48 protein-coding genes (1 of these 48 running past the window's edge) are annotated in these 56,972 nt (G+C 76.0%); 24 read left to right on the forward strand and 24 right to left on the reverse strand.

Annotation, left to right across the window (positions count from 1 at the left end):
• Positions 1-6: 6 nt before the first annotated feature.
• Positions 7-873: an NmrA family NAD(P)-binding protein gene (locus tag NT8_RS02905; RefSeq protein WP_067963947.1), complete on the reverse strand. Its 867-nt coding sequence runs from the start codon at positions 871-873 to the stop codon at positions 7-9.
• Positions 874-1,078: 205 nt separating this feature from the next.
• A complete protein-coding gene (locus tag NT8_RS02910) occupies positions 1,079-1,996 on the reverse strand; it encodes an aminoglycoside phosphotransferase family protein (RefSeq protein WP_067963949.1) in 918 nt (305 codons plus the stop codon).
• Between the two features lie 499 nt (positions 1,997-2,495).
• Here NT8_RS02910 and NT8_RS02915 point away from each other — a divergent pair, with 499 nt between their 5' ends.
• Positions 2,496-4,442, forward strand: coding sequence for a copper-translocating P-type ATPase (locus NT8_RS02915; protein WP_067964036.1), 1,947 nt, complete (start codon positions 2,496-2,498; stop codon positions 4,440-4,442).
• A 231-nt stretch (positions 4,443-4,673) separates the two neighbouring features.
• Here NT8_RS02915 and NT8_RS02920 read toward each other — a convergent pair whose 3' ends face one another.
• Positions 4,674-5,354 (reverse strand): sirohydrochlorin chelatase, encoded by a 681-nt coding sequence (locus NT8_RS02920; protein ID WP_067963951.1) that lies wholly within the window; start codon positions 5,352-5,354, stop codon positions 4,674-4,676.
• 828 nt (positions 5,355-6,182) lie between these two features.
• Between NT8_RS02920 and NT8_RS02925 the strand changes: the two genes are divergently transcribed.
• The 3 genes from NT8_RS02925 to NT8_RS02935 all read left to right on the forward strand — a co-directional run bounded on the left by NT8_RS02925 (position 6,183) and on the right by NT8_RS02935 (position 8,758).
• Positions 6,183-6,992, forward strand: a complete 810-nt coding sequence (locus tag NT8_RS02925) for a nucleotidyltransferase domain-containing protein (RefSeq protein ID WP_067963953.1) — start codon at positions 6,183-6,185, stop codon at positions 6,990-6,992.
• A gap of 72 nt (positions 6,993-7,064) precedes the next feature.
• A complete protein-coding gene (gene def, locus NT8_RS02930; protein WP_067963954.1) occupies positions 7,065-7,619 on the forward strand; it encodes a peptide deformylase in 555 nt (184 codons plus the stop codon).
• Between the two features lie 176 nt (positions 7,620-7,795).
• Positions 7,796-8,758, forward strand: coding sequence for a coiled-coil domain-containing protein (locus tag NT8_RS02935; RefSeq protein WP_067963956.1), 963 nt, complete (start codon positions 7,796-7,798; stop codon positions 8,756-8,758).
• Positions 8,759-8,797: 39 nt separating this feature from the next.
• On the opposite strand, the gene NT8_RS02940 is transcribed toward NT8_RS02935, so the two are convergent.
• From NT8_RS02940 to NT8_RS02950, 3 genes are read right to left on the reverse strand one after another with little or no spacing between them, the layout of a single operon-like run.
• A complete protein-coding gene (locus NT8_RS02940) occupies positions 8,798-10,054 on the reverse strand; it encodes an MFS transporter (RefSeq protein ID WP_157515471.1) in 1,257 nt (418 codons plus the stop codon).
• Positions 10,055-10,105: 51 nt separating this feature from the next.
• On the reverse strand, positions 10,106-10,903 hold the full coding sequence (locus NT8_RS02945; protein ID WP_067963958.1) for an alpha/beta hydrolase: 798 nt from the start codon (positions 10,901-10,903) through the stop codon (positions 10,106-10,108).
• 50 nt (positions 10,904-10,953) lie between these two features.
• A complete protein-coding gene (locus NT8_RS02950; protein ID WP_067963961.1) occupies positions 10,954-11,556 on the reverse strand; it encodes a TetR/AcrR family transcriptional regulator in 603 nt (200 codons plus the stop codon).
• Positions 11,557-11,631: 75 nt separating this feature from the next.
• Here NT8_RS02950 and NT8_RS02955 point away from each other — a divergent pair, with 75 nt between their 5' ends.
• Positions 11,632-12,438, forward strand: coding sequence for an SDR family oxidoreductase (locus NT8_RS02955; protein WP_084468597.1), 807 nt, complete (start codon positions 11,632-11,634; stop codon positions 12,436-12,438).
• Between the two features lie 10 nt (positions 12,439-12,448).
• Here the strand turns inward: NT8_RS02955 and NT8_RS02960 are convergent, their stop codons facing one another.
• Positions 12,449-13,210 (reverse strand): CPBP family intramembrane glutamic endopeptidase, encoded by a 762-nt coding sequence (locus NT8_RS02960; RefSeq protein WP_067963963.1) that lies wholly within the window; start codon positions 13,208-13,210, stop codon positions 12,449-12,451.
• Between the two features lie 291 nt (positions 13,211-13,501).
• Here NT8_RS02960 and NT8_RS02965 point away from each other — a divergent pair, with 291 nt between their 5' ends.
• A complete protein-coding gene (locus NT8_RS02965; protein ID WP_067963965.1) occupies positions 13,502-15,649 on the forward strand; it encodes an elongation factor G-like protein EF-G2 in 2,148 nt (715 codons plus the stop codon).
• A 70-nt stretch (positions 15,650-15,719) separates the two neighbouring features.
• Here NT8_RS02965 and NT8_RS02970 read toward each other — a convergent pair whose 3' ends face one another.
• From NT8_RS02970 to NT8_RS02985, 4 genes are all read right to left on the reverse strand, one after another.
• Positions 15,720-16,658 carry a threonine ammonia-lyase gene (locus tag NT8_RS02970; protein WP_067963967.1) on the reverse strand — a complete coding sequence of 313 codons (939 nt, stop codon included), beginning with the start codon at positions 16,656-16,658 and terminating at the stop codon, positions 15,720-15,722.
• Between the two features lie 46 nt (positions 16,659-16,704).
• A complete protein-coding gene (locus tag NT8_RS02975) occupies positions 16,705-17,319 on the reverse strand; it encodes a TetR/AcrR family transcriptional regulator (protein WP_067963969.1) in 615 nt (204 codons plus the stop codon).
• Positions 17,320-17,391: 72 nt separating this feature from the next.
• Positions 17,392-18,189 (reverse strand): M48 family metallopeptidase, encoded by a 798-nt coding sequence (locus tag NT8_RS02980; protein ID WP_067963971.1) that lies wholly within the window; start codon positions 18,187-18,189, stop codon positions 17,392-17,394.
• Positions 18,190-18,280: 91 nt separating this feature from the next.
• A complete protein-coding gene (locus tag NT8_RS02985; protein ID WP_067963973.1) occupies positions 18,281-20,089 on the reverse strand; it encodes an amidohydrolase in 1,809 nt (602 codons plus the stop codon).
• Between the two features lie 519 nt (positions 20,090-20,608).
• Between NT8_RS02985 and NT8_RS02990 the strand changes: the two genes are divergently transcribed.
• On the forward strand, positions 20,609-21,721 hold the full coding sequence (locus NT8_RS02990; protein WP_067963975.1) for an acyltransferase family protein: 1,113 nt from the start codon (positions 20,609-20,611) through the stop codon (positions 21,719-21,721).
• A 143-nt stretch (positions 21,722-21,864) separates the two neighbouring features.
• Here the strand turns inward: NT8_RS02990 and NT8_RS02995 are convergent, their stop codons facing one another.
• Positions 21,865-22,860, reverse strand: a complete 996-nt coding sequence (locus tag NT8_RS02995) for a CDP-alcohol phosphatidyltransferase family protein (RefSeq protein ID WP_067963977.1) — start codon at positions 22,858-22,860, stop codon at positions 21,865-21,867.
• Positions 22,861-23,089: 229 nt separating this feature from the next.
• Between NT8_RS02995 and NT8_RS03000 the strand changes: the two genes are divergently transcribed.
• Positions 23,090-24,529 carry a GuaB1 family IMP dehydrogenase-related protein gene (locus tag NT8_RS03000; RefSeq protein WP_067963979.1) on the forward strand — a complete coding sequence of 480 codons (1,440 nt, stop codon included), beginning with the start codon at positions 23,090-23,092 and terminating at the stop codon, positions 24,527-24,529.
• Positions 24,530-24,649: 120 nt separating this feature from the next.
• On the opposite strand, the gene NT8_RS03005 is transcribed toward NT8_RS03000, so the two are convergent.
• The 3 genes from NT8_RS03005 to NT8_RS03015 all read right to left on the reverse strand — a co-directional run bounded on the left by NT8_RS03005 (position 24,650) and on the right by NT8_RS03015 (position 26,217).
• Complete coding sequence (locus NT8_RS03005; protein ID WP_067963981.1) at positions 24,650-24,988, reverse strand: hypothetical protein; 339 nt, start codon at positions 24,986-24,988, stop codon at positions 24,650-24,652.
• Positions 24,985-25,215, reverse strand: a complete 231-nt coding sequence (locus NT8_RS03010) for a hypothetical protein (protein ID WP_067963982.1) — start codon at positions 25,213-25,215, stop codon at positions 24,985-24,987. Before NT8_RS03010 ends, NT8_RS03005 begins: the two co-directional genes overlap by 4 nt.
• Before the next feature lie 348 nt (positions 25,216-25,563).
• Complete coding sequence (locus NT8_RS03015) at positions 25,564-26,217, reverse strand: nitroreductase/quinone reductase family protein (RefSeq protein WP_176579676.1); 654 nt, start codon at positions 26,215-26,217, stop codon at positions 25,564-25,566.
• A gap of 366 nt (positions 26,218-26,583) precedes the next feature.
• On the opposite strand from NT8_RS03015, the gene NT8_RS03020 reads away from it, so the two are divergent.
• The 8 genes from NT8_RS03020 (at position 26,584) to NT8_RS03055 (ending at position 36,879) form a co-directional block, all read left to right on the forward strand.
• On the forward strand, positions 26,584-27,408 hold the full coding sequence (locus NT8_RS03020) for an ATP-binding cassette domain-containing protein (RefSeq protein WP_067963985.1): 825 nt from the start codon (positions 26,584-26,586) through the stop codon (positions 27,406-27,408).
• A complete protein-coding gene (locus tag NT8_RS03025; RefSeq protein ID WP_245646008.1) occupies positions 27,405-29,540 on the forward strand; it encodes a YhgE/Pip domain-containing protein in 2,136 nt (711 codons plus the stop codon). The genes NT8_RS03020 and NT8_RS03025 overlap by 4 nt, the downstream gene beginning before the upstream one ends.
• 147 nt (positions 29,541-29,687) lie before the next feature.
• The gene (locus NT8_RS03030; protein ID WP_067963987.1) at positions 29,688-30,269 is read left to right on the forward strand and encodes a TetR/AcrR family transcriptional regulator; all 582 of its coding nucleotides are present in this window, start codon (positions 29,688-29,690) and stop codon (positions 30,267-30,269) included.
• 195 nt (positions 30,270-30,464) lie between these two features.
• Positions 30,465-31,142 (forward strand): ABC transporter ATP-binding protein, encoded by a 678-nt coding sequence (locus NT8_RS03035; RefSeq protein WP_084468600.1) that lies wholly within the window; start codon positions 30,465-30,467, stop codon positions 31,140-31,142.
• Positions 31,139-33,574: a YhgE/Pip domain-containing protein gene (locus NT8_RS03040; protein WP_067963990.1), complete on the forward strand. Its 2,436-nt coding sequence runs from the start codon at positions 31,139-31,141 to the stop codon at positions 33,572-33,574. Before NT8_RS03035 ends, NT8_RS03040 begins: the two co-directional genes overlap by 4 nt.
• A gap of 358 nt (positions 33,575-33,932) precedes the next feature.
• Positions 33,933-35,759 carry a substrate-binding and VWA domain-containing protein gene (locus NT8_RS03045; RefSeq protein WP_067963992.1) on the forward strand — a complete coding sequence of 609 codons (1,827 nt, stop codon included), beginning with the start codon at positions 33,933-33,935 and terminating at the stop codon, positions 35,757-35,759.
• A gap of 80 nt (positions 35,760-35,839) precedes the next feature.
• Positions 35,840-36,409 (forward strand): hypothetical protein, encoded by a 570-nt coding sequence (locus NT8_RS03050; RefSeq protein WP_157515473.1) that lies wholly within the window; start codon positions 35,840-35,842, stop codon positions 36,407-36,409.
• 77 nt (positions 36,410-36,486) lie between these two features.
• Positions 36,487-36,879 carry a DUF3592 domain-containing protein gene (locus tag NT8_RS03055; RefSeq protein ID WP_067963997.1) on the forward strand — a complete coding sequence of 131 codons (393 nt, stop codon included), beginning with the start codon at positions 36,487-36,489 and terminating at the stop codon, positions 36,877-36,879.
• Positions 36,880-36,888: 9 nt separating this feature from the next.
• Here the strand turns inward: NT8_RS03055 and NT8_RS03060 are convergent, their stop codons facing one another.
• Entirely contained in the window at positions 36,889-37,980 is a 1,092-nt protein-coding gene (locus NT8_RS03060) for a hypothetical protein (RefSeq protein ID WP_067963999.1), read from the reverse strand.
• A gap of 135 nt (positions 37,981-38,115) precedes the next feature.
• Positions 38,116-39,687: a GMC family oxidoreductase gene (locus NT8_RS03065; protein WP_245646009.1), complete on the reverse strand. Its 1,572-nt coding sequence runs from the start codon at positions 39,685-39,687 to the stop codon at positions 38,116-38,118.
• Between the two features lie 475 nt (positions 39,688-40,162).
• On the opposite strand from NT8_RS03065, the gene NT8_RS03070 reads away from it, so the two are divergent.
• From NT8_RS03070 to NT8_RS03090, 5 genes are all read left to right on the forward strand, one after another.
• Entirely contained in the window at positions 40,163-42,895 is a 2,733-nt protein-coding gene (locus NT8_RS03070; RefSeq protein WP_245646010.1) for a nitrate- and nitrite sensing domain-containing protein, read from the forward strand.
• Complete coding sequence (locus tag NT8_RS03075; RefSeq protein ID WP_394326561.1) at positions 42,892-43,335, forward strand: roadblock/LC7 domain-containing protein; 444 nt, start codon at positions 42,892-42,894, stop codon at positions 43,333-43,335. The genes NT8_RS03070 and NT8_RS03075 overlap by 4 nt, the downstream gene beginning before the upstream one ends.
• A gap of 8 nt (positions 43,336-43,343) precedes the next feature.
• Positions 43,344-43,718 (forward strand): DUF742 domain-containing protein, encoded by a 375-nt coding sequence (locus NT8_RS03080; protein WP_067964006.1) that lies wholly within the window; start codon positions 43,344-43,346, stop codon positions 43,716-43,718.
• On the forward strand, positions 43,699-44,286 hold the full coding sequence (locus NT8_RS03085) for a GTP-binding protein (RefSeq protein ID WP_067964008.1): 588 nt from the start codon (positions 43,699-43,701) through the stop codon (positions 44,284-44,286). Before NT8_RS03080 ends, NT8_RS03085 begins: the two co-directional genes overlap by 20 nt.
• A 92-nt stretch (positions 44,287-44,378) precedes the next feature.
• Complete coding sequence (locus NT8_RS03090; protein ID WP_067964010.1) at positions 44,379-45,281, forward strand: oxygenase MpaB family protein; 903 nt, start codon at positions 44,379-44,381, stop codon at positions 45,279-45,281.
• A 22-nt stretch (positions 45,282-45,303) separates the two neighbouring features.
• Here NT8_RS03090 and NT8_RS03095 read toward each other — a convergent pair whose 3' ends face one another.
• The 3 genes from NT8_RS03095 to NT8_RS03105 form a co-directional block, all read right to left on the reverse strand.
• Positions 45,304-46,137, reverse strand: a complete 834-nt coding sequence (locus NT8_RS03095; RefSeq protein ID WP_067964013.1) for an SDR family NAD(P)-dependent oxidoreductase — start codon at positions 46,135-46,137, stop codon at positions 45,304-45,306.
• A gap of 153 nt (positions 46,138-46,290) precedes the next feature.
• Entirely contained in the window at positions 46,291-47,013 is a 723-nt protein-coding gene (locus NT8_RS03100; RefSeq protein ID WP_067964014.1) for a response regulator, read from the reverse strand.
• The gene (locus NT8_RS03105) at positions 47,010-48,593 is read right to left on the reverse strand and encodes a sensor histidine kinase (RefSeq protein ID WP_067964016.1); all 1,584 of its coding nucleotides are present in this window, start codon (positions 48,591-48,593) and stop codon (positions 47,010-47,012) included. Before NT8_RS03105 ends, NT8_RS03100 begins: the two co-directional genes overlap by 4 nt.
• 129 nt (positions 48,594-48,722) lie before the next feature.
• Here NT8_RS03105 and NT8_RS03110 point away from each other — a divergent pair, with 129 nt between their 5' ends.
• On the forward strand, positions 48,723-49,694 hold the full coding sequence (locus NT8_RS03110; RefSeq protein ID WP_067964018.1) for a Bug family tripartite tricarboxylate transporter substrate binding protein: 972 nt from the start codon (positions 48,723-48,725) through the stop codon (positions 49,692-49,694).
• Positions 49,695-49,756: 62 nt separating this feature from the next.
• On the opposite strand, the gene NT8_RS03115 is transcribed toward NT8_RS03110, so the two are convergent.
• The 3 genes from NT8_RS03115 to NT8_RS03125 all read right to left on the reverse strand — a co-directional run bounded on the left by NT8_RS03115 (position 49,757) and on the right by NT8_RS03125 (position 53,091).
• Positions 49,757-51,136, reverse strand: coding sequence for an FAD-binding oxidoreductase (locus NT8_RS03115; RefSeq protein WP_067964020.1), 1,380 nt, complete (start codon positions 51,134-51,136; stop codon positions 49,757-49,759).
• 80 nt (positions 51,137-51,216) lie between these two features.
• Positions 51,217-52,149 (reverse strand): decaprenyl-phosphate phosphoribosyltransferase, encoded by a 933-nt coding sequence (locus NT8_RS03120; RefSeq protein WP_067964022.1) that lies wholly within the window; start codon positions 52,147-52,149, stop codon positions 51,217-51,219.
• A gap of 15 nt (positions 52,150-52,164) precedes the next feature.
• The gene (locus NT8_RS03125; protein WP_067964024.1) at positions 52,165-53,091 is read right to left on the reverse strand and encodes a DUF3068 domain-containing protein; all 927 of its coding nucleotides are present in this window, start codon (positions 53,089-53,091) and stop codon (positions 52,165-52,167) included.
• Positions 53,092-53,279: 188 nt separating this feature from the next.
• On the opposite strand from NT8_RS03125, the gene NT8_RS03130 reads away from it, so the two are divergent.
• Positions 53,280-54,569 (forward strand): acyltransferase family protein, encoded by a 1,290-nt coding sequence (locus NT8_RS03130; RefSeq protein ID WP_067964026.1) that lies wholly within the window; start codon positions 53,280-53,282, stop codon positions 54,567-54,569.
• A gap of 19 nt (positions 54,570-54,588) precedes the next feature.
• On the opposite strand, the gene NT8_RS03135 is transcribed toward NT8_RS03130, so the two are convergent.
• Entirely contained in the window at positions 54,589-56,697 is a 2,109-nt protein-coding gene (locus NT8_RS03135; protein WP_067964028.1) for a hypothetical protein, read from the reverse strand.
• A 175-nt stretch (positions 56,698-56,872) separates the two neighbouring features.
• On the opposite strand from NT8_RS03135, the gene NT8_RS03140 reads away from it, so the two are divergent.
• On the forward strand, positions 56,873-56,972 hold the start of the coding sequence (locus NT8_RS03140) for a class I SAM-dependent methyltransferase (RefSeq protein WP_067964030.1). It continues 644 nt past the right edge of the window; the window shows 100 of its 744 coding nt (coding positions 1-100); it begins with the start codon at positions 56,873-56,875; its stop codon lies beyond the right edge, outside the window.

Consider the following 56,972-nt stretch of genomic DNA (forward strand, 5'->3'; position numbering starts at 1 on the left):
CGCGGGTCAGCGGAAGTCGCCGGCGTGGTCGCGCGCCCACTGCGCGAAGGTCCGGGCCGGGCGACCGGTGACGGCCTCGACGTCGTGGGACACGGTCTCGGGGGTGCGCTCCATCTCCGCGTGGGCGTCGAGGATGCCGTCGGCGAAGTCGGCGGGCAGGCTCCGGACCAGCTCGGCGCGGGCCTGCTCGCGGGTCTGCTCGACGTAGCGCAGCGGGCGGCCGATGGCCTCCCCGATGATGCGGACCTGCTCGACGGTGGTGAGGACGTCGGGCCCGGTGACGCGGTAGGCGCGGCCGGCGTGGCCGTCGGTGGTGAGGGCGAGCGCGGCGACGTCGGCGATGTCGTCCTCGTGGACCAGGCTGCGGGCGGCCTTGGGGTAGGGGGCGGTGACGGTGCCGGTGGCGCGGATCTCCGGCGCCCAGGCCAGCACGTTGCCCGCGAAGCCGCCGCCGCGGACGAAGGTCCACTCGGCCCCGGAGGCGCGGAGCAGCCGCTCGATGCCCGCGTGGAAGTCGGAGATCGGATCGGGGGCGTCGGCGTCGGCCTCCCGCGCGTCCTGCCCGCTGTCGGCCGAGAGGTAGACGACGCGGGGGGCGTGCCGGGTGATCGCGTCGACCACGGGGCCGGCCGCGTCCAGCGGCAGGGCCGGCCAGAGCAGGAACACCGCGTCGGCGCCCTCGGCGGCGGCCGCGACCGTGGCGGGGTCGGTGAGGTCGCCGCGGACCGCGGTGACGCCGGCGGGCAGGTCGGCGGTGGCGGGGTCGCGGACCAGGGCCCGGACGGCGGCGCCGCCGGCCCGCAGGCGGCGGACGAGGCTGCGGCCGACCGTGCCGGTGGCGCCGGTGACCAGGAGGGTGGGCTGGGCGTGCATGGGGACTCCTCGCGGACGCCCCGGCGCGGTCGCCGGGGGTATGCGCAGCACGCTAGAAGGTGAACCCGGCTTCACCTCAAGGGCCGGGCAGGGCGGCCCGGGGCTCCGGACACGCCGTGCCGGCACGGGACCGCGCCGCGGGGGGCGGCGCTGCGGTCGCGGCGGGTGGTCCGCGCCGCTCTCGTGCCGACACGGCGGGCGCCGGTCAGGAGGCGAACTCCAGGAGGAACCGGAACTGGTCGGAGTCGGCGCGGCCGCGGTCGGCGACCGCGACGGCGAAGATGGGCGCGCACGCGACGGCCCAGGCGATGACGCGTTCGACCGGCACCCCGATGACGTCGGCGAGGACCGCGGCGCGGCGCTCGACCTCCTCGTGGGAGGAGGCCCGCCACAGCGTCCAGTCGATGGTGTCGGCGGCGGCGTCGCCGACGCAGGCGCGGGGGTCGACCGCGACCAGGCCGCGCTCGGGGCCGCCGTCGATGACGTTGCCGGGGTGGAGGTCGCCGTGCAGGGGGACGAGGTCGTCCTGGCCGTGCGCCAGCGCGCGGGCCCGGGAGTGGCCCTGGTGGACCAGCGCGGCGGGGACGTAGTCGGCCGCGCGGCCCTCGCGGCGGCGGCGCTCCCACAGGTCGAAGACGAAGTTCATCCGGCCGACCAGGGGGTGGAGTTCGCCGAACTCGTCGCAGGGGACGTCGGCGGCGTGCAGGTCGGCGATGAGCCGGCCGATGGTCTCCATGGGCGGGACCTCGCCGTTGAGGGCCACGGTCCGGCCGGAGCCGATGGCCTCCAGCAGCACCGCGCCGCGCTCGGTGTCGACCTCCCACACGGCCGGGACGCGGCCGCTGGCCTCCCAGAGCCGGAGGATGCGGGCCTCGCTGCGGCCCAGGCCGGGGTCGGGCGAGATCTTCAGGATGCCGGCGGAGCCGTCGGCCCGCCGGCAGTGCAGGACCACGGAGGTGCGGCCGTGCGGGGCGGGGCCGTCGATGGTGAGGTCCCACTCGGCGGCGAGTGCGGTGACGAGGCCGGGAAGGCCGTCGAGCCAGTCCGCGGCGCCCCGGCCGAACCGGGCGAATAGGCGTTCTCGCTGCTTGTCGTCGATCAACTGCGGTAGGACGTCGCTCATTCCTCCACCTTAGGAACATGCGCGGCCCGTGGACGGGGGTTCCGGTTTCCGGGCTGTTACCACCGGGATAACTCGTCACAGCGGGCGATGCGCGCGGGGGACTCATGGTGGACCTACCCACCGTTACGGGGTTCTCTATACCCCCGGGGGGTTCAAAGATGCCGACGACTCCGTCACACCGCGTGTCCGCTGCCCCCAGGGGCGGGGGCGCGGGAACAGGACCGCCGCTCCGCGTGTTCCTTGACGCGTATATACCCCCCTGGGGTATACAGGGAACACGGGAACGATCCGAGGAGCAACCGTGGCATCCGAACCGCACCCCGACCCCGGCGCGCCCTCCGGGCGGCCGCCGCACCACCCCTCCCCCGCGCCCGGGGCCGGTCCGGGGCACGGCGGCGCGGCCGCGCCGACCGGACCGGACACCGGGCACGCCGACCACGCCGGGCACAGCGGGCATGCCGGGCACGCGGGCCACGGCGGGCACGCCGACCACGCCGCCGTGTTCCGGGTCCGCTTCTGGTGGAGCCTGCTGCTGGCCGCCCCCGCGGTGGCCGCCAGCCACATGGTCGCCGGGTGGCTCGGCTACACCGTCCCCGCCGGTCTGACCTGGGTGCCGCCGGTGTTCGGCACGGTCGTCTACGCCTACGGCGGGTGGCCGTTCCTGTCCGGCGCCGTCGGCGAGCTGCGCGCCCGCACCCCCGGCATGATGACCCTGGTCGCCATGGCCATCACCGTGGCGTTCGGGGCCAGCCTGCTCAGCTCCCTCGGCCGGGCCGGCATGGCGCTGGACTTCTGGTGGGAGCTGGTGCTGCTGGTGGTCATCATGCTGCTGGGCCACTGGCTGGAGATGCGCGCCCTGGGCCAGGCGTCCGGCGCGTTGGAGGCCCTGGCGGCGCTGCTGCCCGACACCGCCGAGCGCGTCGGCCCGGACGGCACCGCCGCCCCGGTGGCACTGGCCGACCTGCGGCCCGGCGACACCGTCCTGGTCCGCTCCGGCGGCCGGGTGCCCGCCGACGGCACGGTGGCCGAGGGCGCCGCCGCCATGGACGAGGCCATGATCACCGGCGAGTCGCGGACCGTCCGCCGCTCGGCGGGCGACCGCGTCGTCGCCGGGACCGTCGCCACCGACTCCGCGCTGCGCGTGCGGGTCGACGCCGTCGGCGAGGACACCGCCCTGGCCGGCATCCGCCGGCTCGTCGCCCAGGCGCAGGCGTCGCGCTCGCGGGCGCAGGCGCTGGCCGACCGCGCCGCGGCGCTGCTGTTCTGGTTCGCCTTGGGCGTCGGCGTCCTCACCTTCGCCGCGTGGTCGCTGCTGGGCGACGCCACCGAGGCGGTCACCCGGACCGTCACCGTGCTCGTCATCGCCTGCCCGCACGCCCTCGGCCTGGCCATCCCGCTGGTGATCGCCATCTCCACGGCGATGTCGGCCCGCGCCGGCATCCTGGTCAAGGACCGGCTGGCGCTGGAGCGCATGCGCGCCGTCGACACGGTGCTGTTCGACAAGACCGGCACGCTGACCCGCGGCCGCCCGGCCGTCACCGGGCTGGCGGCGGCCGACGGCGCCGACCCCGACCGGGTGCTGGCGCTGGCCGGCGCCGCCGAGTCCGACTCCGAGCACCCGCTGGCCGCGGCCGTCGTGCGCGCGGCCCGGGAGCGGGGCGCCGTGCCGCGCGCCGCCGGGTTCGCGTCGCTGACGGGCCGGGGCGTGCGGGCCGAGGTCGACGGCGCCGAGGTGCACGTCGGCGGCCCGGCCCTGCTGGCCGACCTGGGGGCCGCCGAGCCGCCGGAGCTGGCCGCCCGCACCGGAATCTGGCGCGGCGAGGGCGCCACCGTGCTGCACGTGCTCGACGGCGGCGCGGTGGTGGGCGCGCTGGCCCTGGCCGACGAGGTCCGCCCGGAGTCCGCCGCGGCGGTGCGCGACCTGCACGCGGCGGGCGTGCGGGTGGCGATGGTCACCGGCGACGCGCGCGGGGTGGCCGACGCGGTGGCCGCGCGGCTCGGCCTGGACGAGGTGTTCGCCGAGGTCCGGCCGGAGGAGAAGGACGCGGTCGTGCGCCGCCTCCAGGAGCGGGGGCACCGCGTGGCCATGGTCGGCGACGGGGTGAACGACGCCCCGGCGCTGGCGCGCGCGGACGTGGGCATCGCGATCGGGGCGGGCACCGACGTGGCGATCGAGTCGGCGGGCGTGGTGCTGGCCTCCGACGACCCCCGGGGCGTCCTGGCGGTGCGGCGGCTGTCGCGGGCCGGGTACCGCAAGATGCGGCAGAACCTGGTGTGGGCCGCGGGCTACAACGTGCTGGCCGTGCCGCTGGCGGCCGGGGTGCTCGCCCCGGTGGGGTTCGTGCTCGCCCCGGCGGTCGGCGCGGTGCTGATGAGCCTGTCGACGGTCGTCGTGGCGCTGAACGCGCAACTGCTGCGCCGGGTGGACCTGTCGGTCGGCGGGTGAGCCGCGCGCGGTGTCACCGGCGCCGGGCCACCACCCGGACGAAGACGATGACGGCGGCCGTGACGCCCACGGCGGTCGCGGCCAGGAAGGCGAGGATCAGCAGCAGCGAGATCGAGAGCACCGCGCCACTGTAGCGGCCCGGTCCGGCCCGGCGCCCCCCGGCCGGTGGCGGCACGGCGGTGCCGCCGGGGGCGTCGCGGTCGGGCGGTGGCGTGCGGCGCCGCCGCCCGGTCAGGCGGCCAGGCGGGCCTTCGCGGCGCGGTGCTGGGAGAGCAGGGTGTCGACGACGATGTCGGACGGCCACAGCGGAGCGGTGTGGGAGGTGGCGCCCAGGTCGCCCAGCCGGCCGTCGTCGGCGCCCCCGACCAGCCGCCACGCCGCCACCGAGACCCGCGACCGCCCGTTGCGGCGCAGCCGCTCGATCGCGTCGGTGACCGTGGGCGCCCAGGCGTTGAGGTAGCCGACCTGCACCGGCGAGGAGAGCCGCCGGCTGAGCATCCGGGCGACGTCGGTCACCACCTGGCGCTCGACCTGGTCGGTGCTGCCGTCGGCGGCGAGGACGACGCCGTCGCCGGGCGCCCAGCCGGAGTCGACCAGCCGGGCGGCGAGGTCGCCCACGATGGAGGGCACCGCGCCGAGCGGGGCCGTGGAGCAGGTGTCGGCCAGGCCCGAGAGGTCGAGCCGGGAGAACATCTCGGCGCTGGCGAGGTCGCCGCCAGCCACGAACGCGGGGACGAGCACGCGCGGGCCCTCGACGGTGCGCAGCGCCGCCTCGACCTCGACCCGCGATCCGAAGGCCGGGACGACGGGCACCTCGCCCCGGTCGGCGACCGCGCCGGCGAGGTCCCACAGGGCGCGCCTGCGGGGGGTGTCGCGGGAATCATCGGCTACGAGCACCATCGTCGGGACCATAATCCGCCTCCTTGAAAATCACACAGATCGCCGGTCGCAACGATCAGCGTAGGGACCGGCGGTTTCACTCGAATGACCTAGTGTTAAGCACGTGAAAACAGAGCCCAATCGACACGCATGGTCATCCCAATGGGACGGCAAAGATCAATTCCTCGGGGCTCCGCCGCGGAGCCGGTCGAGAGGATGAGGGGCATCCTCCCGCCGGACCTGGCCGCTCGCTCACTTCACTTCGAGGCTATACGTACGGGAATGCTTTTTCCATGACCGGACGCTGTTGCGGCCATCACTCACCCCGGCGGCCCGGGGGCCGATCCGGGGGCGATGGTCGAATACGTGAAGGAAACCCGGCCGCACACATTTGCCAACCCCGCACCGACCTCTCTGCAGAACGAACGCCGCACGCAAGGGATTAGAGGGGCCCTTGAAGTGGGGACAATTCGCGGAAACACACCACGGAATTGGTGAATACCCGAGGAAACGCAGAGATAACCTCGGAGCGTGAATCCGCAGGTCCCGGCGCCGTTCCCATGGCGGTACCACCGATCCGACGCGCGGAGCGGCGGCACTTAGCAGAGCCGACGCGATCGGGTCAAGGGTGCACGCACCCCCATGCCGCCTCAACCGGGTACCCCGCCTGCCGTGGGGCGTGGAGGCGGAAACACCCTGATCGCTTGCGGTGCGCGCGCGTGACTTCCAGACTTGGGGGTAGCGGGACACCGTCCCGCGAACGACGACCAGCCCGCCGCGGCGGTACCGTACCGGCGGCGGACCGTTCCGGCCGTGCGGCGCCCGACCGCGCCCCGCCGGGACGCCGCAGAGGGAGACCGCATGGCCATCCACCCCCGCGTGCAGACCGTGGCGCAGGAGTTCCTGCGCAACGTCGACGCCGAGGCGCCCGGACTCGTGCAGGGCCTCTACCTCACGGGTTCCGTCGCGCTGGGGGACTTCCGCCCGCACGCCAGCGACGTCGACTTCGTCGTCGTCACGGCCCACCCGCCCACGGACGGCGACGCCGCCGCGCTGCGCCGCGCGCACGCGCTCACGCGGTGGCGGGTGCCCGATCCCCAGTTCAACGGCGTCCACCTGACCTGGGACGACCTCGGCGCCGACCCGGCCGAGTGCGGCCCCGTCCCGTCGGTGCTGGGCGGCCGCTTCCGCGCCCGCTCCGCCGCCGACGTCAACCCCGTCACCTGGCACGTGCTGGCCACCCGCGGGGTGACCGTCCGCGGCCCCCTGCCGGTGGAGCTCGACGTGTGGGACGAGCCCGACAGCCTGCGCGCGTGGTCGCTGGGCAGCCTCGACGAGCAGTGGCGCCGCTGGCGGGCCGCCGCCGGGCGCCTGGTCACCCCGCGCGGGCTGACCGCGCTGGGATCGCTCGCGCCCTCGTGGAGCGTGCTCAGCGTCAGCCGGCTGCACTTCACCCTGCGCACCGGCGAGACCACCTCCAAGACCGCGGCCGGCATGTACGCGCTGCACGCGTTCCCCGAGCGCTGGCACCGGATCGTCAACGAGTGCCTGCGGGTGCGCCGCGGCAGCCGGCTGCCGTCGCTGTACCAGAACGCGCTGGCCCGCCGCCGGGCCGCGCTCGACTTCATCGAGATGGTGCTCGACGACGCCCCGGTGCCGCACGCGGCCTGACCGCCGCCCGGCGCGGTGCCGGCCCGCCGCCGCCCCGGCGGCGGGCGCGGACGCCCGGCTACCCTTGGCCCCATGAGCAAGCGCCCCATCGTCCGCTTCGGCGACCCCGTTCTCGTCACCCCCACCGCCCCGGTCACCACGTTCGACCGGCACACCGAGGCGCTGGTCCGCGACCTGCTCGACACCGTCGACGCGCCGGGCCACGCCGGTGTCGCGGCCACGCAGATCGGTGTGGGGCTGCGGGTGTTCAGCTACAACGTCGACGGCGAGATCGGCTACGTGATCAACCCCGAGATCGCCGAGCTGTCCGAGGAGACCCAGGACGGCGAGGAGGGCTGCCTGTCGGTGCCCGAGCTGTGGTTCCCCACCACGCGCGCCCTGCGGGCCGTGGTCACCGGGGTGGACCTGCGCAACGAGCCGGTGACCCTGCGCGGCGAGGGGCTGATGGCGCGCTGCCTCCAGCACGAGACCGACCACCTCGACGGCATGCTCTACCTCTCGCGGCTCGACCGCGAGACCCGCAAGGCCGCCATGCGGGCGGTGCGCCGCTCCTCGTGGTTCCTGCCCGAGGAGGCGCCGGCTCCGGCGTCGGCGGCCCTGCCCCGCGGGTTCGGTGGTATGTCATAGTCTGGCCGGGTCCAGGGGAGAATCCGTGAACGGCTAGGCAGATCACGGCGGGATCTCGTATCGTCTTCCCTCAGCCCGCGTGGACCACGGCCCCCTCTCCCCTCCCCCGCGCCCCGCTCCCCGGGGCGGGGACCGCGGCCCTCCACGTCCTCCACGCTCCGACACAGGTGACTTCCATGCACAGACCGACTCCGCGCCGCGCCCGCGCGGCCCTCCTCGCCGGACTGGCGGCCGCCACCGCCCTGCTCGTGCCCACCGCCTCCTACGCCGACCCCCAGGAGGAGGAGGTCGACATCGAGGAGCTGAACGCGCGCGCCGACGCCCTGGAGGAGGAGTACGACAGCGAACTCGTCCAGTACACCGACGCCAAGGACGCCGTCGAGGAGGCCGAGCGCCGGCTGACCGAGGTCCAGGACGACCTCGACGCCGCGCGCGGCAACGTCGCCGACCTGGCGGCCGCCCAGTACAAGGGCACCGGCCTCGACCCGGCCGTCGAGGTCGTGATGAGCAGCGAGCCCGACCGCATGCTGGAGGACGCGGCGATCGTCGGGCAGGTCGCCCACAACAACGGCGAGCGCGTCAACGCCCTCACCGAGCTGGAGGCCGAGCGCCAGGAGGCCGCCGACGAGGCCGACGCCAAGCTCCAGGACGCCGAGGAGCTGATCGACGACCTGGAGGCGGAGCGCGACGACGTCCTCGCCAAGATCGAGAAGTACGAGGAGGAGCAGGTGCCCGACACCCCGGGCACCGGCGACGTCCCCGACAGCGCGATCGGCCCCGGCTGGGACGGCGCGACCCCGCGCATGGCCGCCATCCGCGACGAGATCGTGAGCACCTTCGGCGCCCCCTACCCGGTGGGCTGCCTGCGCCCGGGCGACCCCGGCGAGCACGGCTCCGGCCGCGCCTGCGACTTCATGATGAGCGCGGGCGGCGGCTCGCCCTCCGCCGCCAACCGCGCGCTCGGCCAGCAGATCGCCGAGTACGCGCAGGCCAACGCCGACCGCCTGGGCGTCATGTACATCATCTGGGAGCAGAAGATCTGGGACACCCGCAACCCGGGGGCCGGCTGGAAGCCCATGGAGGACCGCGGGAGCATCACCCAGAACCACTACGACCACGTGCACATCTCGTCGTACTGACCCGGCGCGCCGCACCCGGCCCGCGCGGCGCGGGCCGGGTCAGCCGGTCCGCGCCGCGCGGCCGACCGCGACCGCCGCGGGCAGGCACAGCGCCGCCGCGAGCCCGGTGAGCGCGAACGCCGGTCCGTAGCCGAGGAGGGGGACGGCGGCGCCCAGGGCCGCCGCGCCGGCGCCCGTCCCGGCGTCGATGCCGATGTTCCAGACCGCGCTGGCGGTGCCGTAGCGCCCGCGCCCGGAGCGGCGGAACATCACCACGATGGTGTCGTTCTGCACGGCGCCGAACCCGGCGCCGAACAGCACCGCGCCCGCCACGACCGCCGCCGCGCCGGCCGCGCCCGGCCCGCTCCACCCTTCCCCCGCCGACCACAGCCCGGCGGCGGTCACCGCCATGCCCGCCGCCCCGGCGGCGGTGCCCCAGGCGAGCAGCGCCGGGCGGCCGGTCCGGTCGCCGAGCGCCCCGGCGGCCCACCGCGTCGCGACCGACGCCGCGCCGTAGCCGAGCAGGGCGGCCGCCGCCGTGCCGGGCGCCGCCTCCAGCGGCAGCGCGAGGAACGTGATGACCGCGCTGGACGCGACGGCGGCCACCAGGATCAGCGCGAACGGGGCGGCGAGGCCCGCGTACGCGGCCGCGCCGCCGGACGGCGGCGCGGCGTCCGTGCGGTGGCCCTCGGCGGGGGCCGGGTCCTCGGCGGGGCGCACGGTCGCCGCCACCGCGGCGCCCAGCAGCGGGGCGGCGGTCGCCAGGGCGAACACGGCGGTGAACCCGGCGTTCAGCGCCAGCCACACCCCGGTCGACAGGAAGACCACGTTCGGCAGGCCGACGGCCAGCCCGTAGGCGGCGGTGGCGCGGCCGACCCGGGCGGCGGGGGCGAGCCGCGCGGCCAGGGCCGCGCCGGCGACGGTGGCCATGCCGAAGCCGACACCGCGCACGGCGGAGACGGCGATGAGCGCGCCCGCGTCGGCGGTGAGCAGGAACAGCGGGGTGGGAAGCCCGAGCAGCGCGCAGCCGGCGGGCAGTGTCCACCGGTAGCCGCCCCGGGCGAGCAGCCACGGCATGGCGAGCTGGGCCAGGACCGTGGTCAGCATGAACACGGCCGTGGTGGCGCCCGCCGCGCCCGCGCCGCCCCCGCCGTGCACCGCCCACAGCGGGACGATGGGCAGCAGCAGCGCGTGCCCGCTGAAGCCGCCGAGAGTGGCGGCGATGAGCCGGTGGAAGGCGCGGCCGTCCGCGTCCCCCGGCGTCCGGGGTGCGGTCGGCGCGCGCGGATCCGTCCGGACATCGGGGGTCTCGTTCATGGGGCCTTTGTAGTGCACGGCGGGCCCGCGCCGCATCCCCCGGACGCGGGTTCAGCCGGCGGCGGGCCCCGTTGCCGCGGCCGCCGCCAGCCACGCGGCGAGGCGCCGGGCCAGGTCGGGCCGGACGGCGCGCTCGGCGTGGCCCATCCCCGGGACGATCCACAGCTCCTTGGGGTCGCGGGCCGCCTCGTGCAGGCGCCGGGGGTGGTCGAGCGGGAAGTAGGGGTCGGCGTCGCCGTGCACGACGAGGAGCGGGGCGGGCGCGACCCGGGCGGCCATCTCGGTCGGGTCGGGCGGGACCGGGTCCCACTGGCGGTCGACCACCCGCACCTTGCGGGCGGTGCGCAGGAACCACCGGCCGATCCGCTGCTCGATGCCGAAGTGCAGCAGCCGCATCCGGCGGGTGCCCCGGTAGTACCACCGGCTGGGCCCGCTGACGGCGGCCACCGCGGCGACGCCGCCGAACATGCCCGCGTGCCGGATCACCACCGCCGCCCCGAGGGAGAACCCGACGGTGGCGATCCGGGTGTAGCCGCGCCCGCGCAGGTGGGCGACCGCCGCCTCGACGTCGTGCACCTCGGCGTCGCCGACCGTGCACAGGCCGCCGGAGCCGTGGTGGCCGCGGAAGTCGAAGGTGAGCACGTCGCCCACCGGCAGCAGGGCGGCGGCGATGGCGCGGGTGGCGGGGTTGCGCCAGGTGCCGGTGAACCCGTTGGCGACGACGACGGCGGTGTCGCGGTCGGTGCCGCCGCGCAGCAGGGCGCAGTCGAGGCGGACGCCGTCGGACGTGGTCACGGCGGGGTGTTCGGGGGCGAGCTGGACGGCGGAGGCGTCGGGAACGTCGGACATGCCCCCATCCTCCCCGACGGCGGTCCGGCGCCCGCGCCGGGCCGCGCGGGTCACCCGGCGGCGGGCCAGGCGGCCATGGCGGTGGCGGCGACCTCCTCCAGCTCCGCGCGGTCGGCCCCGTCCTGGGCCCGCTGCGACATGCCTTGGAGCACGGCGGCGTAGAAGGCGGCGAGCGCGTGCGGGCGGGCGCCGGGCGGCAGCGGTTCGCCGTCCGCCGCCGCGGCGGTGAACCGGTCGGCCATGGCGGCGATGTTGGCCGCGCGCCGGGCGCGGAGGTCGGCGCGGACCTCGTCCTCGTCGGGCCGGCAGTTGACGGCGGCGCTGATGACCAGGCATCCGGGCGGGCGGTCGGGCGCGGTGTAGTCGGCGGCGGCGGTGCGCAGCATGGCCTCGATGCCCCCGCGCGCGGTGGGGGCGCGGGCGAACGCGGCGGCGACGGCGGCGCCGGCGGTGGCCTGGTAGTGGTCGACGACCTCGGCGAAGAGGGCGCGCTTGGAGCCGAACGCGGTGTAGAGGCTGGGCGGGGTGATGCCCAGGGCGGCGGTGAGGTCGCTCACGGACGTGGCGTGGTAGCCCTGCCGCCAGAACAGCTCGGTGGCGCGGCGCAGGGCCGCGTCGCGGTCGAAGGATCGGGGGCGTCCGCGCGGGGTCATGCGCCCATTCTATAGCGATCACTATGCTACAGTCCCACTCATTACCTAGCGATCGCTACGGAATAGGAGACCGCCATGTCCGCGTCCCCCACCGCCCCCGCCGCGAGCACCGCCCCCGCGACGCCCGCCGGCACCGCCGTCCGGACCGCCCTGGTCACCGGTGCGAGCAAGGGCATCGGCCGGGAGATCGCCGAGCGGCTGGCCCGCGACGGCCTCCGCGTCGCCGTCCACTACGGCTCCGACCGCGCGGGCGCCGAGGCGGCCGTGGCGGCGATCACGGCCGCAGGCGGCCGCGCCTTCGCGCTCGGCGCCGACCTGGCGGCGGCCGACGGACCCGGCACGCTGACGGACGCCCTGCGCGCGGCGATCGGGCCGGACGGACACCTCGACGTGCTCGTCCACAACGCGGGGGTCGGCGAGTCCTCCGGCCTGGCCGAGATCACCCCCGAGGAGTACGACCGGCTCTTCGCCGTCAACGTCCGCGCCCCGCTGTTCCTCACCCAGCGGCTGCTGCCCGTCCTGCGCGACGGCGGCCGGATCATCGCCGTGTCCTCCGGCGTCACCCGCATCGCGCTGCCCGCGATGCTGCCCTACGCCATGACCAAGGGCGCACTGGAGGTCCTCGTCCACCAGCTCGCCCAGCAGGTGGGGCCGCGCGGCATCACCGTCAACGCCGTCGCGCCGGGCGTGATCGACACCGAGCGGACGCGGCGGCAGTTCGCCGCCGACCCCGGGTTCGCCGCCTACGCGGAGGAGGTCAGCGCGCTGGGCCGGGTCGGCCGGGTCGACGACGTCGCCGGCATCGCCGCGTTCCTCGCCTCGTCCGACGGCGGGTGGGTCACCGGGCAGGTGATCGACGCCACCGGCGGCTCCCACCTGTGAGCGGGGCGGTTCACACCGAGGTGGCGCGGTGCCGGCGGCCGCGGCCGGTCAGCAGCAGGGACCGGCCGTCCAGCAGGATGTGCAGCACGATGGGCACGAACAGGCTGCCGGTACCGAGGTAGACCACCATGAACAGCGCGCCCACCAGGCCCGGACCGACCAGCCCCCACCAGCCCTGGTAGACGTGGGCCAGCGCGAACAGCACGCACGACAGCACCGCGGCCGCCCACACGGGCAGCCCCAGCGCCACCCCGAGCGCCACGAACAGGCCCCGGTACAGCACCTCCTCGCACACGCCCGCGGTGACCGCGAGCAGCCCGGCCGCGCGGCGCTCGGCGCGCGAGCGCGGCGCCAGCACCGTCAGGACGTGCGCGGCGGGCTCGGGGACCGGCGCGGGCTCGGGGCCGGGGCGGCGGCCCCGGCCCCGGTCGCGCGTCAGCAGCCACACCACCAGCAGCGCGAGCACGAACCCGATGACCGCCCCGGCGAACGGCCCCCACGCCACGGGGGCGCGCAGCCCGAGGTGGGCGGCCGTGAGCCCGGGGGCCAGCAGGACGGCGGCGACCACCACGGCGGTCCACGCCCAGGCGATGCCGATCGACAGCCGGTAGAACCGCAGGAGCGCGCGCGGATCGGAGTCGCGGGTGCGCTCCAGGCGGGCGAAGGCGCGCCGGCCCAGCAGCGGCTCGCCCACCGCCGCGTAGGCGAGCAGGGCGAGGGCGAGGACCAGCGCGGGCGTACTGAACTGAGGAATGCTCTCGGACCACGGCACGGGCCACAGCCTAGAAGACCCGCGCGGCGGGGCCGCACACCCCGCCGCGCGGCCCCGGACGCCCGCCCGGCACGCCGCGCGCCCCCGAACGGGGCGGACGCCCCTCCGGCGTGTCGCGGCGCGCCCCTTGTGCTCGCGGTCGCGAAGGGTGACCGTAGGAAGTGGTCCGTGTCACATTCCGGCGCGGGCGACGCGTCATCCGGGTGGACTCCACCGCGGGGCGCCCCGGCCGCGGCGGCCGCGAACGGCACCGGCCGGACGCGCCCGGGTGGGCGAGGGAAGGTGGCAATCATGGCGGACAGGTCATCGGGTCCGGCGACCGCCGGAGCGGCACCCCGGGCCGACCGGCCGGCGGACATCCGCAACGTCGCGCTGGTCGGCCCTTCGGGAGCGGGCAAGACGACCCTGCTGGAGGCGCTGCTGCACGCCTCCGGCACCATCACGCGCCCCGGCCGGGTCGAGGACGGCACCACCGTGGCCGACCACGACGAGGCCGAGGCGCGCCAGGGGCGGTCGGTCAACCTGGCCGTCGCCCCGATCCGGGTGGGCGGGGTGAAGGTCAACCTGCTCGACTGCCCCGGCTACGCCGACTTCGTGGGCGAACTGCGCGCCGGGCTGCGCGCCGCCGACGCCGCCCTGTTCGTCGTTTCGGCGCTCGACGGGATCGACGGCCGCACCCGCCTGCTGTGGGAGGAGTGCGCCGCCATCGGCATGCCGCGCGCCGTCGCGGTGACCCGGATCGACCACCGGCGCGCCGACTTCGCCGACACCGTCGCGCGGTGCGCCGAGGCGTTCGGGCCCGGGGTGCTGCCCGCCTACGTGCCGGCGGTGACCGGCGAGGGCGCCGACCGCGCCGTCACCGGGATCATGGGGCTGGTGTCGGGCCGCTACGCCGACCACTCCTCCGGGGAGCGGGTCGAGGCGGACCCGCCGGAGGGGCTGCGCGCCGAGTTCGCCGCGCTGCGCGACGCGCTGGTCGAGGGGGTGATCCAGGAGAGCGAGGACGAGACCCTGATGGACCGGTACATGGCGGGCGAGGAGCTCGACCCGGACCTGCTCGTCGCCGACCTGGAGACCGCGGTCGCCCGCGGCGGGCTGCACCCGGTCATCCCCGTCGCCGCGACGGCGGGGATCGGCGTGCACGAGCTGCTGACCGAGCTGCCCCGCGCCACGCCGTCGCCGCCGGAGCGGCCGCTGCCCGAGGTCACCACGGTCGACGGCGCCCCGGTCGGGGACCTGTCCTGCGACCCCGGCGGCCCGCTGCTGGCCGAGGTCGTGCAGACGGCCACCGACCCCTACGTCGGCCGGATCAGCCTGGTGCGGGTGTTCTCCGGCACGCTGCGCCCCGACACGGTCGTGCACGTGTGCGGGCACGGCCTGGCCGACCGGGGCCACGCCGACCACGACGTCGAGGAGCGCGTGGGCGGGCTCGCCGAACCGCTCGGCCGGCGGAGCACGCCCGTGGACGCCGCCGTCGCGGGCGACGTCTGCGCCGTCGCCCGGCTGGCGCGGGCCGAGACCGGCGACACGCTGTCCGACCGCGACCGCCCGCTGCGCATGCCGCCGTGGACGTTCCCCGAGCCGCTGCTGCCGGTGGCGCTGCGCGCCGCCGCGCACGCCGACGAGGACCGGCTGTCCCAGGCGCTGCCCCGGCTGGCGGCGGAGGACGCCACCCTGCGGGTGGAGGTCGACCCCGAGACCCACCAGCTCGTGCTGTGGTGCATGGGCGAGGCGCACCGCGACGTGGCGCTGGACCGGCTGGCCCGCCGGTACGGGGTCGAGGTCACCACCGAGGAGGTGCGGGTCCCGCTGCGGGCGACGTTCGCCGTGCCGGCGCAGGGCACCGGGCGCAACGTGAAGCAGAGCGGGGGCCACGGCGAGTTCGGCGTCTGCCGCATCGCCGTGGAGCCGCTGCCCTCGGGCGCCGGCCTGGAGTTCGTGGACGAGATCGTCGGCGGCGTGGTGCCGCGCCAGTTCGTGCCGTCGGTCGAGAAGGGCGTCCGGGCGGAGATGGAGCACGGGGTGCGCGACGGCCACCCGCTGGTCGACCTGCGGGTGCGGCTGTTCGACGGCAAGGCGCACTCCGTCGACTCCTCCGACATGGCGTTCCAGAAGGCGGGCCGGCTCGCGCTGCGCGACGCCGCCGGCAACGGGCGGCTGACCGTGCTGGAGCCGGTCGACGCGGTGGCGGTGCTGGTCGACGACGAGCACATGGGCGCGGTGCTGAGCGACCTGTCGGCGCGGCGCGGCCGGGTGGTCGGCACCGAGGCGGTGCCGGGCGGGCGCACCCTGGTGCGGGCGGAGGTCCCGCGCCTGGAACTGCTGCGCTACGCCGTCGACCTGCGGTCGGTGTCGCACGGCACGGGCACCTTCACCCGGCACTACCTGCGCCACGAACCGCTGCCCGCGCAGCTCGCGGCGGCCCATACGGGCGGGTGAGCCGGACCCGGCCCGCCCGGGGCGGGCGGCCCGGGCGGTGCGCGCGCCGCCCCGGGCGGGCCGGGGCCGGTCAGAGTGAGGCGGGCATACCGGCCGGGAAGTTGCTGCCGGTGAGGATGGTGGCCACCCGGGCGCCGGGGAGGTCGCGGCGGGCGAGCGCGGCGATGCCGACGGCGGCCGACGGCTCCACCACCAGGCCGACGACGTCGCGCAGCAGCCGGAGCGCCGCGGTGATCTCCGCCTCCTCGACCAGCACCATGTCGTCGACGGTGTCGCGCATCCAGGCGACCGCGTCGGGGACCGGCACCCGCACCGCGAGCCCGTCGGCGGCGGTGCTGACGCCGTCCGTGGCCACCGCCCGGCCCGAGCGCCAGCTGTGCGCCATGGCGGGGGCGCCCGCCGCGCACACGCCGACGATCCGGGTCCCGCGCGAGTGCTCCTTGAGCCACCGGCCCACGCCGGCGGCCAGGGCCCCGTTGCCGACGGGCACCACGACGGTGTCGAGCTGGAGCGGGGCGAGTTCGACGCCGATGGTGCCGGCGCCCTCGGCGATCTGCGGCTGCCGGCCGTCCTCGATGAACACGCAGTCGCCGCGCCCGGCGGCGTAGTCGGCGGCGGCCTCCTTGGCGGCGTCGAAGTCGGCACCGGTGACGACGACGCGGGCGCCCAGTTCGCGCATGCGCGCGACCTTGACGCCGCTCGCGGTCGTGGCGGCGAACACGTGGACGGGCAGGCCGCGGCTGCGCGCCGCGTACGCCATGGCCTGGCCGAAGTTCCCGGCCGACGCGCACACCACGGCGCGGTTCTCGCCGGTGTCGCGGAACAGGAAGTCGGCGCCGCGCCCCTTGAAGGAGCGGACGGGGTTGAGGGTCTCGATCTTGAGGAAGGTCTCCCGCTCCAGTCGGCGGGAGAGGGCGTCGTCGCTGATCTGCGGCGTGTCGCGGAACCGGCGGTCGATGAGCCGGTAGGCCGTTGCGATCCGGTCGAGCCGGAGGGTTTCGGTCGGCATGTGCGCATCGTAGGGGGAGGGCCCCGGGGCGGCGCGGCCGCCGGGGTCACCCTTGGGCGGGCAGCGCCCCCGCGCGCGCGGCGGCCACGGCGGCGGCCGCGGCGCGGGCGGCGGTGCCCGCGTCGACCGGTTCGCGGCTGACGAACAGCCGGTAGTAGATCGGGGCGACGGCGGTGCGGACCACCTCGGCGGGGTCGGTGCCGACCGGGAGCTGCCCGCGTTCGACGCCGCGGGCGACCACCTCGGCGCAGCGCCGGTGGCGTTCGGCGAAGAAGCCGCGCAGCGCCTCGGCGGCGCGGTCGGCGTGGAAGGCCGCGGAGATCGCGGCGGCGGGCACGGCGCGGTCGGGGGCGGTGGTGAACCCGTGGACGACGTCGAGCGCGATGCGGCGCAGGTCCTCCTCGACGTCGCCGGTGTCGGCGGGCCGCCAGTCGTCGTCCGCCGCCGCGCCGAGGGCGTCGGCGACCAGCTCCGGCACGCCGCCCCACCGGCGGTACACCGTGGTCCGGTGCACGCCGGAGCGGGCGGCGACGCCCTCGACGGTCATGTCGGTGAAGCCGCGCTCCGCCAGTTCGTCCAGCGTGGCCCGGACCACGGCCGCGCGGGTGCGGGCGGTGCGCCCGCCGGGCCGGCGGGCCCCCGGGCGGTCGGCTTCGGACATGGGCCCTCCGTAGGTCGTCTGGCGGCCCGCCCAGACTAACGCGACTGGAGTGGCCTTAGCGGAGCCGGCCGGTCACAGGATCCGGCCGGGCCGGGAGCGGTCGACGAGCGCCTGGAACCGCCAGGTGTTGATCGGGTGGCTCGACAGCAGGTTGACCAGCATGACGAACAGGCCCTGGTCGGTGTGCGCCCGCGCGGCGATCTCCTCGAAGTCGACGGCGGTGTAGAGGTACTTGCCCGCCGCCAGGACGCGCAGCCCCCGCATCCCCTCGGGGTGGAAGGCGTAGCCGTGGTTGTCGGCGGTGTACTCCTGCGCCCGGTTCAGCGTGCTGCCGATGCCGGGGATGATGTCGGCCACCGACACCGCGAACTGCCGCCAGTACGACACGTGGCCCGCCGCGATGTGGCCGACCTCGTGGCCGATGACGAACCGCAGCGCGTCGGGGTCGGCGAGCCGCCCGCCCACCTCGAACAGGTCGCTGGAGACCGCCACGTAGCGGCGGAACCCGTGGCCGGACGCGAACGCGTTGATGCGCCCGTTGCCCAGCACCACGTAGGCGTCGGGCACGCGCGGCAGGTCGAACGCGCGCGCGGCGTCGACCACCATGGCGTGCGCCTCGGGGAACTGGCGCTCGGAGATGCGCACCCCGTTGACCCGCTGGGTGGCGTAGAGCTGCCCGCGCACGAAGAAGACCAGCGCGGGGATGCTCAGCAGCAGCAGCGGCTGGCCGGATTCGCCCTCGATCGCCCGGTTGGCCGCGCCCACCACGGCCAGGACCGTCACGGCGACGCAGACCACCAGGACGGCGTTCTCGCGCGGATGCCGCAGCGCGCGCCGGCGGGAGCGCTCGCCCCACGTCTGGAACAGCATGGCCCCATTGTGGGGCCCGGCCGCGCCGCGCGCGCCCGGGTCGGGCCCGGGGCACGCCCGGGCGGCGGGGGTGCGGCGGCGGAGCGGCCGGTCAGAGGCGGTAGGGCGGGTCCTGCGGCGGATCGGCGTCGTAGGGGCGCGGCTCGTACGGCGGCTCGTCGGCGGGCGGCCGGCCCGTCGAGAACGGGGTGGACCCCGGCGGGGGCGGCGGCGCGGCGACGGGCGGCCCCTGCGGCGGCGGCGCCGCGACCGGCGGGCCCTGCGGCGGGGCGGGCGGGGGCGGCGGCGCGGCGACCGGCGGACCCTGCGGCGGGGCGGGCGCCGGTGCGGGCGCCGGTGCGGGGTCGTCGTCGTCGAGGAAACCGGCCATGTCGGCGTAGGCGGTGGACTCGCCCCGCTCGGCGTCGTCGTCGGGCCGGTCGGCGGACGGGCCGACGTGGCGGCCGCCGCCCTCGTCGGCGGGGGCGGGCTCGGGCGGCGCCGGGTAGGCCTCGGCGCCCGGGGCCGGAGCGGGCTCGGTGGCGCCGGGCGGCGGCACCGGGGCGGGGGCGGCGGGCCGCTCGGCGTCGGGGGCCGCCGGGTCGTCGGCCCGGCCCAGGTAGGTCAGCGCCGCGACGGTGAGGGCGGCCAGCCCGGCGCGCAGCGTCGGCTCGCGGTCGGGCGCGAAGAACGGGGAGTGGTTGCCCGGGACCGACGCCAGCTTCTCGTAGGGGGTGGTGCCCGGCGCGGCCTCCCACACGGAGTGCGGGGTGGCGCCGACGAACCAGAAGGCGTACGGCACCGGGTCGGGTTCGCCCGGGAGGCCGAGGTCGCCGAAGTCCTCGCTGCCGGTGAGGGGCTGCGGCAGGTCGACCACGTAGCCGTCGCCGAAGTAGGCCCGGTGGGCGGCCGCCACGTCGTGCACGGCCTCGGCCGCGTTGCGGGTGACGCCCGCCTCCTGGAGCACGGTGATCTCGGGCTCGCGGGGGGCGCCCGCGGCGGCGGCCTCGGCGCGCACGATCCGCTCGATGGCGGTGTGCACGCGGTCGGCGACCACCTCGTTGAGGGCCCGGGTGTTGACCTCCAGGTAGGCGTCCTCGGGGATGATGTTGGCCTTGGTGCCGGCGCGCAGCACGCCGACGGTCACCACGGCGACCTCGCTCGGGTCGACCTCGCGCGCCACCACGGTCTGCAGCCGGGTGACGATGTTCGCGGCGATCACCACCGGGTCGACGGTGGTGTGCGGCTGGGAGGCGTGGCCGCCCACGCCGAAGACGCGGACGCCCAGGGTGGCGCCGGCGGCCAGGATGACGCCCGCCCGGTGCGCGATCATCCCGGCGGGCTGCGGCCCGATGTGCTGGCCCAGCGCGACGTCGGGGCGGCCGAAGCGGGTGTAGAGGCCGTCGCGGAGCATCCCCGAGGCGCCGTCGAGGGTCTCCTCGCCGGGCTGGGCGACGACCATCAGGGTGCCGCGCCAGCGGTCGCGGGCGCCGGAGAGCAGGTCGGCGGCGCCGACGAGGCACGCGGTGTGGGCGTCGTGGCCGCACGCGTGCATGATCGGCACCTCGTTGCCGTCGGCGTCGGTGCCGCGGGCGGTGCTGGCGTAGGGCAGGCCGGTCTTCTCCTCGACCGGCAGCGCGTCCATGTCGGCGCGGAGCAGGACGGTGGGGCCGTCGCCGTTGCGCAGCACCCCGACCACCCCGGTGCCGCCGATGCCGGTGGCGACCTCGAAGCCCGCGCGGGTCAGCCACTCGGCGACGGCGCGGGCCGTGCGGGTCTCGCCGTGCGAGAGTTCGGGGTTCTTGTGCAGGTCGACGTAGAACCCCTCGACGAGCGGGAAGATCTCGTCGACGAGCCGCAGGATCGCGCCGCCGTGCTGGGCGACGCGCTGGGGTTGGACCGCGTGCGGCACAGCTTCCACCGCCTTCTTCCGGGGTTTCGGGGGGCGGCGTGTCCCGCCCCGGGAACCGGGGGGCGGCCGCCGCGGCGATTCTCCCGCCCGCGCCATCGAATCTCAAACGGGGTCGAGGCGGCGGGGCCGTCAGGGCAGCCTACTCGGCCCGGGCGGCGGGCGCGGGGGGCCGCCGCCCGGGACCCCCCGTCGAAAAAGGGGTTTGGGTCCGTTCCTGAGAAAAAAATCCGGGTACCGTAACCACGGCTCCGCAGTGGCCGGACGTGGGGGACGCCACGGTCGGGCACCCGGAGCTGGGCGGCGTCACCCGGACGACACGCCCGGACACGTCCTGATAGGGTCCCCGGCACGGAAGGGCGGTAGGGTCACTCCCAGGGTTCTCAGCGAACTCCCAGGCATGTCCGGTAGGCCCGGCGCCCGCGCGCGCCCGATGGCCACCGCCGCCGCGCCGAGGCGCCGTCCTGCGCCCGGCCGCATCCGCTCCGCGACCACGCCCGCACGCCCCGCTATCGGTGACTCGGAGGACCCGTGGCCTCGACCACCACACGACCGCCCGAACGCCCCGCCGTCCGCCCCGAAACCCCGCCGCCGGCCGCCGCCGGCCGGCCCCGGCGCGACGCCCTGCTCGACAACGCGAAGTTCCTGCTGATCACGCTGGTGGTGGTCGGGCACGCGATCGAGCCCACCACCGACAGCCGGATCGCCAACGCGGTCTACTTCTGGATCTACCTGTTCCACATGCCCGCGTTCGTGCTGATCAGCGGGTACCTCTCCAAGTCGTTCGACGGCTCGGGCCGGCGCATCGACAAGCTGCTGACCACGGTCGCCGCCCCGTACCTCATCTTCTGGTGCGTGTACGCGGTGCAGGCGGCGTCGTCCGGGCGGAACCTGCCCGACGGCCCGCTGGAGCCGCTCTGGCTCACCTGGTTCCTCGCCGCGCTGTTCGTGTGGCGCCTCACCGTGCCGCTGTGGAAGCGGGTGCGCCGGCCGTTCGCGGTGGCGGTCGCCCTGTCGCTGGTCGGCGGGCTGGTGGCCACCGGCGAGGTGCTGGGGATGTCGCGCATCATCAGCCTGCTGCCGTTCTTCGTCGCGGGCCTGCTGCTGGAGCAGCGCCACTTCGACCTGCTCCGGCACACCTGGGTGCGGGTGGCGGGCGCCGCGCTGGGCGTGGCGACCATGGCCGTCTGCTACCTGTACCTGGAGCAGGCCAGCCGCGAGTGGATCTACTGGCGCGAGAGCCTGGTCGACCGCGACGTCGACCTGCTGCCCGTGGGCATCCCCGGGCGCGTGCTGTTCCTGGTGCTGGCATTCGCGCTGACCGCCGCGCTGCTGGCGCTGACCCCGCGGCGCACCACCCGGTTCACCCGGCTGGGCGCCCTCACCATGTACGTGTTCCTGCTGCACGGCCTGGTCATCCGGGTCGCCGACCAGTTCGGCTGGTACGACGCCGCGGACCGGGTGCTCGGCACCACGGGCTCGTTCCTGCTGAACACCGTGCTCGCGGTCGGCCTGACCTTCCTGCTGTGCGCGCCGTGGGTGCGCGCCGCCACCCGGTGGCTGGTCGAACCTCGGCTCGACGGCATCCTGCGCCGCGACCGCGACTCCGCGCCACCCGTGCTGCGGCTGCCCCGCTCGGGCTGAGCCGCCCGGGTCGATCCGGCCGCACACGACGGGAGGGGCCGCGCGGACGTCCGCGCGGCCCCTCCCGTGTGTTCCGTGTCCCTCTCCCCGTTCCGGTCCGCCGCACCGCCGCTCCCCCGTGCGGTGTGCGGGCCGGGCCCGGGTCAGCCCCGGGTGAGCTTCGCCATCTCGCGGTCGAAGTCGCGGGTGGCCAGCCACAGCTTGTAGACGATCACCAGCTCGAACGCCGCCAGCGCCGCGCACGCCAGGACCGTGACCGGCACGATCAGGCTGGGCAGCGCCGAGACCGCCGCGGTCAGCGCGGTCAGCGGGGCGACCACGCAGACGAACATCTCGAACTCGATGCCGCTGAACAGGTGCGGGCGGACCCGGCTGCGCAGCAGCCGGTCGCGGACCCGCTCGTACCAGCCGAACCGCTTGCCGAACCCCTGGTGCACGTCGATGACGCGGGCGCCGGACGACGCGGCGCCGGCCCGCACCTGCTCCGGGTCGAGGTCGGGGTTGTCGCGCAGCGCCTCCTCCATGAACACCACCGGTGCGGCGGGGGCGGCGGTGCCCGCGTTGTTCGCGGCGTCGGGGGTCTCGGTGCTCTCCGGGTCGTCGGAGACGGAGTCGGCGGAGCGGCCCTCGGCGACGGCGCGCAGCTTCTCGCGCATGGTCTGCCGGGTCTTGGCGACCTGGTTGCCGTTGAGGTAGCGCAGCAGGTCGAGGAAGGTGACGACCGGCATCAGCAGCAGGTAGACGACCTCGCCGGTGACCGCCCACTGGCCGATGAACAGCGCCAGCATGCAGCCGAAGAAGCGGATGCGGTCGAACACGAAGTCGACCCAGGCGCCGAACACCGACCCGTTGTGCTTGAGCCGGGCGATCTTGCCGTCCATGCAGTCGAGCACGAAGCTGAGGTGGAACAGCAGCGCGCCCGCCACCAGCCACGGCCAGCTCCCCAGGGCGAAGCACACCACCGAGCCGAGGCCGAGGACCCCGGCGCCGAACGTGATCTGGTTCGGGGTGATGTTCGTGCGGTTGGCGGTCCACACGACCAGGCGGGCGGCCAGCGGGTCGACCAGGAACACGGTCCACCACGCGTCGCGGCTCTTGTAGGTGCGCTCGCGGACGTCCGCGAGTGTGAAGCTCGTCATCTCAACTCCTGCGGAACCCCGGCCGGCGCCGCGTGTCGGCCGCCGGCCACGCACGGTGATCACGCGCGGTCGAAGGGGAGGGGAGGGCGGGTGTCAGCCGGAAGATCATCGCAGACGGTCGTGCGGTGGGCTAATCGGCGCGGTCATAATTGATCGGTAAGGGGGGATTCGGCGCGTCGACCGTGAGGTCGCGCCGCCGGCCCCGCGGTTTGCGACCCGAGGTGGCGGCGTGCGTTTTCTCAACGACCAGGTCCCCGGCCACGACCTGACCTACAGCGACGTGTTCATGGTGCCGAGGCGGTCGGCCGTCGGGTCGCGCCTGGACGTGGACCTCGCGTCCCACGACGGGACGGGGACGACCATCCCCATCGTAGTCGCGAACATGACCGCGGTCGCCGGGCGGCGCATGGCCGAGACCATCGCCCGGCGCGGCGGCATCGCCGTCATCCCGCAGGACATCCCCATCGACGTGGTGGCCGAGGTCATCGCCTGGACCAAGCGGCGCGACCTGGTCCACGACACCCCGATCACGCTCACCCCCGAGAGCACCATCGGCGACGCGCTCAACCTGCTGCCCAAGCGGGCGCACAACGCGGTCATCGTGGTCGACCCGGAGCGGCGGCCGCTGGGCGTCGTCACCGAGGCCGACTGCCAGGGCGTCGACCGCTTCACCCAGCTCCGCGAGGTCATGTCGACCGACGTGCTGACCGTGCGCGCCGGGAGCGACCCCAAGGAGGCGTTCGGCACCCTGCACGACTTCCGGCACCGGCTGGCGCCCGTGGTCGACGCCGACGGCGCCCTGGTGGGCGTGCTCACCCGCACCGGCGCGCTGCGCGCCACCCTGTACACGCCGGCCGTCGACGCGGCGGGGCGGCTGCGGGTCGCGGCGGCGGTCGGGGTGAACGGCGACGTGGCGGGCAAGGCGGCGGAGCTGCTGGCGGCGGGGGCCGACGCGCTGGTGCTCGACACCGCGCACGGCCATCAGGAGAAGATGGTGGCGGCGCTGCGCAAGGTGCGCGCCCTCGACCCCGGGGTGCCGATCGTCGCCGGGAACATCGTCACCGCCGAGGGCACCCGCGACCTCATCGAGGCCGGCGCCGACATCGTGAAGGTCGGCGTGGGTCCGGGCGCCATGTGCACCACCCGGATGATGACCGCCGTGGGGCGGCCGCAGTTCTCCGCGGTGCTGGAGTGCGCGGCGGCCGCCCGCGAGCTGGGCAAGGCGGTGTGGGCCGACGGCGGGGTGCGCCACCCGCGCGACGTCGCCCTCGCCCTGGCGGCGGGCGCGTCCAACGTGATGATCGGCTCGTGGTTCGCGGGCACCTACGAGTCGCCGGGCGACGTCCTGCGCGACGCGCAGGGCCGCCTGTACAAGGAGAGCTTCGGCATGGCGTCGGCCCGCGCGGTCCGGTTCCGCACGGCCGACGACTCCCCGTTCGACCGCGCCCGCAAGGCCCTCTTCGAGGAGGGCATCTCCACCGGCCGCATGTACCTCGACCCGGAGCGCCCGGGCGTCGAGGACCTCGTGGACGAGATCGTCGCGGGCGTCCGCAGCTCCATGACCTACGCCGGCGCCACCACCCTGGAGGAGTTCCACGACCGCGCCACCGTCGGCATCCAAAGCGCCGCCGGCTACAGCGAGGGCCAACCCGTCCCCACCAGCTGGTAACCCCCAACCGCACTCACCCCACAAGCAAAGGCCAGAGCCGAAGGCTCTGGCCTTTCGCTATGCCACCCCGCTCACCGCGCCTCCAAAGTCCACAGGAGCACCTGGCCGCCAGGGAACGCATCAAGGACCCAAGAAGAGACCCCTGATGAGTCCGATGCCGACCACGACCGCCACCGCCACCGCCGCAAAGAGACTGACCGTGACGTACTTGTTCACAGTATCCGCGACACCGCCTTGCACTTTTTCATACTTCCTCGCAAACGGCGGAGCCCACCGCAGAAGCCTCCGCTGAATCGCATCCCATTTTCGAAGCCGCTCCCAGTGCCTGTACAGGAGGAACGAAATCGCAAAACAGAACGCGGATACTGCGGCTACCAGCAGGAGAGTGAAGAGATACTCCAGAATATTTTCCTCCACAAGATTCAGACGGCACACCTCGCCGATGACTGAAATCATCATCCGAAGACACCGAAGAATCCGCCGAGGATCAGCATCGACATTATGAACAGGAATCCGCTGATGATGATTCTCAGAGATTCGTTCGTCGGTTCATCGGAAGGCTTGAAGACGCTGTCATCCGGAACGTCCGAGAACATGAACTCGGCGCCGCGGTGGTAGTAGACCCAGTTCGCCACGGCAGCCGCCATCAGGCCGACCGCGAGGAGGAGTCCGAACAGGGTTTCCATGGCTATCTCCTCTGAGCCGGTCGTCTTCTGTTCTCCGGTCGTCGGCCCGATACCAACGCCGCGGGGTGAAGACCTCCATCACTGACGCATCTCTTCCGCAACAGGAAGAGGGAGAGCAAGGAAAGGACGAGGAAGAAGAGGGACATCAGTCCCGCGATGAGGAAAATCGGCGATCGTTCTACCGTGTAGTTCGCGAGATTGATGGACGCCCACGCGCCGTGGAACAACACGAGGGACCAATGGAGGCGTCTGCCCACGCGGGAAGTGCTCGATTCTTCGTCAGGGACCGGCGGGGGCCGGGCGGGGTGGCCCGGAAGCAGCCACTCGCGCGCGGGCGTGTCGCGTCGCTCATGTCGGGGTGCAGATGACGATGGGGAGGGTGCGGTCGGTGCGGGACTGGTCGTCGGCGAAGGCCGGGTGGTACGCGGTGAGGCGGGGCCACAGGTCGGCGCGTTCGGCGGCGGTGGCGGTGCGGGCCCGCATGCGGTGCAGGGAGCGGCCGATCTGCACGACGACGCGCGGGTCGTCCAGCAGGTTGCGGAACCACATGGGGTTGCGGGGGTCGCCGCCCGCCGAGGCGACGAGGACGACCCGGTCGCCGTCGCGCAGGAACACCAGGGGCACGGTGCGGCGCCGCCCGCTCTTGCGGCCGCGCGTGGTCAGCAGGCAGACCGACTCCCCCTTGGGGAAGCGGTGGTGCGGCCGGAGGCGGCCGACCGCCAGCCCGTCCGTGGCGCGGTAGGCGAACGCGTCGAGGCGCGAGACCGCGCGGGCCCGGACCGGGCCGGGCGGGACGGCCTCCGGGATCTCCGGCCGGACCGGTTCGTCGCCGGCGGCGTCCGCGTGGCGGCGGTGGGCGTCGGCACCGGGGTACGAGGCGTGGAACGCGTCGGCGCCGGGACGAGGGTGCTGCGGCGCGTCGGCGGCGAGACCCGGGTGGCGCGCGTCGGCGGACGGGCGGTGCGGCGGGTGGGCGGCGGAGTCCGGGCGGGGCGGGGGCATGGGGGTCTCCTCCGGGCTGGGGGCTCGGAACGACGCTACGTGTCAGGCCCCCGTCATGGGAATGATCTGTCCGAATCGGGACTGTTTTCTGGTGATCTATCCGCCGGAAGTCCGTGGACCGCCCTGCCGGACGCGGCACCGTGCGGCACCACCGGGTGGCGGTACTGGGCGGCATGACCAAGTGGCGGTTCTGCGCGGCATCACCGGCCGGCCGCGCTGCGCGGCCGTGCGGCCCGGCGACGCTGCACGGCAACACGTGCGTCCGGGCACGGAGGCCGGTGTGGGGCAGCGCACGCCCGGTCGGCGACGTATGGGCGCCGGTGCGGGCGTATTTTTGAACTGACCAGTCAGTTCAAAAGAGGGGTGATGGCCATGCGGCGGGCGACGGGAGCGCGCATTGAGGCCGACGGGCTCGGGCTGCGGACGGGTGAGGGCGCCGTCTACTCCGGCGTCTCCTTCGACGCGGCGCCCGGTTCCCTGGTCGCGGTCGCCGCCCCCTCCGGTGCCGGGCGCACCGCGCTGCTGCTCACCCTGGCCGGGCGCATGCGCCCCACCTCCGGGACGCTCCGGGTCGACGGCCACGCCCTTCCGGCAGCCGCGCGGCGGGTCCGCCGCATCGCGGCCCTCGGCCTCAGCGACGGGGTCAACGACCTCGACGAGCGCCTGACCGCCGGCGACCACCTCGCCGAGCGGCTGCTGCTGCGCGCCCGCCCCGCCGAGCGCGGCGCCCGGGCCGCAGCGCTCGACGCCGCCGGGCTGTCCGACCTCGACCGCACCCGGCGGGTGCGCGACCTGACCGCCGCCGAGCGCCGCCGCCTGGGGATCGCCCTCGCCCTCCTGGACGAGCCCCGGCTGATCTGCGTGGACGACGCCGATCGCGGCCTGTCCCCGGACGACCGGGCCGCCCTCTGGGCGACGCTGCGCGCCCTCGCCGACTCCGGCCCCACTGTCGTCGCCGCCTGCGCCGACCCCGGCGGCGCCGAGGACGCGGGCGCGGACACCGTCCTGACGCTGGATCGAGCGGGAGAGGACGCCGTTCCAAGCGCCGAGCCGGCCGAAGGCGACGGGCTGATTTCCGGGGCGCCTCCCGCGCCGTCCCCCGGGCCGCCTCCCGCGTCACCCCCCGCTCCCCCGCTAGGGCGGCATGCCGCCCCCCGGCGTGCCCGTCGCGAGGGTGGGGAGGGCGCGTGAGGATTCCCCGACGTCCCCGCTTCCTGCGGCGTCCCCTGCGCCGCCCCCGTGCGCTGCCCGCTGTGCGGCTGGGGGCGCTGCCCGTGCGGTCGTTCCTGCGGCACCGGCTGACCGCCGCCGCGCTGGCCGCGCTGACGGTGATCCCGCTGCTGTACTCCGGGCTGTACCTGTGGTCGTTCTGGGACCCCTTCGGCGGCATGGAGAACCTGCCCGTCGCCCTCGTCAACGAGGACGAGCCCGCCACCGCCGCCGGCGAGGAGCTGCACGCGGGCGACGACATCGCCCAAGAGCTGCTCGACCGGGGCGACCTCGACTGGCACCTGGTCGACGCCGACGAGGCCGACGCGGGGGTCGAGCAGGGCCGCTACTACGTCGCCCTGACCATCCCGGCCGACTTCAGCGCCGACCTGGCCACTGCCGCCGACGACGGCGCCGACCCCGCCCCCGCGACCCTCCGGGCGCACTACGACGACGCCAACGGCTACATCGTCCGCCAGCTCATGGGCTCGGCCTTCGCCGAGATCCGCGACGCCGCCGGGGCCACCGCCGCCCGCGACTACGTGGACGGCATGTTCGTCGGCTTCAACGAGATCCACGCGAGCACCGCCGAGGCCGCCGACGGCGCCGGGGAGCTGGCCGACGGCACCGCCGACGCCCGCGACGGCGCCGACCGACTCGACCAGGGCCTGGGCGACGCCGCCACCGGGTCCGGCGACCTGCACTCCGGCCTCGGCGACCTGTACGAGGGGTCGCAGACGCTGGCCGACGGCGCCACCACCGCCTCCGACACCGTCTCCGAGAAGACCGAGGCGCTGGACCGGCTCGCCGACGAGTGGGTTCCCCGCCTGCGCGAGGACGCCCCCGACATCGAGTCCGGCGCGCGGGAGGCCGCCGACGCGGCCTCGGCGCTCTCCGACGCCCTGGACGACCTCCCCGACTCCGCCGCCGACGGCGCCGACCGGGCCGAGGACGTCGACGGCCGCCTCGCGGACTACCTCGCCGCCCACCCCGACCTGGAGCGCACCGACCCCGAGCTGTACGGGCTGATCACCGACATGCGCGGTGTCACCGCCCAGGCCGCCGACCTGGCCGGCTTCGTCGACGACAACCGGGACCGGATCGCCACCATCGGCGACCGGGCCGACACCGTGGCCGACCTCGCCGCCGACGTCGCCGACGAGGCCCCCGACCTGGCCGACGACGCCGCGTCGGCCCGCGACCAGGTCGACGCGCTGGACGAGGGCCTCGCCGACCTGGCCGAAGGCGCCCGCGACCTGCGCGACGGCCTGGAGACCGCCTACGGCGGCTCCGCCGACCTGGACGAGGGCATCGGCGCGCTGCACAGCGGCGCCGGCGACCTCGGCGAGGGCCTGGCCGCCCTCGATGACGGCTCCCGCGACCTGTCCGACGGCCTGGCCGAGGGCGTCGAGCACATCCCGACCTTCGACGGCGCCGACCGGGGCGACCGCGCCGACGTGATGAGCGACCCGGTCCGGCTCGACGCGGCCGTCGCGAACGAGGCCCCGCAGTACGGCACCGGGTTCGCCCCGTTCTTCATCGCGCTGTCGCTGTGGGTCGGCGCGATGGTGACGTTCATGGTGCTGCCCGCCGTCCAGCCGCGCGCGCTGGCGTCCACGGCACCGTCGTGGCGGATCGCCCTGGCCGGTTGGCTGCCCCCGCTGGCGGTGGGCGCGGCCCAGGTCGCGGTGGCGCTCACGGCGCTGCACCTGCTGCTGGGGCTGGACGCCCGCCGGTGGGCGGCGCTCGTGGGCGTGCTGCTGCTCACCGCGGCGGCCTACACCGCGATCGTCCAGTGGACGGCCGTGCGGTTCGGCCCGGCGGGGCGGATCGTCGCCCTGGTGCTGCTCATGCTCCAGCTCACGTCGGCCGGCGGCACGTACCCGATCGAGACGAGCCCGGCGTTCTTCCAGGCGCTGGCGCCCTACCTGCCGATGTCGTGGGTGGTGGCGGCCGTGCGCCACCTGATCAGTGGGGGCTCCATGGACACCGTGCTCACCGCGTGCGCGGTCCTCGCCGCCTACCTGGCGGGGTCGCTGCTGCTGACCTGGCGCGCCGTCGACCGCCGCCGCACGTGGACGATGGCGGCCCTGCACCCGGCGCTGAAGCTGTGACCGGGTGACCGGGGCGGGCGCGCCCATCCCGCCGGGCGCGCCCACCGCGCCGGGTGGCCGCCGGGGGCGCGCCCGCCCGCGCCGCCCCGGGATAATGGGGCGGCACCCTCCTCCCCCCGTCCGACCCGTCCGATCAGGAGCGACCCGATGAGCGCCCGGCGCGAGGCCACCCGGCAGCGGCTGTTCGAGGCGGCCGTGACCCTCATCTCCGAGCAGGGGTTCGGGGCCACCACGGTCGACCAGATCGCCGAGCGCGCCGGGGTGGCCAAGGGCACGGTGTACTACAACTTCGCCGGCAAGACCGAGCTGTACACCGCCCTGCTGGAGTGGGGCATCCAGCGGCTGGCCGCCCGGTTGCGCGAGGCCGCCGCCACCGGGCCGCCGCGCGCGGCGCTGACCGAGGTGCTGCGGGCGGAGCTGGCGTTCATCGGCGCGCACGAGGCGCTGGCCCGGCTGCTGCTCGCGGAGGCGTGGCGGACCAACCGGGTCTGGTACGCCACCGTCGGCCAGCTCCGCTCCGAGGCGATCGGGGTGATCTCCGGGCTGCTCGACGCGATGGCCGCCGACGGCGACCTGCCCGAGGGGATCGACACCGCCGTGGCGGGGTCGGCCCTGTTCGGCATGGCCGTGACCGTCGCCTTGGACTGGCGCACCCGCGCCCCCGACCGCCCGCTGGACGAGGTGCACGCCACCGTGGAGCGCATGGTCGCCGGCTTCCTCGGCGGCTGACCCGCCGGCGAACCGGCCGGCCCGCCCGGCGCCCGGTCCGCCGACCGCGCCACCGCGCCGGAAGTGTCCGCTTCGCGTCTTGATATCCCCAAGTCGCGCGTGGCGCGTCGACCCCCCGCCCCCACCCGGCGGACGCTCGTGAAGACCAGCGGGCGCCCCGCGCGCCCGGACGCGCGGCGGGAGGGGGCCGGTCGGATGCGGCGGGCGACGGGGGCCCGGGTCGAGGCCGACGGACTGGAGCTGCGCACCCGCGCGGGCCCGGTCTACAGCGGGGTGGACCTGAGCGCGGCCCCGGGGTCGCTGACGGTCCTGCACGCCGAGGCGGGCAGCGGCCGCACCGCGCTGCTGCTGACCCTGGCCGGGCGCATGCGCCCCACCTCGGGCACGCTCCGGGTCGACGGCCACCGGGTGCCCGGGGCGGCGCGGCGGATCCGGCGTATCGCGGCGCTGGGCCTCAGCGACGGCGTCAACGACCTCGACGAGCGGCTGACCGTCCGCCACCACCTCACCGAGCGCCTGCTGCTGCGCGTCCGCCCCGCCGACCAGGGCACCCGCGCCGCCGCGCTGGACGACGCCGGGCTAGGCGGGCTCGACACCGCCCGCCCGGTCCGCGACCTGTCGGCGTCGGAGAAGGTCCGCCTGGGCGTGGCGCTGGCCCTGCTGGAGGAGCCGCGGCTGATCTGCGTGGACGACGCCGACGCCGGGCTGGGGCCGCGCGCCCAGGCCCGCTTCTGGCGCACGCTGCGCGCGCTCGCCGACTCCGGTCCCACCGTCGTCGCCGCCTGCGCCGACCCCGCCGCCGCCGAAGGGCTGGCCGACGTGCGCCCGCTGCCGCCGCGCGCGGCCCCGGCCCGCACGGGCGGGCGCGGGTGAGGCGCCGCGTCCGCCCGCTGCCCGCCGCCCGGCTGGGCGGGCTGACGCTGCTGTCGTTCCTGCGCTCCCCGCTGCCGGCGGCCGCCATCGCCGCGCTGGCCCTCATCCCGCTGCTGTACTCGGGGCTGTACCTGTGGGCGTTCTGGGACCCGTTCGGCAGGGTCGACCGGCTCCCGGTGGCCCTGGTCAACCAGGACCGGCCCGCCGCGGCCGACGGCCGCGAGGTGCGCGCGGGCGACGAGCTGGAGCGCGAACTGCTGCGCCGCGGCGACCTGGACTGGCACGCCGTGGACGCCCCCGAGGCGGCCGACGGCCTCGCCGACGGCCGGTACTACGTCGTGTTCACCATCCCCGGCGACTTCAGCGCCGACCTGGTCTCCCCCGCCGACGACGCGGCCGACCCGGTACCGGCGACGCTGCGCGCCCACTTCGACGACTCCAACAACTACATCGTCCGCGAGCTGCTGACCACGGGGCTCGACGCGATCCGCGCCGCCGCCGGGTCCGCCGCGACCGGCCGCTACCTGGACCGCATCTTCCTCGCGTTCAACGAGCTGCACGACCGCACCGCCGACGCGGCCGACGGCGCCGAGGAGCTGGCCGGGGGCGCCGCGGACGCCGAGGACGGCGCCGCCGACCTGGACTCCGGGCTGGGCGACGCCGAGGACGGCGCCGACACCCTCGCGGGCGGGCTGGACGTCGCCGAGGAGGGCGCGGCCGACCTCGATTCCGGGCTGGGCGACGCCGAGGACGGCGCGGGCGCCCTCGCGGGCGGGCTCGGCGACGCGGCGGACGGCGCGGCCGACCTGGACTCCGGACTGGGCGACGCCGAGGACGGCGCCGCCGACCTGGACTCCGGACTGCTGGGGCTGCGCGACGGGTCGCGCACCCTGGCCGACGGCGCGACGGAGGCCGCCGGCGAGGTGGACGCGGCGGTCGACGTCCTCGACACCCTGGCCGACACCTGGGTGCCGCGGGTGCGCGCCGACGCCCCCGCCGTCGAGGCCGCCGCCGAGGCCGCGGCGGAGGCCGCCGACACCCTCGCCGCCGCCTTGGACGCGCTGCCCGAGGTGACCGGGGAGGACGCGGCGGCCGCCCGCGCCCTGTGCGTGCGCCTGGAGGACCGCCTCGACGCCCACCCCGACCTGGCCGGGGAGGACCCGGAGCTGCACGCGCTGCTGGTGGACGCGCACGCGGCGGCGGCGCTCGCCGCCGACCTGGCCGACCTCGTCCACACCCACCGCGACCGGATCGCCGGGCTGGCCCGCGACGCGGGCGACGCCGCCCGGCTGGCGGCCGCCCTCGCCGCCGACGCCCCCGGGCTGGCCGACGACGCCGAGGCGGCGCGCGACCGGGCCGACACCCTCGCCACCGCCCTGGACGACCTCGCCGAGGGCGCCCGCGACCTGCGCGACGGGCTGGCGACCGCGTCCTCGGGCGCGTCCGACCTGCGCGGCGGCCTGGGCGACCTGCACACCGGCGCCGACGCGCTGTCCGGCGGCCTCGGCGACCTGGACGGCGGCGCGGACGAGCTGTACGGGGGCCTGGACGAGCTGCGCGGCGGCGCCGGCGAGCTGTCGGGCGGCCTCGGCGAGTTGAGCGGGGGCGCGGACGACCTCGACGGCGGCCTCGCCCGGCTGCGCTCGGGGGCGGGCGACCTGGACTCCGGGCTGGGCGACCTCGCCGAGGGTTCCCGCACCCTGGCGGACGGGTTGGCCGACGGGGCCGGGGACATCCCCACCTACGGCGAGGACGCGCGCGAGGTGCGCGGCGACGTGATGGGCCGCCCGGTGCGCCTGGCCTCGTCGGTCGACCACCCGGCCCCCGACTACGGGACCGGGTTCGCCCCGTTCTTCATCGCGCTCGCGCTGTGGGTGGGGGCGATGGTCGCCTACATCGTGCTCCCGGCGCTGACGGGGCGGGCGCTGGCCGCCGCCGCGCCGTCGTGGCGGGTCGCGCTGGCGGGCTGGCTGCCGGCGCTGGCGGTCGGCGCGGTGCAGGTGGCGGTCATGCTCGCCGCCCTGCACCTGCTGCTCGGCCTGGAGGCGCGGCGGTGGCCGGCCCTGGTGGGGGTGCTGCTGCTGACGGCCGCCGCCTACACCGCGGTGAACCAGGCGCTGAACGCGGCGCTGGGCGCGCCCGGCAAGGTGGTGGCGCTGGTACTGCTGATGATCCAGCTCACGACGGCGGGCGGCACCTACCCGCTGCAGACCAGCCCGGGGTTCTTCGCGGCCCTGGCGCCGTACCTGCCGATGTGGTGGGTGGTGTCGGCGCTGCGCCACCTGATCAGCAAAGGCGGGACCGCGGTGGTGGAGCAGGCGTGCTGGGTGCTCGCCGCCTACCTGGCCGGGGCGCTGCTGGTCACCTGGGCGGCCGCGGCGCGGCGGCGGAGCTGGACGGTGGGGGCGCTGCACCCGGTGCTGCGCGTCTGAGCGAGGCGGAGGCGGGCGGGCCCGGACGCCTGCAAGTTCGTCCGGACCCGCCGCTCGCCCGGGGGTCTGGAGCGCGCCCTGCCCAGCCCCCTGTCCTCACTGCCCGGCCGGCGGATCGCCCCCGTGTGCGTTCCGCGGCCGTGGTCCCACGGTAGGCGCGGGAGGGGGCGGCGGGCATCGGCCCACCGGCCGATCCCGGACTACGTCCAAAGGCGGTGCCGCCGTCATCCTCACGGCGTAGCCGGCCCGCCGGTGACCGGCTGTGGACGGCTTGGCCGAACGTGACCTCCACGCGACCGCGCTTGCCTACGCTCCGAGGGAGAGAGCGCCCCCGCCGCGGGGGCGGGATGGGGGAAGCATGGCCGTCCGCACCGGGCCCGCGTGGCGCCGCGCCGTTCCCTACGTGGTCGTGGGCGTGTTCGCCGTCGTGGTCATCGCGGCGGTGCGCTGGGTCTTCGTGGGGGCGCCGCTGCCGTCCTTCGGCGGCGGGTGCGGCGGCGACGCCATCACCCTCACCGTCGCGTCCTCGCCGGAGAAGGCCGGGCTGATGCGCGGCTTCGCCGAGGACTACAGCGGCACCGACATCGACGAGGGCTGCGTCGAGGTGGAGATCGTGGAGCAGGCGTCGGGCGCCACCATGGAGGCCCTGGGCGCCGGCACCTGGGACGCCGAGGAGCTGGGGCCCGAGCCCGACGTGTGGACCCCGGCGAGTTCGAGCTGGCTCCAGCTCGCCCGCGACCGCCGCGCCGCCGAGGACCTGCCGGCCCTGCTGCCGGACGCGGCGCCGTCGATCGCCAACTCGCCCCTGGTGATCGCCATGCCCCGGCCCATGGCCGAGGCGCTGGGCTGGCCCGACGCCTCCCTGGGCTGGCACGACGTGCTCGACCTCGCCGAGGACGAGGAGGGCTGGGCCTCCCACGGCCACGCCGAATGGGGTGCGTTCCGCCTCGGCAAGACCAACCCCAACTACTCCACGGCCGGGCTGAACGCCACCATCGGCACCTACTTCGCGGCGACCGGCCTCACCTCCGACCTCACCGACGACCGGATCGACGCGGCCGAGACCCGCGGGTTCGTCGCCGCCGTCGAGCGCTCCATCGTGCACTACGGCGACACCACGCTCACCTTCCTGTCCAACCTGCGGCGCGCCGACGCCGAGGGGCACGGCCTGTCCTACATCTCCGCGGTCGCCGTGGAGGAGGTGTCGGTGCTGCACTACAACGAGGGCAACCCCACCGGCGACCCCGCGACCGCGGGCGACCACCCGGCGCCGGACGTGCCGCTGGTCGCGGTCTACCCCGACGAGGGCACGCTGATGTCGGACCACCCCTACGCGGTGCTCTCCTCCGCCGAGGGGCCGGTGGCGGCCGCCGCCGAAGGGTTCCGCGAGCACCTGCTGTCGGCCGACGTCCAGGCGGCGTTCCAGGACGCGGGGTTCCGCGACCACGAGGGCACCCCGGGCGCCGACGTCACTCCCGAGAACGGCATGCTGCCCGACCAGCCCGCGCAGCTGCTCAACCCGCCCTCCTCCGGCGCGCTCGACGGGATGCTGGCGAACTGGGCCGAGCTGCGCAAGCCCGCCAACGTGCTGCTGGTCATGGACACCTCCGGATCGATGCAGGAGGCCGTCGCGGGCACCGGGCAGAACAAGCTCGGGCTGGCCAAGGAGGCCGCCCTGGCGTCGCTGGAGCAGTTCGGCGACAGCGACCACCTGGGGCTGTGGATGTTCAGCACCGAGCTGGACGGCGACCGCGACCACCGCGAACTCGTCCCGCTCGGCCCCATGGACGGCGACGTCGGCGGGACGCCGCGCCCCGACGCGCTCGCCGAGGAGATCGAGGCCCTGCCGCCGGGCGGCGGCACCGGCCTGTACGACACGGCGCTGGCGGCGCACGGGCTGGTCGACGGCGAGCGCCGGGACGACGCCATCAACGCCGTCGTGTTCCTCACCGACGGCCGCAACGAGGACCTGTCGGGGATCGGCCTCGACACCCTGCTCGCCGGTATCGAGGGGTCGTCGGAGACCGGCGAGGCCCCGGTGCGCGTGTTCACCATCGGCTACGGCGACGACTCCGACATGGAGACGCTGACCCGCATCGCCGAGGCGACCGACGCCGCCGCCTACGACGCCACCGACCCGGCGAGCATCGACGAGATCTTCGAGGCCGTGGTCTCGAACTTCTAGCCGCCGGGACCGGGGCGCGACGGAGCGGAAGGGCGGTGCGGGTGCGGGGCTGGCGGCGGTGGGCGGACCCGTGGTGGCTGATGGCGGGGGCCACCGCGGGCGGACTGGCGTGGGCGGTCGGCCTGCCCGTGCCCGCGTCCACGGGCATCGGAGTGGCGGTGTGGCTGGCGGCGATCCTGGTCGTGGGCCACCTCTTCGGCGGCCTGGCCGGGCCGGCGTCCGGCCCGGAGGACGGCGCCGCGCCGTACGCCGCGCGGGCCGCCGCCGCCCGCGACGCGTTCGCCGCGGCGGCCGCCGCCCTGCGCGGCGGACCCGGCGGCCCGGTGGCCGACCACATGGCGGCCGGTGTCGCCGCGACCGCGGCGGCGGTGGCCCGGCTGGAGGCCGCGCGGCCCCGCCTGGCCGCGCTGGGCGCCCCGGCGGCGGCCGCGACCGCCGAGGTCGGGCACCGGATCCAGGCGGGCACCCGCGACCTGGAGGAGGCCGCCGCCGCGCTCCCGGCCGCGGTCGGCGGCCCCGACGCGCTGCTCGCGCTCGCGCGGCGGATCGACGCGGTCGGCTACGGTGTGGCCATCGCCGAGCGCGTGGCCGCCGAGGCGCTGCACCCCGGCGGGCCGGCCGCGCCGCCCGGCCCCGACGAGTACACCTAGGACGTGCCGCTCGGGCGCCCGCCGTCCGCGCCGGTCGGCCGAGCGCACGCCCGAGCCGCAGAAACGGAAACGCCGCCGTGCTGGAGTACTACCCCCTGCTGCCGATGGCCGCCGGTGCCGTCCTGCTCGCCGTGCTGTTCCGGCACGTGCGCGCCTCGTCGCTGCTCGCCCGCAAGGGCGTGCGCACCCAGGGCGTCATCGAGGGCTACGAGGAGACCCGCCGCACCTCGCGCATGGTGGTGCGGTTCCGCACCGGCGACGGCCGGGAGGTCCGCGCGGCCCACACCAGCACCGGGTGGACCGCCGCCCGCGCCGGCGACACCGTCACCGTCTCCTACGACCCGGCGGAGCCGGAGCGGGCGCGCATCGTCGAGGCGCGCTGGCTGAGCAGCGGGATCGACGTCGTGTTCGGCCTGCTGGGCACCGCGCTCATCGGCATCGGGGCGCTGCTGGGCGTCCTCGCCTGGTGAGGGCCGCCGTCACCCGGGGGCGTGCGCCGGGCGGGCCGGCGGCGCGTAGCGGACCAGTTCGGCGGGCAGTTCGCCGGTGAGCGCGGCCCGGGTGGTCACCCGGGTGCCGGCGATGAGGTCGGCCAGCCCGGCGCCGTCGCGGCGGACCAGCGCGCTCGCCCCGTGCGCGGCGGCGACGGCCGCCGTCCACCACGGCAGGCCGGCGCCCAGGAGCGCCGCGGTGGGGGCGTAGAGCAGGACCGACCGGAGGAGCGCGCGCGGCCTCGGGGCGGGCACCGGCCGCCCGGCCGCCGCGACGCCCAGGCGCAGCGCGGCCCGGCCGGGGGCGCAGCGGTCGCGCCGCAGCAGCGGGGGCAGCACCGCGGCGGCGGCGGTGAGCGCGGCGAAGGCGGCCGTGCGCACCTGCTCGGCCGGGAGGCCGTCGGCGGCACCGGTGGTGGCGGCGACCGCGGTCAGCGCGCCCGCGCCCGTCCAGCACAGCCCCAGGTCGAGCGCGTGGCCGAGGGCGCGGCGGGACAGGCCGGGCGGCAGCAGGTCGGCCACGGCGCCCGGCCAGGAGCGGGGCAGGGCGCGCACCGCGGCGGTGCCGGCGAGCCAGCCGGCGGCCGCGCCCGCGCCGCCGAGCAGCACGTCCCCGGTGGCGGCCGTGCGGTAGGGGCAGGGGTAGAGGCCGAGGAGGGCGGTGCCCTGCACGATCTCGACGGCGGCCGCGCACGCCAGCCCGAGCGCGGTGGCCGCGACGGGGCCGCGCCGGTACCGGTAGCGGGCGAGCAGCCCCACCGGCAGGCCCACCGCCGCGGCGAGCGCGGGGCCCGCGGCCCCGGACCAGGGCGGCCGGGCGAGCGGGTCGAGGAGGAGCGGGGCGCCGCCGGCGGCGCACACCCGGTCGGCGGCGGGCGGCAGCGGGGCCACCGCGAACGCGGCGAGGCCGGTGCCGACGGCGAGGACGGCGAGGGTGACCAGGCCGCTCCACCCGCCGATCCTCCCGTGGCGGCGGAACTGCCGCCGCAGGAACAGGGTGGCGCCCAGCAGCAGCGCGAACGCCGTGCCCTGGACCGCCACCGCCGCCCCCGCGGCCCCGTCGGCGAAGATCGCTCCCATGGGGCCAGAAGGCTAGCGGCGCCGGTGCGGCGGCGGGGGCGGAACGGCGGAATCCGCGCGGTGTCCGGGTCCCGGGCGGCCCGGCGGCCGGGGCCCGGCGCGGCCGGGGCCCGGCGCGGCCGGGCCCCGGCGGGGTCAGCGGGCGGCCGTGAGTGTGGGCCGGCCGGCGATCAGGTCGGCGGCGCGCTCGGCGATCATGATGGTGGGAGCATTGGTGTTGCCGCGCACCGTGTTCGGCATGATCGAGGCGTCGACCACCCGGAGCCCGTCGATCCCGCGCACCCGCAGCTCGTGGTCGACCACGGAGCCCATGGCGCAGGTGCCCACGGGGTGGAAGATGCTCGACAGCGAGTAGCGGGCGAACGCCAGGATCTCCTCCTCGCCGGTGCCCTCGGGGGCGCTGATCGGCTCCCCGCGGAAGGCGCTGAGGGCGGGCCGGTCGAGGATGTCCAGCACCGTGCGCACGCCGGCGACCACGGCGCGGCGGTCCTCCTCGGTGGTGAGGTAGTTGTGCTGGATGCGGGGCTTGGCCAGCGGGTTGGCCGACCGCAGGCTCACCCGGCCGCGGCTGGTCGGCCGGACCAGGGTCGGGGCGGCGGTGAACGCGTGGTGCACCGGCACGCCCAGCCCTTCCTCCACGAGCATGACGGCGCCGGCGTGCACCTGGATGTCGGGGGCGTCCAGGTCGGGGCGGCTGCGGAAGAACCCGGTGGCCTCGGCGATGTTGGAGGTGAGCGGGCCGGCGCCCTCGGCGAAGAGCCGCTGGATGTTCTCCGGGGTGGCGGCGGTGGAGAGGCTCTCCTCCTCGGTGTGGAACACGAGCGGGAAGAACGCGTGGTCCTGGAGGTTGTCGCCGACCGGCAGCTCGGCGACGGGGGCGATGCCCAGCGGCGCGAGTTCCGCCGCGCGGCCGATGCCCGACAGCATGAGCAGCTGCGGGGAGTTGTAGGCGCCCGCGGACAGCAGCACCTCGCGCTCGGCCCGGATCTCGCGCTTCTCGTTGCGCTCGACGACCTCGATGCCGGTGGCCCGGCCGCCCTCGATGAGGACCCGGGTGACCGTGGTGTCGGTCAGCACGGTGAGGTTGGGGCGGTCCGCGACCGGGTGCAGGTAGGCGTCGGCGGCGCTGCACCGCAGCCCGTTGCGCTGGGTGACCTGGAGCCAGCCGAACCCCTCCTGGGAGGCGCCGTTGACGTCCTCGTTGCGGGGGTACCCGGCCTCGGCGGTGGCGTCGAGGAAGGCGTCCATGAGCTTGTGCTTGGCGCGCAGGTCGCTGACGGGCAGCGGGCCGCCCGCGCCGTGCAGGTCGCTCTCGCCGCGCTCGTTGTCCTCGGCGCGCCGGAAGTAGGGCAGCACGTCGGCCCAGCCCCAGCCCTCGCCGGCGGCGGCCCACTCCTGGTAGTCGAGGGGGTTGCCGCGCATGTAGATCATCGCGTTGATGGAGGAGGAGCCGCCGAGGGTGCGGCCGCGGGGGAGGTTGCGGCGGCGGCCGTCGAGCCCGGGCTCGGGCTCGCTGGTGTAGTCCCAGTCCAGCGGGGTCTTGAACAGCTGGGGCCAGGCCATGGGGATCTTGATCTCGGGTGCGGTGTCGGGCGGTCCGGCCTCGACCAGCAGGACGGTGACGTCGGGGTCCGCCGTCAACCGCGCCGCAAGAACACACCCCGCCGAACCAGCACCGACGATGACGTAGTCGTACAAACCGTTCACCACAATCCGGGGGCAGACAAAGGGGAAACGGGCCCTGATGAGCCCGAACGCGGGAATTCCGCGAGCGTGATCCTATGGTGGGGCCTGTCCGACCACCACCTTTTCGACCGTATCCACCCCGATGTGACGTCGACCCGACGGGCGGGCGAACCCCGGCGGGCGGGGGCAGGAGGGGGACGTCCGGATCGTCCTCCGGCGGCACGGCACGCTATCGTGTGCGGACGATTACCGCGTAATCACCCGACAACCCCTTCGGAGTGCTGTTATTCGCGATCCGTCCTGAATTGCAGCGAACGGGAACTCCACCCGTGAAGCACCCGCGTGACATGCGATTTCATCGTCAGCCCGGCCCGCGCGGCGCCCCCCTGGTCCTGGGGCGCGCCCCCGGCCGCGGCAGCGGGCCCCGGTGCGGACGCCAGCGTGCGCGTCCCCCGCATCCCCGTCCCGCACATCCCTGATGCGCCCTAGGAGAACCGTGCAGACAGCGAAGAGGAGGCGGGCCGCGAGCATCCGGCAGCGGTCGCGCAGAGCCGTGCTCATGCCGGCCACCGCGTTTGTCGCCCTCTGGCTCACCGTCAGCAGCTACCTCGTCTGGGAGGCGTTCCAGATGGTGGGGGCGGCGAAGGCGCTCGACGAGCTGTCCACCCCCGCCGCCGTATCGCTCGTGTCCGTCATGGACGAGCGCTCGCAGACCGTCGCCTACCTGGAGAACCCGGAGAACCGGGACCAGCTCGACCAGACCAGGCGCGACTCCGACGCCCTCACCCAGGACGTCTTCGACCGGTTCGAGCCGTTCCGCAACTTCGCCACCGACTCCATCCGGGAGCGGATCGGCGAGTTCGAGACCCAGTACCGCTCGATCTCCGACATCCGCGAGAAGGTCGACAACGGCACCGCCTCCCGCGAGGAGGTACTGGACGACTACAACCGGGTCATGCGGGTCGCGGCCAACCTCTTCGACGAGCAGTCGCGCGGCCACCCCGAGCCCCGCGCGATCGGCCCCGGCCTCAGCGCCACCAACACCTTCCGCGTGGTCGACCTGCTGGCGCAGAGCGACGCCCAGCTCACCCGCAGCTTCGCCAGCGGCGAGCTGACGGCCGCCGACCAGCAGGAGTTCACCCGGCTGACCAGCTCCTACCACGCCATCCTCGACTCCATCCGCGAGTTCATGAGCCCGGAGCAGAGCCGCAAGCTCGAAGAGCTGATGGCGGGCGACGACTACGCCCGCCTGGTCGAGTTCGAGGACGAGATCATCGAGCGCGAGGTCACGCACAGCGTCGACCCCGTCACCGGCGAGGAGGTCCACGACAACTCCATCCCCATCGACCAGGAGGAGTGGGCCGACGCCTACTTCCCGGTCAAGGACGCCCTGACCGACATCGGGGCCAACGAGTCCTACCACGCCGCCGACGTCCAGACCGACGCGGCGACGCTCGCGCTGGTGCTCGCCGTGGGCGGCACGGTCGGCGTCGCCCTCCTGGGCTTCGGCGCCATCTCCTACGCCTTCCGCACCACCAACAGTGTCGTGCGCCGGCTCGGCCAGCTGCGCGACGAGACGGACACGCGCGCCAACGAGCTGCTGCCCGCGCTGGCCGCGCGGCTGCGCCGCAACGAGGAGGCGGACACCGAGGGCATCCCCCCGCTGACCAAGAGCGAGGACGAGATCGGCGAGGTCGCCGAGTCCTTCGACAAGGCGCAGCGGTTCGCCGTCGAGGCCGCCGTCCGCCAGGCCGAACTCCGCCAGGGCGTCAACCGGGTGTTCCTGAGCATCGCCCACCGCAGCCAGACCCTCATCCACCGGCAGCTGCGGCTGCTGGACCGGATGGAGCGCGACCAGGAGGACCCGGAGCAGCTCACCGAGCTGTTCAAGCTCGACCACCTCGCCACCCGCTCCCGGCGCAACGCCGAGAACCTGCTCATCCTCGGCGGCGAGACCCCGGGCCGCACCTGGCACCGCCCGATGCCGCTCATCGACGTCCTGCGCGGCGCCATCTCCGAGTCCGGCGACTACACGCGCGTCGAGCGCCAGCACATCGCCCGCGTCTCGCTGAAGGGCCCGGCGGTCGCCGACGTCATCCACCTCGTGGCCGAGCTGGTCGACAACGCCACCAGCTTCTCCCCGCCGCACAGCCAGGTCCGGCTGAGCAGCGAGCAGGTGCCCAACGGCGTGGTCATCGAGATCGAGGACCGCGGCCTGGGCATGCAGGAGAAGGAGTTCGCGGCGGCCAACGAGGTCCTCGCCAACCCGCCCGAGTTCGACGTCATGCGGCTCAACGAGAAGATGCGGCTCGGCCTGTTCGTGGTCTCCCGGCTGGCCCACCGCCACGACATCAAGGTGCGGCTGCGCACCTCCCCCTACGGCGGCGTGCAGGCGATCGTGCTGCTGCCGACCGAGCTGATCGCGGGCGACCCGGTCGCGCTGCCCGGCGCCGACGGCTCCGAGGGCGCCGACGACGAGCCGTGGACCCCGGAGTCGGGGCCGCGGGTCTCGCGCGCGGTCGACGTCCTCGACGAGGAGCGCCCCTCGGGTGCCCACCGCGCACCGCGCACCCCCAGGCCCGGCGCCGCGCGCAACGGGAACGGGAACGGGACGGCCGAGAACCGGACGGGAATGAACACGTCGACCGGGAACGGGGCGGCCGGGAACCGTGCGACCGGCAACGGGGCGGCCGACCGGGCGCCGGCCGGGAACGGGTCCGCCCCCGCGGACGGGCAGGAGGTCCCGCTCCGCGGCGACGTCCTCGCCCGCGGCGACGCGCCGGACGTCCCGGAGGTGCCCGCCGAGGAGCCGGTCCTGCCCCGCCGCACGCCGTCCTCCGGCTGGGTGGGCGCCGAGGGCCGGCACGCCACCCCCGGCTCCCTGCCCCGCCGGGGCGGCACCGCCGACTCCGCTCCCGCCGCACCGTCCGTCTTCGCACCGTCCGTCTTCGCACCGTCCGCCCCCGCGGCGCCGCCCGCCCCCTCGGCCGACGGCGACCCGCGGCCCGCTCTGCCCCGGCGGACCCCGCAGACCCACCTGGCCCCCCAGCTCTACGACGCCCCGGACGCCCCGGACGCCCCGCCCACCGCGCCGGCGCCGCCGGAGGAGGAGCAGGAGCGCTCGGCCCGCCTGCGCCGGAACATGGCAGCGTTCCAGCAGGGCACGCGGCGCGGGCGCCGTGAGGGGCAACAGCGCCAGAACGACACCGAGAAGGATTCCCGACCGTGACGAACAACGCCGCAAAAGACCTGAACTGGCTGCTCGACGAGCTTGTCGAACGGGCTGTCGGCGCCAAGTACGCCATCGTCCTCTCCGCCGACGGTCTGCTCCTCGGCCGCTCCGAGGGCCTGGGCAAGGACGACGCGGAGCACCTGTCGGCCGTCGCCTCGGCGTTCCAGAGCCTGGCCCGCGGGACCGGCCGCCAGTTCGGCGGCGGCCGGGTGCTGCAGACGGTGGTGGAGATGGAGGAGGCGTACCTCTTCGTCACCGGCGCCGGCAACGGCGCCTGCCTGGCGCTGATCTCCGAGGAGTCCTCCGACGTCGGCCTCATCGCCTACGAGATGAACATGCTGGTCGAGCAGGTGGGGCGGTTCCTCGACGCGTCGCCGCGCGACCCCAGGGCGGCCGCGGCCGCCAACGGCCGGACGTCCGGAAGTAGTGCCGGGTAGGGGGCGACATGTCAGAGCAGCACGATCTGGGGCTCGACTCCGACGCCACCGGACCGCTGGTCCGCCCCTATGTCATGACCCAGGGGCGGCAGCGCGGTGACGCCGTCCAGCTCGACATGATCAGCGTCGTCATCGCGGCCCGCGCCGAGGTCGACGAGATGGCGCTGGAGCCCGAGCAGGTCCGCATCCTCCAGCTCTGCCGCCGCGCCCAGTCGGTGGCGGAGGTGTCCGCGCACCTCGACGTGCCGGTCGCCGTGGTGAAGGTCCTGCTCGGCGACCTCATCGGCCGGGGATACGTCCTGGCCCGCGCCCCCTATACGACCCAGAGCCCGGTGAGCCGGGACATACTCCAGGCGGTACTCGATGGCATCCAACGACTCTGAGCGGGCCGACGATCGGATCCCTGCGGCGATCAAGATCCTCATCGCCGGCGGGTTCGGGGCCGGGAAGACGACGCTGGTCGGCGCGGTCAGCGAGATCGCGCCGTTGAGCACCGAGGAGGTCATGACCGAGGCCAGCATGGGCGTCGACGACCTCTCCGGTGTGGAGGCGAAGACGACGACCACGGTCGCCCTCGACTTCGGCCGCATCTCGATCAACGACGACCTGGTGCTGTACCTGTTCGGCACGCCCGGCCAGGAGCGGTTCTGGTTCATGTGGGAGGAGCTGGCGCTGGGCGCGCTGGGCGCGGTGGTCCTCGCCGACACCCGGCGGCTGGAGACCTGCTTCCCCTCGGTGGACTTCTTCGAGCGGCGCGGCGTCCCGTTCGTGGTCGCGGTCAACTGCTTCGAGGGCGCCCACCACTACACCGAGGGCGAGGTGCGCGAGGCCCTGAGCCTGGCCGACCGGGTCCCGGTGCTGCTGTGCGACGCCCGCCGGCGCGAGTCCGACAAGGCGGTGCTGCTGGCCCTGGTCCGGCACGTCGCCGAGTCCATGGCAACGCCGGTGTAACCCCGGGGACACCCCGGTTCGCCCGCCCCGCGGCGCCCGCCCGGCCTAGGCTGGGAGGGCGCCGCGGGCGCGGCGCGCGGACGGAGGTGCGCATGCGGCGGTTCGACTGGTACGACCGGATCCACCGGCTCGACCCCGAGGCCGACTGCGTGCGCATCACGCAGATCCTCGCCGCCCACGAGTTCCCGTGGGACGTCTCCAAGGCGCTCGGCATGGCGCTGTACCGCACGTACGCGGTGCCCTCCATCGGCGACCTGCTGTTCCGCACCGGCGAGTTCACCGAGCGCACGCAGAAGCGCTACGACGACACCGCCCTCATCCTCAACGCCGTGCTGCGCGGCGGGTTCACCGCCGACGAGAGCCGGCACGCGCTGCGCCGGATGAACGCCATGCACCGCGCCCACGGCATCGGCCACGACGACCTGCGCTACGTGCTGAGCACGTTCGTGGTGGTGCCGGTGCGGTGGTTCAACCGCGACCGGTTCGGCTGGCGGCGGCTCACCGGGCACGAGGCCGCCGCGTTCACCCACTACTACCGGCGGCTGGGCCGGCACATGGGCATCCCGGACCTGCCGGACGACTACGCCGGGTTCGCGCGGCTGCTGGACGACTACGAGCGCGCCCACTTCGCCCCGTCGCCGGGCGGCCGGGCGGTCTCCGACGCCACCCTGGATCTGATGGCGACCTTCCTCGCGCCGCGCGCGCTGTCCGGGGCGGCGCGCACCTTCGCGCTCGCCATCCTCGACGACCCCCTGCTGCGGGCCCTGGGCTACGCGCCGCCGCCCCGCCCGGTGCGGGCCGCCGCCCGCGCGTCGCTGCGCGCCCGCAGCCGGGTGGTGCGGTTCCTGCCGCCGCGCACCGAGCCGTTCTGGGCCGAGGACAGCCCCGATGTCCGCGGCTACCCCGGCGGCTACGACGTCCGCGACCTCGGCACCTTCCCCGGCCCCGGGGCGCCGCAGGCCGCTCCCGCGCCGCGCGCGGAGCCGCACGGCTGACCCTCCCCCGCCGGGCGGCCGGTCAGCGGGGCAGCCGCCGCCAGGCGGCGCGCGGCAGCAGCCGCATCCCGGCGAACACGTACCGCAGGGCGCCGGGCACCCACACCACCCCGGCGCCGGTGCGCAGCCCGTCGGCGACCGCGTCGGCCACCTGGCGCACGGTCGCCGGGAACGGGGCCGCCGGGACGTGGGCCGACATCCGGGTCGGCACGTAGCCCGGCCGGACGATCAGCACCCGGGCGCCCGTCCCGTGCAGGGCGTCGCCCAGGCCCTGGGCGAACCCGTCGAGCCCGGCCTTGGCCGCGCCGTAGACCAGGTTGGCCCGGCGCACGCGCACCCCGGCCACCGACGACAGCACCACCAGGGTGCCGTGGCCCTGGGCGCGCAGCCGCGCCGCGACGGCCAGGTCCGCCGACACGTGGCCGGTGAACGTCGCGGTGGCGGCGTCGGCGGCGGCGGCCGGGTCGGCCTCGAAGTCCTCCTGGGTGCCGAGCACGCCGAACGCGTCGACCACCACGTCGAGGTCGCCGACGAGGTCGGCGGCGGCGGCCACCACGGCGGCGTGGGTGTCGGGCCGGGCGGCGTCGAAGGCGAGGGTGTGCACCTCGGCGCCCGCGGCGCGCAGCCGCTCCACGGGGGCGTCCGGGGCGGCGGGCGGCTCCGCCGCGCCGCCGGCCGTGTCAGGGGCGCCCGCGCCACCGCCGTCCGCGCCGGTGGGCGCCTCCGGCGCGGGCCGGGCGGCGAGGACGACCCTGCGGGCGCCGTCGCGCACCAGCCGTTCGACGATGGCCAGGCCGATCTCGCTCCGCCCGCCCAGGAGCAGCACCGCGTCGACCGCCCCCACCGCGTTCCGCATCAGACCACCGCTCCCGCTCCGCCACCGCCGATGTGCCGTGCCGAGCCTGCCAGGTGCGGGCCGCCGGGGGAAGCACGGGCCGGTCACCGCGCGCCGGGCGACCCGCGCCGATCGCCCCGGGCCGGTCGCCCGGGGCCCGCCGCCCGGCCCGGCTCACTCCGCCGTCCAGGCGTACCGGCGCTCCGGCCGGCCCGCCGTCCCGTACCGCAGCCGCACCGCGGCCCGCCCCTCCTGCACGAAGTACTCCAGGTAGCGGCGGGCGCTGACCCGCGACAGCCCGGTCAGCTCGGCGCACTCCGACGCCGACGCCTCCCCCGCCTCGCGCAGCGCGCGCTCGACCACCCGGGCCGACTCCGCGGTGAGCCCCTTGGGCATGCCCCCGGCCCCCGGCCGGGGCGCCGCCGCGGTGCGGGTGGCCGCGCCGCCGAACAGCCGGTCCACGTCGGACTGGCGGGTGGACGCGCCGTCGTCCAGCACCCGGCGCATCTCCCGGTAGCGGGTGAGCCGGTCGCGCAGCGTGGCCGCGTCGAACGGCTTGATCACGTAGTGGACGGCGCCGCCGTGCAGCGCCTTGCGGACGGTGGCGGCGTCGCGCGCGGCGGTGATGATGAGCGCGTCCACGTCCGGGCCGTCGGTGCCGCGCAGCCGGCGCAGCACCTCCAGCCCGCTGATGTCGGGCAGGTACACGTCGAGCAGCAGCAGGTCGGGGCGGAGTTCGGCGGCGGCCCGCAGCGCCTCCGCGCCCGTGCGGGCCTCGCCCACGACGGTGAACCCGGGGGTGCGGTCGACCAGGCGGCGGTGCACCCGGGCCACCATGAAGTCGTCGTCCACGACGAGCACCCGGATCGGGTCGCCGGGTCCGCCGGTCGCGCTCATGGCCCGTCCTCCTCGGTGGTCCTCCGGTGGGGCAGTACGGCGGTGAACCGGGAGCCGTCGACCCGCACCCGGCCGCCGCGCCGGGTGCACACGAGGCGGGTGAGCGCCAGCCCCACGCCCCGCTGCCCGGCCCCGGCGCCCTTGGTGCTGAAGCCGCTGCGGAAGACCTCCTCGGCCAGGTCGGGCGGGACTCCCGGGCCGGAGTCGCGGACCTCCACCCGCACCGCGCCGCCGCCCTCGGTCAGCTCCACCTCGACCCGGCCGTCCTCGTCGCCCCGGACCGCGTCGAGGGCGTTGTCGACCAGGTTGCCGACGACGGTCACCAGGTCGGCGGAGAGCTCCTCGTCCTGGGGACCCAGGGCGGTGCCCGGCGCCACCCGCAGCGTGCCGCCCTGCTCGGCGGCGAGGCTGGACTTGGCGATGAGCAGCGCCGCCACCGACGGGTCGGCCACCCGCGAGGTGACGTCCTCGGTGAGGTCGGCGCGGGCCCCGCCGACGCGGGTCACGTACCGGGTGACCTCGTCGTACTCCTCCAGGCCGAGCAGGCCGGTGATGACGTGCAGCCGGTTGCTGAACTCGTGCGCCTGCGCGCGCAGCGCCTCGGTGGTGGTGCGGGTGAGGTCGAGTTCGCGCTGCAGCGCCACCAGGTCGGTGCGGTCGCGCATGGTGGTGACCGACCCGATGCGCTCGCCGCGGGCGCGCACCGGCATCCGGTTGAGGGTGACGAGCCGGTCGCCCATCACCACCACCCGGTCGGGCTCCTCGGCGTCCTCGGTGAGGACGGCCCGCAGGTGCGGGTCGACGCCGAGGTCGGCCAGGCCCCGCCCCTCGGCGCCGGGCGGCAGCCGCAGCAGCTCCGCCGCCTTGCCGTTGACCAGGGTGACCCGGCCGTCGCGGTCGAGCCCCAGCACGCCCTCCTTGATGCCGTGCAGCATGGCCTCGCGGTGCTCGGCCAGCCCGGCGATCTCGTCCGGCTCCAGGCCCAGCGTCTGGCGCTTGACCCGGCGGGCCAGCAGCAGCGACCCGGCGACGCCGAGCACGCACGCGATGCCGAGGTAGACGAGCAGGGTGGGGGCGGCGGTGGCGAGCTGCCCGACCGGGCCCGGGTAGGTGCGGCCGGCCACCACGACGCCGAGCAGCTCCCCGTCGTCGCCGATCACCGGCACGTGCGCCGCGAGCACCCGCTCCCCTCCGATGGGCACCACGCCGATCCACGCCCGCCCGCTCAGCACGGTGCTGGCGCCGATGTCCATGGGCTCGCCCACCCGGCGCGGGTCGGCGGGGGTGAGCATCCGCAGGTCGGTGCGGGCCAGCGTGAGGTGGTCGACGCCGGCCAGGCCGCGCAGGTTCTCCGCGGCCGGGGCGAGGATGCCCTCGCGGCTCTCGTCGCGCAGCCCCACCCGGACCGCGTCCATGGCGGCGGCGGACTCCGCGACGGCGAGCAGCCGCCGCCCCTCGACCTGGCGGAACCGCGCGTCGGTCTGGGCGAGCGACACCCCGGCGACCGCGACCAGCACGAGTACGACGATGGTGAGCTGGAGGGCGAGGAACTGCCCCGCCAGGGTCAGCCTCGGGCGCACCGGTCCTCCTTCCCGCTGCGGTGGTGATGCGCCATCGTCGCACGTCGCCGGTGCCGCGGCGGAGGGGGCACCCCGGGCGCGCCCTCGGGCATCATGGGAGGACCGACCGCCAGGAGGTGACCACCGCCGATGATCGACCGGCGCGGCTTCCTCGCCGCCGCCGCGTCCGCCGCGGTGGCCGCGCTCGGCGGGTGCGCGCTCGCCCCCGCCCCGCCCCCGTTCCGGCTGATGGTGCCCAACCCGCCGGGCGGCGGGTACGACGTCACCGCGCGGACCGTGGCGGCCACCCTGGACGAGGCCGGGCTGGTGCCCGACGTCGAGGTGTTCAACCTGCCGGGGTCGGCGGGCACGGCGGCGCTGGCCCGCCTGGTCTACGAGGAGGGCAACGCGGGGCTGCTGCTGCAGATGGGGCTGGGCATGGTGGCGCGCACCCACCTCACCGCCGACGCCGCGCCGGTCACCCGCACGACCCCGCTGGCGCGGCTGCTGGAGGAGCCCATCGTGCTGCTCGTGCCGCCCGAGTCGCCGTTCCGCGCGTTCGCGGACCTGTGCGCGGCCTGGGAGGCGGCGGACGCGCCGCTGCGGGTGGGCGGCGGATCGTCCTCGGGCGGGCCGGACCACCTCGCGCTGATGCTGCTCGCCGAGCGGCTGGGACTGCCCGGCGGCGCCACCGAGTACGTCTGGCACGACGGCGGCGGAGAGACCCTGGCGGCGCTGCTCGACCGCAGCGTGGACGTCGCGGCGTCGGGGGCCGGCGAGTACCGGCACGCCATCGCGGCGGGCGAGCTGCGGCCGCTCGCGGTCACCGGCGAGCGGCGGGTGCCCGGGGTCGACGCGCCGACGCTGCGCGAGCTGGGCATCGACCTGGCGTTCGTGAACTGGCGGGGGCTGCTGGCGCCGCCGGGGATCGGCGCCGCCGACCGGTCGCGGCTGATCGCCACGCTCACCGAGCTGCGGTCGACCCCGCAGTGGCAGGCGGCGCTGGCCGACAACCACTGGTCCGACGCGTTCCTCACCGGCGGCGACTTCGGCGCGTTCCTCGCCGCCGAGGACCGGCGCGTGGAGCGGCTGCTGGCGCGGCTGGACGTCGGCGGCGGCTGAGCGCGCGGCCGCGCGCCGCGCGGCGGGCCCCGGGGGCGGTGCGGCGCGGGCGGCGGCGCCGGTCACAGGTCGAGGCGGCGGGCGAGGTCGGAGGTGAGCACCCGGTCGGGGTCGACCCGGTCGCGCACCGCCCGCCACGCGGCCAGGTCGGGGTACATGGCGTGCACCGCGGCGGGGGCGGCCCGGGAGTCCTTGGCGAGGTAGATCCGGCCGCCGGCGGCGAGGACCCGCTCGTCGCAGGCGCGGAGCAGCCGGGCGAGCCCGGGCAGGTCGGCGGGCAGGTCCAGGGCGAGGGTCCACCCCGGCCGGGGGAACGACAGCGGGGCCGGGGTGCCGGCGCCGAAGCGCTTGAGCACCGTCAGGAACGAGGGGGCGCCGGCCGCCGAGAGCCCGGCCACGATGCGGCGCAGCTCGTCCTCTGCCCCGAACGGCACGGCGAACTGGTACTGCACGAGCCCGTGCGGCCCGTACAGGCGGTTCCACCCGGCGACCGCGTCCAGCGGGTGGAAGAACCCGCTGAGCGACTGCACCCGCCCGCGCTCCCGCCGGGGCGCGCGGGCGTGGTAGGCGGTGTTGAAGGCGCGCACGGTCCACCGGTTGAGCAGGCCGGGCGGGACCAGGGGCGGGGCGACCGCGGCCGTGCGCGGCCGGTACCGCAGCGGGTCGCGGCGCGCGCGGGGCGGCAGGTCGGCCGCCTCGGCGTGGTGGGCGCGGGTGAGCACCCCGCGGCCGGTGGCGGCGCCGCGCGCCAGCAGGTCGATCCAGCAGACGGTGTAGCGGTAGCGGTGGTCGGTGGCGGCCATGAGGTCGAGCGCGGCGTCGAGGTCGGGCACCCGGTCGGTGTCGACGCGCACGGCGGAGGTCGCGACCCGCGGCACGTCGAAGGTGGCCTCGGTGATCACCCCGGTGAGGCCCATGCCGCCGACGGTGGCCCAGAACAGGTCGGGGTCGCGGTCGGGGCCCACGGTGCGCTCGGCGCCGTCGGGGGTGACCAGGCGCAGCGACCGGACATGGGCGCCGAAGGAGGAGTCGGCGTGGTGGTTCTTGCCGTGGATGTCGGCGGCGACGGCCCCGCCCACGGTGACGTGCCGGGTCCCGGGGGTGACGGGGACGAAGAAGCCGCGGGCGAGCAGGTGCGCGGTCAGCCCGGCCAGGCCGGTGCCGGCCGAGGCGGTGGCGGTGCCCGCGTCGGCGTCGAGCCGCAGGCCGGGGGCGAGGTCGGCGCAGTCGAGCACGATACCGCCGGCGCACTGGGCGGCGTCGCCGTAGGCGCGCCCCCTGCCGCGCGCGATGGCGCCGCGCCCGCCGGGCGCCGCGGCGGCCCGCAGGGCGTCGGCCACCTCGGCGGCGGTGCGCGGGCGCACCACGGTGGCGGCGGTGGGCGCGGTGCGCCCCCACCCGGTCAGCAGCCGCCGCTCCCCCGCCCCGCCGAGGTCCGCCATCGTCCTCACCCCTCCCCGTTCCGGGTCGATCCGTGCGCCACCCGGGGAGCGTAGCCGCCCGCGCCGCCGCCGGAGCCGCGTCACCCCAGGTACACGCCCAGGCCGACGAGCAGCAGCAGCGCGGCCAGGCACGCCTGGAGCGGCCGGTCGCGCAGCGCCAGCTCCTCGGGCTCCTCGCCCACCCCCCGGTCGACCAGCATGTGGTAGCGCAGCACGCACACCAGGAACGGGACGATGCTCGCCGCCCGGAACGCCAGGGGCTCGCCCGGGTCGCGGGCGTCCAGCGCCCAGAGGCAGTAGGTGACGATCACCGCCGCCGACGCCATGGTGCGGACCTGGGTGAGGTAGCTCAGGGTGTAGCGGGCGAGGATGGCGCGGGTGCGCTCGCCGTCGCCGCCGCGCAGCTCCGCCTCGCGCTTGCCGGTGACCACGAGCAGCGCCCCCAGCGTGACGACGATGAGGAACCAGCTCGTGACCGGCACGCCGACCGCCGCCGCCCCCGCGAGGGCGCGCAGCACGTGGCACCCGGCGACGGCGACGATGTCGGCGATCGCGACGTGCTTCAGCCGCAGGGTGTACAGGCCGGTCAGCGCGAGGTAGGCGGTGACCGCCGCCAGCAGCGGCCAGTTGCCGGTGGGCAGCACGGCCAGCGGGGCGGCGGCGGTGAGGACCGCCCCCACCGCGACGGCCGTGCGCACCGGGACCGCGCCCGAGGCGACGGGGCGGTGCCGCTTGCGCTCGTGCAGCCGGTCGCGTTCGGCGTCGCGGGCGTCGTTGAGCAGGTAGGTGCCCCCGGCGGCCACGCAGAACAGCACGAACACGGCGACGGTCCAGGCCAGTACCCGGGGGTCGCCGAGCTGCCCGGCCGCGCCGGGCGCCGCGAACACCAGGAGGTTCTTCAGCCACTGCTTGGGGCGGCAGGCGCGCAGCAGCGCGGCCGCGCGCGCCCCCGGCCGCGCCGGCGCCGGGGGCGGCGCGGGCGCGGCCGGGGAGCGGGGGGCGGCATCAGCCATGCGGCCGTCCGGTCCTCAGTGCCGCTCGCGCGCGGAGGAGCGTCCGGTGACGGCGAGCACCCCGCCGACGACGACCAGGAGCACCCCGGCGACGACCAGCACGGCGGGCAGCGTGGTGCGCAGCAGCGGGAGCGTGGTCATGCCCTGCTCGGCGTCGCTGATCTGGCCCTCGACGGTCTCGTCGTCGAACTGCAGCACGCCGTCGAACAGCACGAGGCGCTCCTCGCCGTCGACGAAGGCGCCGCGGTGCTGGTCCTCGCGCAGGTTGATGGGCGAGCCGGTGGTGGGCTCGATCCAGTAGGTGCGGGTGACGCTGTACATCTCGTCGGTGGTGACGTCGCCCTCGCCGTCCATGTCGAGCAGGGAGCGCGGCAGCGTGCGCTCGCCGACCTTGGTCAGCTCCACGACCTGCTCGAAGCGGTAGGTCTCGACGCCGTTGACGTCCTCCACGCCCTGGAAGGCGATCGGGAAGGTCTCCTGGGCGGTGGTGTCGAAGAACTCGTAGTCCCGCTGCTCGGTGGAGAAGGGGAACTTGAAGACCTGCCCGGTCTGGGTGACGCTCTCGTCGTTGACCGACGCGTCGCAGCAGTCGACCGCCTCGCCGGAGACCCGGTCGTGGCCGGCGCGGCGGGTGGTGGACTGGATGGCGAAGTCCCGCTCGACGTCCTCGACCCAGGTGAACTGGTCCCACACGACCGTGTCCTCGTCGCTGGCGGCGACGTCCGCGCGCAGGGTGGTGTACGCCTCGACCGTCGCGCCCTCGACCGACTCCAGCTCCTCGGCGCTGAAGTAGGTGACGTCCTCCCCCCGGTTCACGGTCTCGTTGTAGTAGTCCATGGGGGTCTTCATCAGGGCGCTGGCCATCCAGAAGCGCAGGAGGGGGGCCAGGACCAGACTGAAGACCCCCAGCGCGATGCAGACGACCGCGACGGTACGGCGCATGAGCCCTCCAGGGCGAACCGGGTCAGATCTGGAACTTGCTTCATTTTGAGGTAGAGTACTTCCCCACGGTGCGCAACGTCACCAGGGCGTGTCTGAATTTTTATAACAGGTTCTAGTCTGGCGTGAGGGCGGTGCGCGGTCCGCCACCCGGCCCTCGCCCGAACCCCCGGCCCCACCGGAAGGCTCCTGTGCCCGCACCCTCCCCCGCGCCGCCGCCCGCCCCCACCGCCGCCGAGCGGGCGCTGCCGCGCGTCCGGGGCCACATCGAGGCGCTCGACGGCATCCGCGCGCTGGCCGCCCTGATGGTGCTGGTGTTCCACGTCGCCATCGAGTCCGGCGCGGCGCTCGCCCCGGGCGTCGGCGGGGCCCTGCTGTCCAGCGGCGAGCTGGGCGTGCCGCTGTTCTTCGCGCTGTCCGGCCTGCTGCTGTACCGGCCGTGGGCGCGGGCCGCGCTCGACGGCACCCCCGGTCCGGCGGTCCGCCCCTACCTGTGGCGCCGCGCGCTGCGCGTGCTGCCCGCGTACTGGGTGGTGGCCGTGGTGGCGCTGCTGCTGTGGTCGCGCGAGCACCTCGACTCCGTGCGCGCCTGGGTCGAGGTCCTCACCCTGACCTTCACCTACAACCGCGACCCGTGGTGGGTGGGCACCGGACCCTACGGCCTCGGCCAGATGTGGAGTCTGTGCGTCGAGGCGAGCTTCTACGTGCTGCTGCCGGTGTTCGCGGCGGTCCTCGCCCGGCTGGCCGCGCGCGGGGGCGGCGACGTCGACGCCCGCGCCCGGCGGCTGCTCGCCGGGCTGGCCGCGCTGTCGGTGGTGGGCGCGGCGGCGCTGATCCCGCAGTTCTACCCCGACCCGCGCGTCTACCTGCACGCGTGGCTGCCGCGCACCCTCGGCATGTTCGCGGTGGGCATGGCCCTCGCGGTGGTGTCGGAGTGGGCGTGGCGCGAACGCGGCCCCGACGGCCCGGTGCGGCGCTTCTGCCGGACCCTGCCGCGCGCGGCCGGGCTCTGCTGGGCGCTGGCCGGGATCGTCTACCTGCTGGCGTCGACGCCCGCCGCGGGCCCCCGGTTCGTCGGGGTCGACGGCGTGTGGATCTCGCTGGTCAACCTGCTCACCTCGATGGGGTTCGCGTTCTTCGTCATCGCGCCCGTCGCGCTGATGCCGGCCCGGACGGACGCCGCCGGGGGCGGCGCCCGCGTCGCGGCGCTGCTGGCCCACCCGGTGGTGCGGTTCCTGGGCCGGGTCTCCTACGGCATCTTCCTGTGGCAGTTCGTGGTGCTCTACCTGTGGCGCGACTTCACCGGGCAGGAGATCTTCACCGGGTCGTTCTGGCTCGACGTGGTGCCGGTCGCGGCGGGCACGGTGCTGCTGGCGGCGGCCACCCACCGCTGGATCGAGGAGCCGAGCCGCCGCTGGTACGGCGGGATGGACCGGCGCCGCCGCCGGCGGCGGGAGCTGCGGGAGCGCGACCGGGTCTGACCGGCGCCCCGGCGGCCGGTCAGCCGTCCGCGTCGGCCTCGGCGTTCCCGCCGTCGCCGCCCGCCCCGCCGTCGCCGCTGTCCTCGCCGCCCCCGTTGTCCGCGCCGGACCCGCCGTCCCCGCTGTCCTCGCCCGCCGCGTTTTCGGCCCACGGGTCGCCGTCGGTCTCGGGCACCAGTTCGCCGTAGGTCACCCACCGCATGCACAGCGCCTCGGCGTCGGTGTGCAGCAGCAGCCGGTTCCCGGCGCCGGCCAGCGGCAGGTACCAGACGCCGCCGTCGGGGGCGGCGGGCAGCCGGGTGGCCTCCCACGCCTCGCCGACGACCGCGTTGACCTCGGTCTCGGTCTCGGCGGAGTAGGCGATGGCGAGCACCATGGTGGGTCCGCCGAGCGACTCCACCGGCCACACCGCCTCGCCGCCGAAGGTGGTGATGCACTCCTCGTCCTCGGCCGGGCCGAAGAAGGCGCTGCCCTCGGCCGGGCGGGCGCCGACGAGGTACCCGGCGTCGTTGAACACCAGGGCGGCGGCGGCCGGCTCGGGGTCGCGGATGCGCTCGGCCACCCCGGGGGCGGCGAGCGGGCTGAGCACGTGCGAGCTGAGCCGGCGGGCCCCGTTCCACGGCAGCACGATGTCGTCGGGCACGGGCGTCGGGTAGATCCCGGCCTCGGCGGGGACCTCGCGCAGCGACCCGCGCACGGTGTCGAGGTACCAGCGCACCCGATCGCCGCTGAGGGTGTCGGCGAAGGCGTAGGTGGAGTACCCGCCGGCCAGGGTGAACGCGAGGGTGGCGGCCGTCCCGGCGGCGGCCGCGGTGCGCACCCGCCCGCTGGGGACCCGGCGGCGGTAGACGTCGCGCTCCTCCCGGGCGGGCAGGTAGGCGAAGGCGAGGCAGAGCGCGAACACCATGGCGGCGTCGGCGACGTAGCGGGGGTCGTAGCCGATGACGTCCTGGTAGCGGCCCCGGGCGACCAGGGTGGGCAGGATGTCGACCACGACGAGGTAGCCGGCGAGCAGCGCCCACGCGCGCCACGACCGGCGGCGCAGCAGCAGGCTCCCGAGCACGACCGCCAGCAGGACCGCCCACGCCGCGGCGACCACGGTCGCCGACGGGTTGAGCAGCCCCCCGGCGGGGGTGACCGGCCCCCACTCCCCGGGGCCGCCGACGGCCCCGGCCGGGAACGTCTCGCCGAGCATCCGGCGGACCATCGACAGGGCGGTGTCGCCGCGCGGCACCCCCGCCCCCTCGCCCTCGGCGGTGTCCTGCCGGGAGAGGTAGAGCAGGCCGTGGCCGACCGACAGCAGGGCCATCCCCACCCAGAACGGCATGTCGCGGTCGAGCGTGCGCCACACCACCCGGGGGAACCGGCCCGGCACCAGGAAGGCGGCGGCCACCGCGAACAGGAACGGGGGCAGGAACAGCCCCTTGACCGAGAACGCCATGCCCAGCACCACCGCGCCGGCGGCCCACCACCCGTAGCGGCCCTCGCCGGTGCGCAGGTGGCGGACCGTCCAGAGCAGGGCGAGCGCCATGGCGAGCTGGAAGGGGACGGCGTTCAGCGCGGCCGACCACCAGGCCAGCACCGGGATGGTCAGCGGCGAGAACAGGTAGACGGCGAGCGGGGCGATGATCGCCCACCGGCGCCCGAAGACCACCCACAGCAGCCGGAACACCGCCGCCGCGGCGCCCGCCTGGAAGGCGAGCATCACCCCGGCCGTGAGCCCCCAGTGGTAGGGGGCGATGGCGGTCTGCACGTAGGCGAGCAGCTTCGCCCCGGGCATGAGGTGGCCCTTGTGCAGGTCGGTCAGGTAGGTGACGGTGAGGTCCGAGGCGCCGGCGTCGGCGACGAACAGGAAGTCGTCCTCGATGAAGTACGCCGAGCGCAGCACCACGATCTTCAGCGCGAGCGACACCAGCACCAGGGCCGCGCCCACCAGCACCACCCGGTCGCGGGCGCCGCGCGCCAGCGCGGCGGCGGCCCGGCGGGTCCACGGGGGGCTGCCGTCGGGGTCGGGGCCGCCGTCGGGACCGGGGTCGGGCGCGGCGGTGGGCGCCGTGTCCGGGCCGGTAGATTCGGGGGCGGGGCGGCGCGGTCCGGCCGCGGGCCGCGCGTCGTCGGACTCGGGCATGCCGCTCACTTCCCCGGACCCGTCGCGGGCCGGTTGACGCCACCACACAGAGGGGTGTCACAATACAACACGTTCCACATATTGCTGCGATGGTCCTCGCAGGTCCATAGCAGTGGGGCAATTCAAACAAGAACCGGGTCTAACCCCGGATCGCGAGCACCATCGGGGGTGCGGCGTGGGCCTCGACGAAGTACGCGCGGACTGGACCCGGCTGGGCGCGGACGCCCCGCTGTGGGCGGTGTGCGTCGACCCCGCCAAGCGCGACGGCGGCTGGG

The organism is Nocardiopsis trehalosi NBRC 14201 (assembly GCF_001552555.1).
Lineage (GTDB): Bacteria > Actinomycetota > Actinomycetes > Streptosporangiales > Streptosporangiaceae > Nocardiopsis_B > Nocardiopsis_B trehalosi.

Bases quoted from the DNA above. Each gene is read 5' to 3' on its own strand.
- NT8_RS02965 (WP_067963965.1), top strand. From the start codon at position 13,502: ATGGCGGACAGGTCATCGGGTCCGGCGACCGCCGGAGCGGCACCCCGG.
- NT8_RS03050 (WP_157515473.1), top strand. From the start codon at position 35,840: ATGGCGGGGGCCACCGCGGGCGGACTGGCGTGGGCGGTCGGCCTGCCC.
- NT8_RS03015 (WP_176579676.1), bottom strand. From the start codon at position 26,217: ATGCCCCCGCCCCGCCCGGACTCCGCCGCCCACCCGCCGCACCGCCCG.
- NT8_RS03085 (WP_067964008.1), top strand. From the start codon at position 43,699: ATGGCATCCAACGACTCTGAGCGGGCCGACGATCGGATCCCTGCGGCG.
- NT8_RS02995 (WP_067963977.1), bottom strand. From the start codon at position 22,860: ATGACGAGCTTCACACTCGCGGACGTCCGCGAGCGCACCTACAAGAGC.
- NT8_RS03100 (WP_067964014.1), bottom strand. From the start codon at position 47,013: ATGAGCGCGACCGGCGGACCCGGCGACCCGATCCGGGTGCTCGTCGTG.
- NT8_RS02950 (WP_067963961.1), bottom strand. From the start codon at position 11,556: ATGACCCCGCGCGGACGCCCCCGATCCTTCGACCGCGACGCGGCCCTG.
- NT8_RS02975 (WP_067963969.1), bottom strand. From the start codon at position 17,319: ATGTCCGAAGCCGACCGCCCGGGGGCCCGCCGGCCCGGCGGGCGCACC.
- NT8_RS03125 (WP_067964024.1), bottom strand. From the start codon at position 53,091: ATGCGCCGTACCGTCGCGGTCGTCTGCATCGCGCTGGGGGTCTTCAGT.
- NT8_RS02905 (WP_067963947.1), bottom strand. From the start codon at position 873: ATGCACGCCCAGCCCACCCTCCTGGTCACCGGCGCCACCGGCACGGTC.
- NT8_RS02980 (WP_067963971.1), bottom strand. From the start codon at position 18,189: ATGCTGTTCCAGACGTGGGGCGAGCGCTCCCGCCGGCGCGCGCTGCGG.
- NT8_RS03090 (WP_067964010.1), top strand. From the start codon at position 44,379: ATGCGGCGGTTCGACTGGTACGACCGGATCCACCGGCTCGACCCCGAG.
- NT8_RS03020 (WP_067963985.1), top strand. From the start codon at position 26,584: ATGGCCATGCGGCGGGCGACGGGAGCGCGCATTGAGGCCGACGGGCTC.
- NT8_RS03005 (WP_067963981.1), bottom strand. From the start codon at position 24,988: ATGATGATTTCAGTCATCGGCGAGGTGTGCCGTCTGAATCTTGTGGAG.
- NT8_RS02935 (WP_067963956.1), top strand. From the start codon at position 7,796: ATGCACAGACCGACTCCGCGCCGCGCCCGCGCGGCCCTCCTCGCCGGA.
- NT8_RS03095 (WP_067964013.1), bottom strand. From the start codon at position 46,137: ATGCGGAACGCGGTGGGGGCGGTCGACGCGGTGCTGCTCCTGGGCGGG.
- NT8_RS03060 (WP_067963999.1), bottom strand. From the start codon at position 37,980: ATGGGAGCGATCTTCGCCGACGGGGCCGCGGGGGCGGCGGTGGCGGTC.
- NT8_RS03035 (WP_084468600.1), top strand. From the start codon at position 30,465: ATGCGGCGGGCGACGGGGGCCCGGGTCGAGGCCGACGGACTGGAGCTG.
- NT8_RS02920 (WP_067963951.1), bottom strand. From the start codon at position 5,354: ATGGTCCCGACGATGGTGCTCGTAGCCGATGATTCCCGCGACACCCCC.
- NT8_RS03045 (WP_067963992.1), top strand. From the start codon at position 33,933: ATGGCCGTCCGCACCGGGCCCGCGTGGCGCCGCGCCGTTCCCTACGTG.
- NT8_RS03010 (WP_067963982.1), bottom strand. From the start codon at position 25,215: ATGGAAACCCTGTTCGGACTCCTCCTCGCGGTCGGCCTGATGGCGGCT.
- NT8_RS02940 (WP_157515471.1), bottom strand. From the start codon at position 10,054: ATGAACGAGACCCCCGATGTCCGGACGGATCCGCGCGCGCCGACCGCA.
- NT8_RS03120 (WP_067964022.1), bottom strand. From the start codon at position 52,149: ATGGCTGATGCCGCCCCCCGCTCCCCGGCCGCGCCCGCGCCGCCCCCG.
- NT8_RS03115 (WP_067964020.1), bottom strand. From the start codon at position 51,136: ATGGCGGACCTCGGCGGGGCGGGGGAGCGGCGGCTGCTGACCGGGTGG.
- NT8_RS02925 (WP_067963953.1), top strand. From the start codon at position 6,183: ATGGCCATCCACCCCCGCGTGCAGACCGTGGCGCAGGAGTTCCTGCGC.
- NT8_RS03080 (WP_067964006.1), top strand. From the start codon at position 43,344: ATGTCAGAGCAGCACGATCTGGGGCTCGACTCCGACGCCACCGGACCG.
- NT8_RS02910 (WP_067963949.1), bottom strand. From the start codon at position 1,996: ATGAGCGACGTCCTACCGCAGTTGATCGACGACAAGCAGCGAGAACGC.
- NT8_RS03135 (WP_067964028.1), bottom strand. From the start codon at position 56,697: ATGCCCGAGTCCGACGACGCGCGGCCCGCGGCCGGACCGCGCCGCCCC.
- def (WP_067963954.1), top strand. From the start codon at position 7,065: ATGAGCAAGCGCCCCATCGTCCGCTTCGGCGACCCCGTTCTCGTCACC.
- NT8_RS02945 (WP_067963958.1), bottom strand. From the start codon at position 10,903: ATGTCCGACGTTCCCGACGCCTCCGCCGTCCAGCTCGCCCCCGAACAC.
- NT8_RS03030 (WP_067963987.1), top strand. From the start codon at position 29,688: ATGAGCGCCCGGCGCGAGGCCACCCGGCAGCGGCTGTTCGAGGCGGCC.
- NT8_RS03110 (WP_067964018.1), top strand. From the start codon at position 48,723: ATGATCGACCGGCGCGGCTTCCTCGCCGCCGCCGCGTCCGCCGCGGTG.
- NT8_RS02970 (WP_067963967.1), bottom strand. From the start codon at position 16,658: ATGCCGACCGAAACCCTCCGGCTCGACCGGATCGCAACGGCCTACCGG.
- NT8_RS02955 (WP_084468597.1), top strand. From the start codon at position 11,632: ATGTCCGCGTCCCCCACCGCCCCCGCCGCGAGCACCGCCCCCGCGACG.